Genomic DNA, 57,671 nt, shown 5'->3' on the forward strand with positions numbered 1-57,671 from the left:
CGCCAGTAAACGCTACGGCATAATCTGTACCAACGAGTTGGCGTGCTCGAATCGCCATTTGTTCGGCACATTCTTTACTGACTGTGCCAAACTGCTCTAGCAGGTCTGGATCGATGCCTAAGAGCTTTGCTTTGGTCTCTGCTGAATAAGTCACAAAACCACCAGAAAAGACTTGAGAGACGCCAGGAATTGCTCCTAGTGCGGATTGAAAGCCTCCGGCTGTCAAACTTTCAGCTGCTGTGACTGTCTTCTCCTGTTCTTTCAGTAGATCCACGACGGCTTGTGGCAACGAATAAGCATCCCCATAGCCATAAAAATATTCACCGACACGGGCTTGGATTTTTTCTTCCAGTGCGTGTAACGCTTGATTCCCTGCATGGATGTCTGACGTTTTGACTGTCAATCTCAGTGTGACTTCATTTGGTTTGGCATAAGGAGCAATCGTGGGATTGATTTGTGTAGCAATCAAGTCTTTTAGATCGGTTACTAATTGTGATTCACCAATGCCATAGAAGCGTAACACTTTTGAAATCAGTTTTTCTTCTGAAGGGAATTGTTGTTCTAACAGTGGACGTACTTGTTCTACAAACATCGGCTTCAACTCACTCGGCGGTCCAGGAAGTAAAAGATAGGCATTGCTTTTCGTTTGATAAAACGTGCCTAACGCTAAGCCAGTTCGATTAGGTAATGGTGTGCCACCTTCAATGATTTGGGACTGTTGTAAATTGTTATCCGTCATTTTTCTTTTGGTCGTTTCGAAAAATGCCAACAGTTTCTTGTAACCTTCTGTATTTTGGATCAGTTTTCTATCAAGATGTTTTGCAACAACTTCTTTTGTTAAATCATCTTCTGTTGGTCCTAATCCACCACATAAAATGATTAGTTCACTTCTTGATTCAGCTAACTGGAGTAACTCCTCCAAACGAGCCGGATTATCCCCGACAACTGTGTGATAATAGACATCGATTCCTAGATCTGCTAACTGCTCTGATAAAAATGTCGCATTCGTATTCACGACTTGTCCAAGTAATAATTCTGTTCCTACTGCTATGATTTCAGATTTCATATTTGATCGCTTCCTTTAGTTGAGGTTGCTTTTGCAACATCTCTATTTATCTGTAAATCAGTCTTTGTTCGACTAATTGTCTCTACCAAATAGTATACGCTATTTGCTGATAGAATCATTTCTCCTTGCTCAATTTATTCCTGTGATTGCGTCTATGTCAAAAAAAAATAAAAATCAGACCGGGAATGACCGATCTGATTGCAAGCTTCACTAAGTGATTCTATGATTTTACATGGATCCTTTGAATACGCCACGATTCTTGATAAAGTAATCGACACCTGAATAGATGGTGAAAATCAGACAAGCGTATAACATGATTTGATCAAGGGGTACATTGATCAAGTTGAATGGGATATTATTGATAAATAATAAAATAATCGCAATCATTTGAGTAGCTGTTTTTACTTTTCCAGGCCAAGCAGCTGCCATGACTTCCCCATCCTCGACAAGCAATAATCGTAACCCTGTTACAGCCAATTCACGACAAACGATGATCGCAATCACCCATGCTGGCGCTTTTCCTTGACCTACCAACATGATAAAAGCTGTCATCACTAACATTTTGTCTGCTAATGGATCAGCAAATTTTCCGAAGTTCGTCACTAATCCTCTGGAGCGAGCAATTTTCCCATCTAGCCAATCCGTCACACTTGCTAAAGCAAAAATGATGGCACCTACTAGCTGTGTGATCGCTAATGACGTTGTTCCTACCGTTAATTGCCCCCAATCTAACGGAAGGCCGACGACTAAAATAAACACTGGAATCATACAGATTCTAAGTACAGTTAATTGATTTGGTAAATTCACAAGAACGACTCCTTTCTTTCCTATTTTACGTCAGTCCAGCAAAAGTTTCCACCAATAGTCTCTCAATTGCTAAACAAATCTTTCACTACATTATAACCTACTATCAAAACAAGAAAAGAGAGCCCAAGACGAGATTTCGGCTCTCTTTTACACGGTTGATTTTTAACCTAGTTATTCTGCATACTGCAAGGAAAGCGAAATATTCTTCAGGCTCGTATTATTTGGACCTGCGTTGATAGGCAGTTCTTCGCCATTTAATTTGACCGTTGCATTACTCGCTGCTCCAAGTGTGATCATTGCATTTGTCGTATTTTCTGGAAGTTCTGTTGTTTTTGTATCATTGGCAACCAAGGTTTCTTGATAGTGATAGTCAAACGTATTGTTCAATTGGACACCAATCCAGACACGTTCACTTGCTGTAAATTCTAATGTGATCGGTTTTTTCGCATCTTTCACCTCGATTGAAAGCGCACTTCCTGTGTCTTGCCCCGGTGTGATGGTCATTTTTTTCTCTTCTTCTGTTGATTTTGTTGTCGATTCCACGGTCGATTCAACCGTTGATTCACTTGTCTCTGGTTTTTCTTCCGTGATCGAACCATCGACAGATACCGTTGAAGCTGTTCCACCAATGATTGGCTCAGATTGACGGTCTTGCCATGACATATATGCCACTACTGTGATGATTGCTACAGCGACTAATCCTAATAAAATCACTGGCAGACTTGTCCAGAATTTTGTTAGATTCTTTTCTTCTTCGTGCATGGCTTTTCTTGAACCACTCACTGTTTCTGGTTCTGGTCGTTTTTTGATGGTCTCATCTGCGAAAGATTTTTTCCCATCAAAAACATCCACTAAATAATCACCATCTTCACCAACAGCTTCTGCATATTGACGAATAAATGCACGAACATAAAATTTACCTGGCAATTGATCAAATTCGTTTTGATCGATCGATTCCAAGTAACGTTTTTGGATCTTCGTCATTTGTTGTAATTCATCTAATGATATTTTTTTGTTTAAACGGGCTTGCCGTAATTTTTCCCCGATGGTTTCAAAAGCCACTCGTTCATCTTCTCCAGTCTGTGTATTCTAGTCAGAAGGTGCTTTCTCTACTGAGGTTCGACCATTTTTTCTGACTGCTTGTCATTGAATTTTGCTTTATTCCTGCTCAATGTATAGTGTTCCCTCTATATTGATCAATCTTGCACTCAATCTACTTAAGAATACCACAAAGCGAACTTACTTTGGATAACATTTCATCTGTTTTAAAGTGAAATTTAAAACTTTCTTTTATTCTTACAAAAAGCATGACGAAACAGCGAGTATGTCCAATAAATTCAGAGTTTTTTTACTGTTTCACTTCTTTGGCTGCATATAAAATTCACTAAACACGTCAGCATTGATAAAAGAGCGTCCTACTTGAAGAAGATCCGTCATCTGGATTGATTCAATGATTTCTGGCAGATCAAACAATGTTTGGTCACCAAATAGACTTTGTGTAAATTGATTGGCAATGTATTCGATGGAGTTCAATGATTGGAAATACTGCCCTAACATTTTCTTTTTCAATAAGTTCAAGTTTTCTTCTGTAATTCCTTCGTCATGTTCAAAGTTCAATAGAATCTCTTTTATTTTTTTTACTGCTAGTTTTGGTTGGTCCGAATCGCCACTGAAGTCAGCAAAATGAAATTCACGATCTAAACTAAACTCAAAGCCAAAACTATCATCAATAATTCCTTCGTTGTAAAGGGCTAAATAGTTTTGTGCAGTTGGGCCTAAAAGTAATTGTAGTAACAAACGAATCGCTGTTTTATATCTGAGCAACTCTCTCCCATTTTCAGGTAACACATCGATTCCTTTGATCCCTAACACAAATTTTTCTCGTGTGATCGCTGCTTCTAAGGTACTTATCGGCAGAACATCCGCTTGATTTTCGGGAAAGAATCGTTCGATTTTTTGAGCGGGTGGAAATTCTTTGGCAGCTTGATTGTGACGAATTTGCTCCATCAACTGTTCTGGTTCCAAATTACCAACTACAAATAACACCATATTGCTTGGTTGATAAAAGGTGCGATAGCAAGTATATAGATCCTCTGCTGTGATTTCAGCAATACTTTCCACCGTTCCTGCAATATCGATGTGTAATGGATGATTGGGGTATAGATTGTTTAAGATACCAAAGAATAACCGCCAATTCGGATCGTCTTCATACATCTGGATTTCTTGACCAATGATCCCTTTTTCTTTATTTACTGTTTCTTCAGTAAAATAAGGTGCTTGAACAAAGTCAAGAAGCGTCAAAATATTTTTTTCTACTTGATCTGTCGTTGAAAACAAATAGCTGGTTTTTGTAAAGCTCGTGAACGCATTTGCTGATGCTCCTTGTTGACCGAACAACTGGAAAACATCGCCTTCTTCTTTTTCAAATAACTTATGTTCCAAGAAATGTGCGATACCGTCAGGAACTTTCACTTTTTCCGTTGCACCATAGGGAATAAATTCATTGTCGATCGACCCATAGTTCGTACTGAATAAACCGTATGTTTTGTGATAATCGTTTTTTGGTAACAGATAGACCGTCAAACCATTCGGTAAGACTTCGTGATAGAGTGTTTCGTTGATTTGACTGTACTCTGCTTTATTCATTTTCCTCACCTCCAGCTAAAAAGAAAATTGCTTGTAATTCGATTTGGTTTGCTACTTCTTGAATATCTTCGATCGTTACACGTTCCATGCGAGCCAACCATTCCTCGTCCGATAGTTCAGTATCAGGAAGCCAGTGTGCTAAATAAGCGGATTCGATTGCAGCTTGTGGCGAATCCAAAGACAACAAATAGTGATTACGTAACATTGCCTTAGTTTGTTCAAGCTCCAATTCAGTGACTTCGCCGTTTTGTAAACTTGCTAGTTGTTGATGGATTAAGTGCAAGACTTGATTACGATTTTTGGTCTCAATGCCTGTTTGTACAGTCAATAACCCACGAAAAGTATCAATGTTACTAGACGCATAATAAGCTAAACTTTCTTTTTCACGTACATTCATGAAAAGTTTGGAGTGAGGGAAGCCTCCGAATAAGCCATTAAAGACCATCAATGAAAAACGTTCTGGCTGATCGTAATAAACATTGGTTTGATAGGCTAGGTTCAGTTTGGCTTGCACCACTGGTTCTTGGATTTGTCGTTCCTTGATCACGTTGTTTTGTGTTTGTTGATAAAAGATTTCTGGTTGTACCACTTTTCGCTCAGTGAAAGGAAGCTCTTTTAACGCTTCGATTGCCATTGTTTCTTCGATATCACCCACTACAAAAATATCCACTTGGTCTTCTTTGATCATACGTGCATAATATTCTGCTAAGGCACTTGATGTGATATTTTCTAGTTCCTCAACGGACCCCATACTTGGGATTTTTTGTGCATCTGACTGTTCAAAATATAATTCTTGTAATGCTAATGAAGCCATTGTTTGCTTATCTTCATTTAAGCTTTCCAAATATTGCTTTAAGTTATTTTTCTCTAAATCAAATGTTGCTTGATCAAATGTTTGATTTTTGATGTTAGGGAAGAATATTACCTCTTTTAAAAAGGAAACGGCATTCGCCAAAATCGTGCTGTCTTTGACATACGCACCATTGACGAAACTGATTCCCGCATTCATCCAATGTAGATTGCCTTTTTTCCGAACAGAAAAACCGAAACCAGCTCCATACAAATCAGCTAATTTTGCACTTAATTGCGTCTGATCCGGATAGTTCAAGCTATTTGTTTCTAATAAACTACTCAGTAGTGAACGTTTGGTAACGATATCTTTTTCTAAGGCTGTGGTGAACCGTACAAAAATACGGATCGTTTTAAATTGTTTGGTTGGTAGCACATGAAGGTTGACACCTTCTGTCAATTGATAGGCCATAAATCACTACTCCTTTTTGTCATGATCCTTGGATCTCTTAGCGATGATCGTTGTTGTTTCAACGACATAAAAATTCTCTTTTTTTTGTCCAATTTTTTTAAAAGTCACTTTCTAGTATAGCATACAAGTGAGTGAACGAACGTGTGGGGATATTATTAAGCGTGTTGTTTTTACATTTTTTTATTCTTCGATATACTAGGATTAACAAGAAAGGAGAAAAACAATGATCAAAGAATTTAAAGAATTTATCATGCGAGGCGATGTGCTAGATCTAGCTGTCGGCGTAGTGATCGGTAGTGCTTTTACGGGCATTGTGAATCAAATCGTTCAAGGCGTGATTACTCCCTTAATTGGTTGGGTTGTTGCAATGATCACAGGCACCACTGATTTAGATGGCGCATTGTCTGTTCTTGATTGGTCACCTGCGAAAGGGGTCACCTTTTCTTTTGGGAATGTTATTAGTGCAATTATTACATTTGTCATTACTGGTTTTGTTCTATTCCTAGTGGTCAAAGCAGCCAATCATGCGAAAAACTTACGACCAAAAGAAGAAGAAGTGGTGGAAGACAAACCCACTGCGGAAGATTATCTTAGTGATATCCGTGATCTATTGGCACAACAAACAGCTGAAAATAATGCGCGCCCAACTGCCCAAGCCACTTCTGAGAGCACGGATCCTAAAGCGTGAGATAAAAAAACAGAAGGAAATCCTTCTGTTTTTTTATGCTTGTTTTCTCATGTCTAAGTGGGGAATCCCATCTTCTAAATATACTTCTGAGATTGCCTGAAAACCAAAGGATTCATAAAATGATTGTAGATATTCTTGTGCCCCGATCACGATCGGACGTCCAGGTGCATTGGCTTCGATCACCGCTAATGTTTGTGCCACGATTTTTTGTCCTAAACCTGACTTGCGATGCGCCTGATTGACTAAGACTCGTCCAAAATGAATTGTGTCTTCTTCTGCATAAATACGTGTATATGCCAAAATCGTACCATCTTCATCTTTAAAATAAGTATGCCATGCGATTTCATCGATCTCATCGACTTCTTGGTAAGGACAATTTTGTTCAACAACAAATACAGCGATTCGCTCTTTCACGATTGCATAAAATTCTGCTGTTGTTAGTTCTGCAAATTTTTTAACATAATGCTTCATCATCAGGACCTCCGTTCTTTCTTGTTAATAGCATAACGAGTTAAATACAAAAAAGCAAACGAACCTCATATATAATCTAGGTCCGCTTGCTTTTTAAACTGCTTCAGTTAAAAATTCGATCTCAACTGTTCGAGTAAGTACATCTGAATAACTGTAAGATACTCGTTCAAATGAATTTTCTTCAGGATCTAAGTCTACGACAAATACTGAAGGATAGGTTTCTGTTAAAACGCCTCGGCGTTCCGTTTGACGCTTTCTTCCGGTCTGTGCAACCAACATGATTTGGCTGCCGATACGACCTTCTAAATCTTTTTTGATTGTAGCTAAAGTTAGTGGCATACAATTCACCTCAATTACTATCATACCATATATAGTAAAATTTTTCAAGTTTACCACATCAAAAAAAGAAATGCAATAGAAATAAGTAAGAAAAACATTAGTAATGCTATAAAAAATCACTCATTATAATCTTTCAGATGTTTTTTTATCTTATATTTTACTCGACCGTAAGCGCTTTTTATTTGCTTCAGATCCATTGACAATTCTCTCTCCATCTCGCTAAAATCATTGCCTTGCATGTAATGTTGAAAGATTTTTGCCTCTTTTGATGAGAATTTGATATCGCAGTCCTCGAAAGCTTCTTTTAATAGTAATTGTTGCATCGCAACAGGTTCTTGGATGGTGATCTCGGCTAAAAAATCTGGTCCTTCTGTCGCTATTTTTTGCTCAATAGAAATTTCATTTTTTTGGTCTCGACGTTTTAGCGCGTTTTGCTTACGCAATAAAGAGTAGATTTGGTTACTGATAATACTTTTGTAATAACTTCCAAAACTGACACCTTTATTATTTTCGTACGTTTTAAGTGCTTGATATAGAGCAATCCTTGCTTCTTGTTCCCAATCTTCACTTACATAATTCCTTAGATAATAAATATTTTTCAACCGTAATAATAACGGGAAATATTTTTGATACAGCATAGAAAATGCTTCTTCATCTCCATTACGGGCGGCGCACAATAACTCCTCGGACATAAAATAATTCCTCCATAACTTTCGATTATGGAGGAATCTTACCATCAATTCATTGAATAACTAATCGTATTTGGCTGTTATTTTTCTTTTCTCATTAAATCGTCCAATTTTTGGGACAATTTTTCTAATTGTTCTTCATTCCACGGAGAATTTCGTCGAAAATCAATAAAACGCATATTTATATTATCTTGGGTAATATTTTTTTCTGTTTTTTTGATTGTTTTATATAATTCGTACGCGGAAGTTCGTAAGGCACCTTGTGAAAAAATCACCCATTGTTCTGCTAAGTCACTCGTTGCGACAGTCACTTGCGTCAAACGAGTATTCAACTCTCCAGCGATGCGCTCGATATACGTATCTGCCGTTTCATCCTCTTTTGTGAAAACAACTTCTAATTGGTATTTTCGATAATTTTGTTGGATTCCCGGCACTAATTGTGCATCAAAGACAACGATTACTTCTAGGCCTTCATATTTTGCATAATTCGATAATCGATGCAACAAGGCTTCTCTGGCATCCGCCATTTTATCTTGCTTTTTCAGTGCCACTAATTCCGGCCAAGAACCGATCATATTATAGCCATCGACGATCAACAGCTGCTTCTTCATGCCTTATCCCCCCTGACGCTGAGAAAAAGCCTGATACATCAGTAGTCCAGCCGCAACACTCGCGTTCAAGCTTTGAACATGACCGACCATAGGGATCGTTAACAATTCATCCATTTCTTTCTTCAAGCCTGCACTCATGCCACGACCTTCGTTACCGATCACTAACGCTATCGATCCTTTTGCATTCCATGATTGGAAATTCGTTCCTTCCATATCCGTTCCGAATACCCAAAATTGTTGCTCTTTTAGCTGCTGGACAGTTTGAACTAAGTTTGTCACACGAGCCACTGGCACGTATTCAACGGCGCCTGTCGATGTTTTCGTCACGATTGGCGTGATTCCAACTGCGCGATGTTTAGGAATGATGACACCATCCACCCCACTGGCATCTGCCGTTCGTAAAATCGAACCAAAATTGTGAGGATCTTCGATACTGTCCAAGATCAAGAAAAAGGGTGTTTCCGTTTTGCTCTTCGCCTGTTCCAATAGTTGATCCAACGTCAGATATTCATAAGGCGTGATGGCCAATACCACCCCTTGATGAACACCACGATCACTCAGTAGGTCTAATTTCTGCTTAGGGACCCACTTGACCGGCACCGATTGTTCTCGAGCAATATTTTTCAACTCTTCAACCTTGTCGCCCCGTGAATCTTCTTGAAGGAACAATTTATTTCCACGACCTTGTTGCAAAGCTTCAACTGTCGCATGATGACCAAATACAAAATTGTCTTCACTCGTTGTGTCCTCTTGACCAACATAAACTGTTTCCTTCTTGGCACTACGTTTCTCATTGCCTTTTGTAAAACGTTGAGAATCTTTTTTGTTTCGTTTTTGATAATTACGTTCTTTATTTTCTTTCCTCATGGGTTTCACCTACTTTCTCAATACACCAATTGATCAATTCTTCCATACGCTCGGTTTGTTTTGTTAGATGTAAGTAGCCCATCAAGGCTTCAAACCCTGTTGCAACACGATAAGTTGTAATATCTGCATTTTTTGCACTCGTATGGCTTTTGGCATTTCTACCCCTGCGATAGTAAAGTTCTTCATTTTCTGTTAACAGGTTTTCTTGCAACATTTGTTGGATCAAAAAAGCTTGTGCCTTTGCCGAAACATAGTGTGTCGCTGCTCGGTGCAGTTTATTCGGCTTTGTTTCACCTTTTTCAATCAAGTAATCTCGAATATAGATTTCGTAGATAGCATCTCCAACATAAGCAAGTGCTAAACCATTTAATTGTGTATGATCTCTCATGCTTCTCTTCTCCAACGAGTACCTTGTGGGGTGTCATCTAACAAGATACCTTTTTCTTTTAATTGGTCCCGAATTTCATCACTACGGGCGAAATCTCGGTTTTTTCTGGCTTGTGTTCGTTCTTCAATCAGTTGCTCGATTTCTTCATCCAACATTTCTGCTGTCGTAAATAAGATACCAAAGATCGACAACCATTGGGTAAATAGTGCCTCACTTTTGGATAGGATCGTTTTGGAGACAGTCGGTTGTTCCAAATACGTATTGACCCATTTTGCTAATTCATAGACAACTGTGATGCCGTTAGCCGCATTGAAATCATCGTCCATTTCTTTGATGAATCGTGTTTCTAATTGTTCCAGTTCTGATACCAGACTCTCATCTTCCGACTGGGCTTCTACCGCATTTTCAAAACGGAAGTTTAGATTATCAAACGTATTTTTCAATCGTTGTAAGTTTGTCGCTGCTTCTTTCATCGTTGCTTCACTATAGCGGATCGGTCGACGATATTGTGTGGTTGCCATAAAGAAGCGTAACACTTGTGGGTCTACCTCTTGTATCATTTCGTGGACAGTGATAAAGTTCCCTAAAGACTTACTCATTTTTTGATCGTCTTCACCAATCGTCACATAGCCATTGTGCATCCAATAGTTCGCAAATTTTTTACCTGTTTTCGCTTCACTTTGGGCAATTTCGTTCTCATGATGAGGGAACTCCAAATCTTGGCCCCCACCGTGGATATCAATAGTCTCACCCAAATGTTTCGTTGCCATCACAGAACATTCGATATGCCACCCTGGACGTCCTTCGCCCCATGGCGATTCCCATGAAATCTCGCCTGGTTTTGCTTTTTTCCACAAGGCAAAGTCTAAAGGATCTTCTTTTTGTTGCTGTTCGGCGCCAGTACGTTGACTTGCACCAATCTCTAACTCGTCTATCGATTGATCACTCAATTGACCGTAATCAGTAAATTTACGCGTACGATAATAAACATCGCCATTCGATTCATAGGCAAAACCTTTCGAGATCAATGTTTGGATGAACACACGAATATCTTCCATGTGATCCATTACTCTTGGATGGCTCGTTGCTGGCTGCACATTCAAGGCTTTCGTATCTTCTTCAAAAGCTTTGATAAAACGATCAGCAACTTCAGGCGCCGTGATCCCAAGCTCATTGGCAGCCTTGATGATTTTATCATCCACATCTGTAAAATTCGATACGTAGTTCACTTGGTATCCACGGTATTCCAAATAGCGTCGAATCGTGTCAAACGCAATCGTACTTCGTGCATTTCCAATGTGGATATAATTATAAACAGTTGGTCCGCAAACATACATTGTAACTTGTCCTTCTTTTAAAGGAATAAAAGTCTCTTTTTCTCTTGATAGCGTATTATAGATCTTTATCATTCTCATCCCCTACTTTCTCTCCATTGATTCGGACAACTTTTGCTGGTATCCCTACTGCAGTTGCCCCATCAGGTATATCTTTTAAGACGACTGCACCTGCACCGATTTTCGCATCTTTTCCTATGGTGATCGGCCCTAAGATTTGGGCGTTGGCGGACAACATTGCGCCTTTTTTGACAGTTGGATGTCTTTTCCCCGTTTCTTTTCCAGTCCCCCCTAAAGTGACACCATGAAACAAGACGACATCATCTTCGATTTCTGCTGTTTCTCCAATAACGATCCCCATACCGTGATCGATAAATACACCCATTCCGATCGTCGCTCCTGGATGTATCTCTATTCCCGTAATGAATCGCCAAAATTGGGCATTCATTTTGGCAATCAAATAGAGACGATGGCGATATAAATAATGGGAGAAACGATGCCAAAATAATGCATGTAGCCCAGGATAGGTCAAAATGACCTCTGCTGTGGTACGCGCTGCTGGATCATTTTTCTTTACGGCAACGACAGCTCGTTTAAACCATTCCATCTACTTCCTCTCCTTTCCTTTTTTGACTGTATGTAAGAACAATGAAAGACAACGAAAAAACGTCTTTTAATAAGTTTCCTTATTAAAAGACGCTATGAGGCGTGGTTCCACTTTTTTTCATAATCAAATGATTATCTCTAACAGGTAACGTCTGCTATTCGTTCTTCGCTACTTTCAAGGATTGATATTGATCAATCCCCCTTCGCCAAGACCACTCCCAGAGGCATTTCAAAAAAGAACAATTGACAACTTACACCACCCGTTGACTCTCTTGAAATCATTCTTTTTTTACTTCTTTCTGTTCATCGTGTTTAGTTCAATACTTGATTTAAATGTGCTAAAGATTTTTCTTTCCCTAACAATTCGATTGTTTCTGGTAATTCAGGTCCATGCATTTGTCCTGAAACAGCGACACGGATCGGCATAAACAGGTTCTTTCCTTTTACCCCTGTTTCTTTTTGTACTGCTTTGATTGCTGCTTTGACTGTTGGTGCATCTACAACCTCCATTTGAGTAAGTTGTTCTTTGAAAGCTTTCAACACAGTCGGAACCGTTTCACCCGCTAATACTTCTTTGGCTGCTTCATCTAATACAGGGTGTTCGTTAAAGAATAATGTTGATACCTCAACGATTTCCGCTGCATAACTCATTTGTGGTTGGTACAGACGCACAATTTTTTTCACCCATTCGATTGTTTGTGCATCTGGATTTTCTTGCACACGACCATCAGCGATCAAATAGGGTAAACACATTTCTGTCAATGCATCTAGATCCATTTCTTTGATGTAATGGTTGTTCACCCATTGTAATTTTTTCGCGTCAAATGCTGCTGGTGATTTGCTCAAGCGCTGTGGATCAAACATTTTGATCAATTCTTCTTGACTGAACAATTCATCTTCACCGACAGGCGACCAGCCTAGTAAAGCAATAAAATTGAACATCGCTTCTGGTAGGTAGCCTAATTCACGGTATTGTTCGATAAATTGTAAAATCGATTCATCACGTTTACTTAATTTTTTGCCCGTTTCAGAATTGATGATCAAGGTCATATGCCCAAATGTTGGCGCAGTCCAACCAAATGCTTCATAGATCATTAATTGTTTTGGTGTATTCGCAATATGATCATCCCCACGTAATACGTGAGTGATCTTCATTAAATGATCGTCAACAGCTACTGCAAAGTTATAGGTTGGCATACCATCGCGTTTTTGGATGACATAATCCCCACCGATATTATCTGATTCAAAGGTGATATCTCCTTTGACCATGTCGGTAAACGCATATTCTGTATTGCGCGGCACACGGAAACGAATCACTGGTACAATGCCTTCTGCTTCTTTTTTCGCTTGTTCTTCAGGTGACAAGTTCGCACAAGTCCCAGCGTAATGAGGCATTTCGCCACGCGCACGTTGCGCTTCACGTTCTGCTTCTAATTCTTCTTCTGAACAATAGCATTTGTAAGCACGATTACTTGCTAATAACTGATCGATCCATGGTTGGTAGATTTCTTTTCTTTCAGATTGACGGTAAGGACCGTATTCACCTGGATTTTCAGGTGATTCATCCCATTCCATCCCTAACCATGCAAGATTCTCTAATTGGCTTTTTTCGCCATCTTCAATATTTCGTTTTTGGTCAGTGTCCTCAATGCGGATAATGAAATCTCCATCATTGTGACGGGCAAATAAATAATTGAATAATGCAGTTCGTGCATTCCCAATATGCAAATGCCCTGTTGGACTTGGTGCATAACGTACGCGTACTTTCGTCATTTTCTTCCTCTTCTTTCAAACTAGACTTTGAGACGCCAAAAACAACTGACAATACAATATCTTATCAGATTGTTTTGGGTTGGATCTCCTTTAGCGATAAATGTTGAAATTTAAAGCTACTCAGCACAAATTTTACCTTTTATACGTTAAATAGTAAAGAGATTATGAAAAAGTCATTCAAATCTACGTAAGAAGGCGGGAATCGAAAAAATAGCTTGACCTACTTTTCAATCCTCGCCTACTCCACCTACAACTGAGGAAGCAAAAACCATCTCTCTAAAAAATCTTACGATGTCTAACTGCCTCATATTTACCATATTGCGTTTTTATTTCGCTTTTTTCTCATTTTCACGCTTATTGTCGATTCCTCTACCCGCATGAGCAGGTTTTGCAAAGATCATTCGTCCGGCAGCTGTTTGTAGTGCACTCGTTACCACGACTTCGATCCGTTCATTCATGTAATGTTGCCCATCTTCCACGACCACCATTGTGCCATCATCTAGATAGGCAACTCCTTGTTGACGTTCGGTACCAGCTTTAACTACTAATACATTCATGTTCTCACCGGGGATAACAACTGGCTTCACTGCGTTAGCAAGTGCATTGATATTGAGAACAGGTACATTTTGAAACTCAGATACTTTATTTAGATTGTAGTCATTTGTCACAATGACGCCATCCAGTAGTTTTGCCAATTTGATCAGCTTACTATCTACTTCGCTGATGTCTTCAAAGTCACCGTCATACATCTCAACTGAAATACCTTCTTCTTTTTGTAACGCGTTCAAAATATCTAGTCCGCGACGCCCACGTACCCGCTTCAAGCTATCACCAGAATCAGCGATATATTGTAATTCATATAGGACAAAATTGGGAATCATCAACGTTCCTTCTAGAAATCCTGTTTTTGTAATATCGTAAATACGTCCATCAATAATGACGCTTGTGTCTAAAATTTTATATTTATGAAAATGATCATCTAATTTGCGTTCTAATAACTGACTTTCCACCTGACTAGGTGTTTCTTGCTCCACCTTTTTGCTTCTAGGTCCAAATATTTTCTTCCATTCTTCGATGCGGGTCGTTCCCATTCGCAAGCCCAAATAGCCAAGGATCACCATCAATAAGATGGGTAAAACACTGTTCACAAAAGGTATTTCAATATTGTAAAGTGGCGTTGAGATTACAACCCCCAACGTTAGGCCAATAATTGCACCGATTGCGCCAAATAAGAGATACGTCAAGCTGACCTCACTTAATTTTTCTTCGATTTGCTTGATGACTGCTGTTATATGTTTTGCCAATAGCAAAGATAATAGAAAGAAAATAAGTGCACCTAACAAGCTATTGGTAAAGGTGTTATTCAGCCATCCATTCGTCTGTTGACCGATCGCCTGCCAAGCTGTAGGTAAAAAAGAAATCCCTAAGCTGGCACCAACGATGATCATCAGTAAGGTGATGACACGTTTTTGCATCCTGTTTCCTCCATTTCATTTTGATTTTAGCGAAATACTCGTCTAAGAGTTTCATCAAGTGTAGCAACACCTACGACTTCGATACCCTCTGGAATATTCCAACCACCTAAATTATTTTTAGGTAAATATACTTTTGTAAAACCTAATTTTTGTACTTCTTTGACTCGTTGTTCAATTTGGTTGACTCTTCTGATTTCACCAGTCAGACCGATTTCTCCAATAAAACACTCCGTTGGTTGCGTTCCTTTTTCTTTGTAACTAGACGCAATACTGACTGCAATCGCTAAATCGATCGCAGGTTCATTTAATTTTACCCCACCAGCTGCTTTTAAGTAAGCATCTTGATTTTGCAACAATAATCCTGCCCGTTTTTCTAAGACTGCCATGATCAATGACACCCGATTAAAGTCTAGACCAGTCGTTGTTCGTTTGGCATTTCCGAACATCGTGGGCGTGACTAAGGCTTGGATCTCAACCAAGATTGGGCGTGTACCCTCCATGGCGACAACGATCGCTGAACCTGTCGCCCCATCCAATCGTTCTTCTAAGAAAATCTGTGAAGGATTGGCTACTTCTTCAAGGCCATGGGCGTGCATCTCAAAAATACCGATCTCATTGGTGGAACCAAAACGATTTTTGACGGCACGCAAAATGCGAAAACTATGATGTTGCTCACCTTCAAAATACAAGACCGTATCAACCATGTGCTCTAACATGCGCGGACCTGCAATCGAGCCTTCTTTCGTGACATGACCTACTATAAAGATAGCAATACCGTTTGTTTTTGCGATTTTCAATAGCTCAGCTGTGGTTTCTCGCACTTGACTAACACTCCCAGCAACACTCGTAATATCAGGTTGAGTCATTGTTTGGATCGAATCGATGATGACATAATCAGGTGAAATTTGTTCGATGGCTCGACTGATTTCATTCATATCTGTCTCTGCATACAAGTAAAACTCTGTGTCGATCGAACCTAGTCGTTCTGCACGCAACTTGATTTGGTCCGCACTCTCTTCTCCCGATACGTAAAGGACTTTTCCACCAATAGCAGCCAGTTGCTGTGATACTTGCAAGAGTAAGGTGGATTTTCCGATACCAGGATCGCCACCGATCAAAACCATCGAGCCAGGAACCACACCACCACCTAAAACACGGTTCAATTCTTCTAACTTCGTCTTTACTCGTGGTTCTTTCTTAGGAACCACCTCAGCGATTTTTGTTGGCTTGGCTTTTTCTCCAGTCAAACTCGTTCGTACTCTGCGGTCCGTTGTATCTTGTTCGATTTCTTCAACCATGGTATTCCATTTGCCACAATTTGGGCAACGTCCTAAAAATTTAGGCGACACATAGCCACAATTCTGACAAACAAATTGAACTTTTGCTTTTTTGGCCATTTCGGTGTACCACCTGTCTTTCATTTTACTTTTCTTGAATTAAAGATAACTTAAATCTACTTTACTTATTGGTCGGATGAACCAAATCCACCTTGACGAGCATTAGCGGTTTGATCTTGGTCCGCTTTTAAGAACGGTAGGAAGATTCCTTGCCCAATTCTTTCCCCTTTTTTGATCACTACATCTTTGAAACCAAAATTCGTGAATTGGAACATGATATGCCCTTCATTTGCTTCGTTATTATAATAGTCACTGTCGATCACGCCGACACCATTAGTCAAAATCAAAAAACGTTTTAATGGATTGCTCGAACGATTAGCTAATTGTAAGAACTCATCCTCACCCATATACGCTTTGATTCCTGTAGGCACTAAAACGGGTTTGATTTTCTTTTCCTCTGCTGACATTTCAGAGATCAGCGCATCTGATACAGCTGTTAGTCCTTGCTTGAACCCGGCTTTCCAAACACTTGGAATCACCACATCTTCTGCTGCTTCAAAATCATAACCGGCAGCGTGATGAGTCGCTCTTTGCGGCAATTGGATCTGTTGATCCTGATAACGTGTAATTACTTCAAAACCTCTTTTATTCACCGAATCCCTCCCAGAGTAAACTAGTTCTATTTTAACATACCAAGCGACTGAATACCCAAAGTTAACGAATTCTTCATGAAATTCCTTTCTCTACTTAAGAAACAAATTTATTGATTTTTTGAAAAAAAAGTTTATTAAAACATGACTTTATGATTGAAAACAAGTAGAATAGAGCAAAATCATTTCTGTGTAAAAAAGATTAGTTGAGGTGCTCCATGCGAAAAGAAATAATAGAAGCAAAACGAATTATTATAAAAGTAGGAACAAGCACGTTGATCTACCCAAATGGCAACATCAATTTGGGCGCGATCGATCAACTCGCTTTTGTTCTCTCTGACCTTCGTAATCAGGGGAAAGAAATCGTCTTAGTCTCTTCCGGTGCAGTAGGTGTTGGGATGCACAAGATGAATCTAACAAAACGTCCTACTACGATCCCCGCACAACAGGCGATTGCAGCAATTGGACAAGCTGAATTGATGAATATCTATAATCAACGGTTCAGTGTGTATGGTCAACAAACGGCCCAAATCTTAGTGACGCGAGATGTTATCGATTACCCTGAAAGCCGAAAAAATGTTGTCAATACATTAGAACAGCTACTAGCAATGGGAACCATTCCGATCGTCAATGAAAATGACACCGTCGCAGTTGATGAATTAGATCATCCCACCAAATTTGGCGACAACGATCAGTTATCTGCGATCGTTACCAAACTGATTGTCGCTGATCTACTCATCATTCTTTCAGATATCGACGGTTTTTATTCGGATAATCCAACCATCAATCCTGATGCTGAAATGTATCAAACAGTTACCGCGATCGATGATGAACTGATGGCTCAAGCAGGTGGTGCTGGTAGTGCCTACGGAACTGGTGGAATGGCAAGCAAACTAAAAGCAGCTTTAAGGATCTTTGAAGCAAATCGTCCGATGATCTTAGCAAACGGAAAAAATCCAGCCATCATTTTTGATATTTTAGCTGGAAAAGAAATCGGAACATTATTTAAGGAGGTTTTATAATGACTGATCTTAACCTACTTGGGAAACAAGCAAAAAAAGGCGCACGAGAACTTGCTTTGATGCCGACTAAACAAAAAAATGACTTATTGTTGCAAATGGCACAAACAATCAAGAGAAATCAACTAGCCATTCTTGAAGCCAATCAAAAAGACTTAGATCAAGCGACAGAAAATAATATTAGCGAAACAATGCAAGATCGTTTACGGCTAACACCAGAACGTATCCATACAATGGCGGAAGAAATCATTAAAGTGGCGCAACTAGACGATCCAATCGGAAAAGTCGATCACATGTGGCAAAACGAAGATGGTTTGTTGATTGGCAAGAAACGTGTCCCTCTAGGTGTCATCGGCATGATCTACGAATCACGCCCGAATGTGACAACTGACGCGGCCAGTCTCTCATTTAAATCAGGAAATGCAGTGATTTTACGAGGTGGAAAAGAAGCCTTCTACTCCAATCAACTGTTGGTTGAATTGCTTCAAGAAACATTGGAACATGCTGAAGTTTCGCCTTACGCGATCCAATTCGTGGATGATACCTCTCATGAGACCGCTGCAGAATTGATGCGATTAACGGATTATTTAGACGTATTGATTCCTCGAGGTGGTGCTTCGTTGATCAAACGTGTGAAAGAGCAAGCCACTGTACCAATCATTGAAACGGGTACCGGCAACAACCATATCTATATCGATAAAGAAGCACAATTAGCCATGGCAGTGGATATCATTGTGAACGCCAAAACATCTCGCCCTTCTGTCTGTAACGCTGCCGAGACTTTGCTGATCCATTCAGAGATCGCGCCTTTCTTCTTGCCATCTATTGAGCAAGCACTGGTTGAACATGGTGTCTCTCTACATGCAGATGCTCGCGCGTTAGATTATTTAGAGACCGCAACCTTAGCAGATGAAACCGATTGGGATACAGAATATTTGGATTATATTTTATCGGTTAAGATCGTTGATTCTTTGGACGAAGCAATCGAACATATCAACCGTCACAATACACAACATTCCGAAGCTATCGTGACGGACAGTTATACAGCAAGCCAACGCTTTTTAAATGAAGTTGATGCAGCTGCTGTTTACGTCAATGCTTCCACTCGCTTCACTGATGGTGCAGTATTTGGCTTCGGTGCAGAAATCGGTATTTCTACACAAAAACTCCACGCTAGAGGTCCAATGGGGCTAAATGAGTTAACAACGACGAAATACATCATCTATGGAGATGGACAAATTCGTAAATAATGTTTCACGGGAAACATTTTATGTGCGAGTTGTCTTTCATAATAAAGTTACGTAAAAATCAGATTATTCTTTATTAAAAGAAAAAAATAAGACGACATCCACAAAATTTTAAAATAAATTTCGTGGATGTCGTCTTGTTTCTAAAGAGTGAATACTATTAGTACATTCTCCCTTGATAGACTATTCTTCCGTTAATTGATCAAATAAAGAAAAGCCATCAAACGTTTCTCCATCGTAATAGCGCAATAATTGTTCACTCGTCAGATTTGTGGTAGTTTCTTTTTCCTCTTCCGATTCAAGAAGAAGTTGTTCACGATAGATTCGGTAGGTCTCTGCTAACTGTTGTTGTATTTTTGCCCTTGAATTAGCCTCCGCATTGATCGTCGGTAGCTCCTTGATCAACCCCCGATAAATCAACTGTTCATCTACCCATTCAACAGGTAGTTCGACCATCGTCAAACCTACCTCTTTAAAATATTCTTCGATCATCATCTAAGCCTCACATTTATGTCTTGCTTGCATTTTAGCTTATCTAACTGAAAGTTGCTAGCGACAACATAGAGACTTCTTTATTTATTTTTGGATCGTCGCCAAAACTGCACGTGAAACTGGACCGACAAATAATAACTGTAACGGCAACGCCATGATCACATTCATTTTCCAAGCTGTAAGATAGGCAGAAAGAAATTGTTCTGGGATCCCTTGTTCAATAACAATACCGAATAATGACATACATGTCACCATACCTAAAACCATGAGACATGAAATCGTGAGGATCATTTGCATTTTATTTTGTTTATTTATAGGTAATTTGAAAGCAATCTTTTTCGCTACTACTCCTACGATAAAAACATCTAAGATAAATGCCACGATAAATCCTGGTATAAGGCCTACGAATAAGTTTGATACATGTAATGCATTATGTAACCATAGATTATAGATACTCATCCCTAAAACCATCAGGAAACACATCATCGTTGTAAAAATAATTCCTTCTTTTTTGTTTGTTGGCACTTCAATCACTCCTTTTCATGAAAAACAGCATAGCATAAATGAAATTTTTTCGTAAGTTTTTATTTTATTTTTTCATTGAGCTACATTTCTTGACTTAATTTAGAAAATATATTGGAAAATAATTAGATTTACGATAGAATAATATTAGTAACACCGAAATAAAAATAACATTTTCTTATCAATTAAATAAAGAAAAGATTATAATTAGGAGGATATTTGATGAAAGTAAGGATTTTGCTTGCATCGATAATGTTATTAAACGCATTATTGTCGCCATGTATTGCTTTAGCAGAAACAGTAACAACCAATAATCAGCAAACCGAAACCACCTCAAGTTCAATCACCGACGAAAAAACAACGAATGTAATATCTCCAACTACCATTTCAACCACCAATGAAGAGATACCCCCACCTAGCACTGACACACCAACTATAATAGGAACTCCCCAATTAATAGGAGAAAGCTATAAGGATGGTGTCAGTAAACCGAAACGAATCAACTTATCAGCGACTGAAACTATGCAACAAACATTTATTGAAGATGAGGAAAACAAAAAAACAACACACAGCTACATTAGTGGAAACACAATCTATGAAATCAATTCCACGGATGTGCAAGTCCCTAACCCCCGAACTACTGATTCATCCACGATCCAGTTAGCTGTCTACACTGGAGATGTCTCACAAACCAAACAAACTTTAGCTTATTATCTTGCACAACAGTTTAAAACTTATCAACTCTCACTCGAGAATCTCACAGATATTCTTTCAATTGATCCAACTTTAGCGATCAATGAAGATAGTTTATTTGCTTTGATCCAAGAGTATTATCCGCAGGTCACAGAAAAAACCACTATTCGAGAAATAGAGGAATTGACTGATCAATATGGGAGTGTGCAACAACAATCACTAACTGATACATTTAATCAACAACCTAATGAAAAAGTATTCTCTGGAAACATTCTTTTGAGTCGAAAAATCGTATTATCCAATCAGGAAACATACTTTTTTGTCGAAAGTGCTACGCAGTCCGGTTGGATTTGTGCAGAAAATTTAACTTATCATGCTTCTAAAATAATAAACCTTTCTGAAAAAGGAAAATTAACAGAAAATCATGCAAAAATTTATTCCACTTTAGATGATGCATGGCTTGAAAAATCTGCAATGCAAGCTGATCTTGAAACACTTTATGAAGTAAATCAACAAATACAAATCAATAATCGTTCATTTTATAAAATATCCCATGACAATGTTGTGGTGGGGTATGTTGATCAGAACGACTTCAACAAATTAGGACAAGGTGATCCAGACACAACTGAAAAAGAAAATATTACACCTACTATACCTTCGAATAGTAGTGTCAATGATACAAATCATTCACCTAGCGAAAGAAGAACAGAAACTTCAATTAGTTACTCAACACATGTGCGTGGACATGGGTGGATGCCCACCTCAAAAAATGGTGAGTTGTCTGGTACAGAAGGACAAGGACTACGCATTGAAGCAATACGTGCCAATCTTACTTCTTCCCTTTCTGGCTCGATTGAGTATAGTTCCTATGTTGAAGGAACTGGCTGGCAAGACTGGGTATCAAATGGAGCAATATCAGGAACGGAGGGGCAAGGTCTTCAAATCGAAGGAATTAATATGCGGCTCACAGGAGAATTGGCTGAAAATTATAACCTTTATTACCGAGTTCATGTTCAAAAACTTGGTTGGCTACCCTGGGCAAAAAATGGAAATCCTTCTGGAACATCCAGCTTTGGTTTCCGAATCGAAGCTATCGAAATTCAATTAATTAGCCGCTCCCAACAAGGTCCTGAACTTGGAGATTCTTACGTCCAAAGAGCATCTATAAATTATTCCACGCATGTACGCGGGCAAGGTTGGCTTCCTGAATCTTCGAATGGGGAAATTTCTGGAACAGAAGGACAAGGATTACGTATTGAAGCGTTACGTGTCAATCTCTCTTCTGCCTTTTCTGGATCAATCGAATATACTTCCTATATTGAAAATCATGGTTGGCAAAATTGGGTATCAAATGGAGGGATATCAGGAACAGAAGGACAAGGTCGTCAGATTGAAGGAATCAGGATACGACTGACAGACGAACTTGCAACACATTACAATATTTATTACCGAATCCATGCTCAAAATCTAGGTTGGTTACCTTGGGCAGAAAATGGAAATAGTGCTGGTACATTGGGGTACAGTTATCGTATTGAAGCAATCGAAATACGTCTGCTACCCAAAGAGCAAACTGGGCCACCAACGGGTGAATCTTATGTTGAAAAAACTCCTTCTGTCTTAGCGAACGCTCACGTAGCCTCTAAAGGATGGCTACCAGAACAAACAGCCGAGACACAAGTTGGAACGGTCGGACAAGGACTTAGCTTACAGGCACTTCAATTAAAATTAACGGAAAACAGTTATGAAGGTGGTATCGTTTACCAATCCCACCTGGCACATCGTGGTTGGGAAACTTCATGGATTCAGGAAGGACAAACTTCAGGGACCGTTGGACAAAGCTTAGCATTACAAGCTGTCCGAATTAATTTGACCGGTGATATCAGTCACCACTATGATATTTATTACCGTGTCCATTCCCAACACTTCGGCTGGTTAGACTGGGCAAAAAATGGAGAATCAGCTGGCACACAAGGTTACTCATATCGTGCAGAGGGCTTACAAATAAAACTAGTCGAAAAAGGGCAAGCTCCCCCAGGTCAAACAGCTCGTGCCTTTCGAATTGCCCCACCTAAGGTTTCCTTTGATGGTCATGTGTCTGGTATTGGTTGGGTCAATCGCAATGGTCTAAGTAATTCAATCAATCATGCGAATCAAGGGCGTCAATTTGAAGCAATTCGTGCACAATTAGAACAAAGTGATTACTCTGGTGGAATTAGATATGATTCACACATTTCATCAAGTGGATGGACGAATCCTGTTGAGAATGGAGCAATATCAGGTTCGGTCGGACATAGTCGTGCACTCCAGGCCTTCTCTTTTCAATTAACAGGTGAATTATCTGAAAAATACGATATTTACTATCGTTCATTCGTCCGTTCACGCGGTTGGTTAGGTTGGGCTTCAAATGGTCAAAAGGCAGGCTCAGTTGGAATGAGTCTGCCTGTCGAAGCAATTGAAGTCACGATTGTAGAAAATGATCGAAAACCAGCAGGTTACCAAGCAAATCAACTGACTATATTAGGTCAAATTGACACTTCAACACCAGAAGGAAGATTTGTCAATTCTATTACACAAAGTGCAAATCGAGTTGCTCCAGCATACGGATTATACACTTCTGTCATGCTTGCTCAAGCAATTTTAGAAACCGGCTATGGTACAAGCTTCTTGGCACGCAATGCGAACAATTTCTTTGGAATGAAGTTCAAAGATGGGGAAGATGAAGGAAAATATGAGTACGTTTGGCATGTCTCAAATGAAGTTGTCAATGGGATCACGATACCTGTTAATTCGAAATTCCGTGTCTATCAAAGTACCGATGAATCTTTCATCGACAATGCTGTAAAATTAAAATACGGCGTACCTTGGGATCCTGTTCGCTATCGTGGAACTTGGAAAGTTAATACACGTTCTTATCGAGATGCGACCCAAGCCTTAACTGGAACATATGCAACTGATCCAAATTATGGCACAAAATTGAACAACATCATTGAACGTTGGCGTTTGGATCAGTTTGATTGATCTGATCTTTTATACAAAATATCTACCTGGCATTGTTTGAAAATGCCAAGTAGATATTTTTTATTGATTAATTCGCATAAAAGCCAATTCCTTCATATCTCCACCCTAATGGTGTCAAAGAATCTCTTTCTACTGAACTTAATGTGTAATGATGTGTTCCGATAGTTTCATTTGGGTTAAATAGTCGATAAATTGGTTTAGAACCTCCAGAATAAAAACTTAGCCCTTCATATCTCCAGCCTAGTGGGGTAAGGAAGTTGATTTCTGACTGAGCCATTGTATAATGATGATCCCCATTATTTGGATTATACAGACGATACACTGGTTGACCACTATTTGGTGCTTGCCATGCAATTCCTTCGTATTTCCAACCAACTGTTGATAAATAGTTTTTCTCTCCCGCATTTAATGTGTATAAATGTTGCCCTGTACTTTTATTATATAAGCGATACATCGGTGAAGAACTAGAGTCTGGCGTATCATATTGTGTCAAATTATAGGTCTCAATAATATTATTCAATGTTGAACCATAGTTTGGTGCTGTCGCGTAACGCCCTGTTAACCATGCTGTGGCATCTTTGTACGAAGAGGTATTACTTTTCCAAGCACCTGAGTAATAATACACACCTGATTGGAACGAAGTTGTTTTAAGAACAGTTACATTATCCTGTAAAGATTCTGCGTACGAAGGATATTTACGAAAAGCAGCATTTACAGTGATCCATTGCCCATTTACAAACTCAGAAGTTGGCATTGTCACGGATTGCCCATTATAACTTCCCTTTATTCCAAATAAATTGTAATTAGGTGCTGAAGCTAGCGTACTTTTCCCCCAGCCACTTTCAACAATCGCTTGAGCGATCATAACTGAAGCATATAAGTCATTCGCGCTTGCTAAGGTCTGTGCACTTGCAGCAATGCTATCAATGAACGCTTGTTGCGCATTTGAAGAACCACGTGCTGAAAATGCTGCTATGCCAGGATTTTCAAATTGTGATAAATCCGCTTGATGTGTGTGTGTTAGTTCTTCCCCATTTGTCAGAGGATTCGTAATAGATTCAGTTTTTTCCACATTTTCCGTAGGCTGTTCTGTCACATCGTCAGCTTGTGTCGAAACGGTGGTTTCAACAGAATTATTTATCCCTACTTCTTCTGCAAATACAGTAAAGTTGGTAGTCACAAGACTACTCAGAACAATTGCACTAAATAATAAATTTTTTGCTTTCATTACTTCTCCTTTATTCTTAAAAATAAAATAATTTAATGTGTTGCATATGATAACAGAAATATACACTCTCTTTAAACATCATACACTTTTTAATTATACATAGATTTCAACATTTTTCAGTATATAAATTCTTAAGATTTAGAGGAGTCTTTATGCCATTTTGTAACTTTCTATTTTTTGAAGTCGATGATTATTGGCTCAAATCAAAAAATAAAAAACTCTTAGAGGCTTGCCGGCATAGTTTAGAAATACATCTACTATTTCCAAACCCATACGCGCGCTCTAAGAGTAACATTCCTATTAAATTTGGTGGAAAAAACTAGTCCTTAATTTAGATACCTAATTCCCTTAACCCATCCTCTATCGAAGTCAATTCGCGTCCTAATACTTTTTCAAAATCATCAGAAGTTACATCTAACTGATTATTACGAATATCATTTTGGATTGCAGTCGTCATTTCTGCACCACCTTGAGAAAATCCCGACGCTGTTAGTTTGTCTGTAAATTCACCTGGAGCCAACGAAAGGATATCTAAAGATTTCCCACTTACTTTAGCAACTTGTTCTGCCAAGGCTTGATAGGTGATTGGTTTTCCAGATAATTCTAAGACCTCAGGATAATCCATTCCTGCTAATACTTTTGCAGCTACTTCTGCATACTCTCTCTTTAACGCCCAACCGGTTTTCCCTTCGCCAGCTGCATAAACAAACTGACCAGTTTTCAATGCTACGCCAATCAATGGCATCTCATTTTCTAAGTACCAGTTATTTCGTAAAAAGGTATGTTTAATACCCGATTCTTTGATGATTTTTTCTGTAAATTGATGGTCTGGAGCCAAGATACTAGTCGAATGATCTGCATCCGCAAAACTAGTATAGGCAATAAAAGAAACCCCTGTTTCTTTTGCTGCTTCTACAACATGTTGATGTTCAGCTTGTCGGTTTCCCGGTACACCTGATACAAATAATAGACGATCGATGCCTTGTAGCACCTGTATCATCGTCTCACGATCAGCATAATCGCCGATACGAACTTGAAGACCTGCTTCAATTAATTTCTGTGCCTTTTCTTCATTACGAGCAAGGACATAGATTTCCTCCAAGGGAACCAGTTTCTTTAATTCTTCTAAAGCGTAGTGTCCAAATCCTCCAGTTGCTCCTGTTACTAAATAAGTCATATTCCCACTCCCTATTGATTAATTATTTTTGTTCATATAGCTGTACATTTTTAAAATACACCATTATCATAAAGAGTATGCTAAGATAAGTCAAGAAATCAAGTTGAAAGGATGGATTTTAATGAAATATTCTCTACAATTAAGCGATGCGATCCACATCTTAGCTTATATCCACATATTTCAAGGAACTGATTTACTTTCAAGCGACATGATTGCAAGTAGCATTGAAACGAATCCAACAAATGTTCGAAAAATCATGAGTCAATTAAAAAAAGCAGATCTTATCCATACAACAAGCGGGAAACCAACACCCGTACTTGCGAAAGCTCCCGAAAATATCAATTTATTGGAAATTTATCGAAGTATTGAAGGCAACACGAATTTGATCCAAGTAGATCCAAAAACAAATCCGAATTGCGTGGTAGGCGCTAATATCCAAGAAGTCTTGGCTGCAACTTATTCTCGATTACAAAAAAAAGTGGAAGAAGAAATGGCAGTAATCACTTTAGATGGACTCATTAAACAGATTGCATTATCAGAAAAAGAAAAACGTCCAGAAAACCAGCCGCTCGTGGAAAAATTTCTTTAATTTGATGTAAATCAGAGTCACTTTTAGTTATCTAAAAATTAAAATAACAGTTTTATATTATTATTACTTTTATAATAGATTAAATAATCTTCGTACTGGAAAAAAATTGCTGTTTTCTTTTTATTTATTCGGTAAAATCAAACTATGAAGATAACTAAAGGAGGAAATTTTATGAAAGATTGGAAAAACGATTTTTGGGAATCTGATTTAGATCATGGCTACGAAATGTTTATTGAAAAACGTGTTCATGGATGTTTGTTTACAAAAGAAAAAATCATCGCAAAAGTCACAGAAGAAAACAAGAAGGAGTATGACATACTTATCCAGTTAACAGACGACGACCAATTCTATGGTCTGTCTTGCAGTTGCTCCCACGAAGACACAGGTCATTGTCCTCATGTCGTGGCTACCTTGTTCAAATATGAACAGGAAAAAGAGCAGAGAAAAGCAAATGAACTGGTTAAGTTGATTTCTTATGCAAATGAACAAGATATTCAAGACTTTCTCTTAATTCTTTTAAAAGAGAACCAAGAACTAGCTCAACGATTCCAAGAACATACTACAATCAATAATATGGACGATTACGATAAAATGATTGTTATTTTAGAAAAACATACCCATTATTCTGGAAGCAATATTCATGATCGTACACTTCAAAACATCAATAAAGAACTGTCTGAATTTTTAAACAGTCTTATTGATACATCCATCGCAAAAAATCAGATCCTTCATGCATTCGAATTAATGAACAGAATAGTTGAACACTTTGACTTAGCAAAGGTACATAATGTAGAAAATGATATCAGCCTTATCATGCATCAATGTTACTCTCTATGGAAAAAATTACTTAGACATGCATCTGAGCAAGAAAAACAACGAATATATTCTAAACTTTTGGCTAAAATAAATAACGCAAGCCAATCTAGTTTTTATATCCAACAAATTTTACATGAAGAATTCCCCGAACAGTTCTCTGATCAGGATCAGCAAAAACTTGATCAAACATCTGAAAATAACGGACACTTAAACTATAAAAACAAACGACTTCTATCCATTCGCCAAATGGAAAATTTGAATTATACAGACAATCAAATTCATCAACGTGCACGCGAAAGCTGGCAATCTCCAACTATACGTTCACAATATATTGACTATCTGATACAAAAGAAAGCATATGAAGAAGCAATCACTGTTTTGAATGAAAGTATTGTATTAGATCAACACTCTTCTGATATGGTCACCTTGCATCGCTATGCATTAAAAAATCTTTATCATAAACTAGGGGAAAAAGAGCTGTATGCGGAACAAGTCTTGCATCTTCTATTAGAGGGAGAGACCGTTGATATGAATTTGATCCATCAATTGAAAAAAACATATTCGATTGATCAGTGGGAAGAGGTACGTGAAAACTTATTTGAAAAATTAAAATATCGTACAGACGTTGGATTGTTTTATTCAAAAGAAAGACGTTATGATTTATTGTTGGATTATGTCCTCAAGTCACCTGGACTGGAAGAAGCAAGTCGCTATTTTTCTTTCTTGAGAAAGCAATTTCCAGAAGCACTTCTTCAAAAATATGAATACGAATTACGGCGGATGGCTGCTGAGACGACTACACGTTTACGTTATCATAAAATGGCTTTGTTGATCGCTGAAATGGCCACCCTCCCTAGTAGCACCATCTCTGTTCAATTACTGATCAAAGAACTAAAAGAAAAATACCCACGCAGAAAAGCGATGCTAGAAGAATTGAGAAAATTAGAAAAAACGTATAAATAATGTAGCCGTAGCGACCCTATTCACAGTCCGTACTTCAAAAAGCCGAATCAACAAGCAATGCCGTTGATTCGGCTTTTTTGAATAGACGATTACAAATTTGTCCATTTCCTATATTTTCCTAAAAAGAAAAAGCATTTCAAACACTTTTAAATAACATGATATCTCACCTGTCAATCAAATCCAATCGGAATTGATTTGGCTGGTTTACTGGTTGCTTGCTTCACGTCAGTCTCCCACTTGCTATAAATCTCTAAAAATCTCACTTCTTCTTCATCACTATATCCTTCAAAAACAACTTTATCGATATTTTTATGATCAAAAAAAATCGTGGTCTCAGGATTTAATCCTGAGGGATAAAGTACTGCCATATAGTCTGCAAATGTATCTTTTTTCGACTGTTGATCTGTATATACGGCACCTCTTCCAACGATGACTAATTTTTGTAAACCTTCCTCAAGCAACACGACACTTCCTAATGATAATAACTTTTTACCCTCATTCATCATATATTTCCTCCTTGTCAGTTCCTTTGATATGTTTGTTAAAATATTTCTCTCCATACCATTCTAATTGTATTTTCCCTTCAAAATTACGGTATTCTTCTGAGTATTTGTGTTTATAATAACCGTGTAATAGATACGGGAAGAATAGATAGGCTTCTCCGAAAATCATAACGATATTCATAGCTATCCATAGACCTAAAGTACTGATAAATCCAACAAAATCTGTTCGGACCTCATCACTATCCGGAAATACGATCTTCCATACCATGACGACAATGACAACTATCCAGCCATATTTTATTGCTTTCTCTACTAACATAGCCAACATATCTTTCTACCTGTTCCATACAAAACATACTCAATTGAACGCTTCTTATTTATAAAGATGACACAACTAACTAGTAATACTAATCCTAGTAACACTGTCAATCCTATTAGAGTCAATGGTTTAAGAAAAAATGTAATACACAATAAGTTTGCACTTAACAACATTATTATCAATAGATTATTCGCATTTAGAAGAAAAACAACTTGACTAATTTCCTTATAAATAAATCTTTTGATGAAAATGATACATAGTAACCATAAAAATAAAAAAATATCCACTAACCAAGATGGGAAGAAGTTGATTTCAGCTCTTCCCACTGGACTATTAGGATCTTGATGATAAAACAGTCTAGATATAAGATAAATAATGCTAAATATTACTATTGAAAAAAAAGTATTTAATATTGGTCTACTCCGAAGTGATTTAGGATCTCCTTTCTCAATCATATATATTATTAATTGGTCATCCAACAACTTAATACTTTGTTCAAATGATGCATTGAACAGATTTTTCATACTCTCTATCACCAAAAACTAATCTTTGGAATTTTCACCGAAGATAGTGCCTTTCCTATGGATTTACCTACTTGTTGTATATCCTTATAAACATACTTTACTGTTTTAACGCTTTGTTCTATTTTTTTCGATATATCTCCTATAATGTCTGTTTTATCATACAATTTATACAAGCCATCTTTAATATTTTCATATGCATCTGGATTCATGTATTGAGCATATTTATTGATACCACCAAGGGAAGCCCGCTCCTATACCTAATGGGCCTAATCCTGATAGTAATGTCATTCCCTCTAACGGTCCAATACTCTTCACCATCTCTATTCCACCACCTATTATTCCTTTGCCAACACTTCCTATTTTTCCATATTCATTCACCGCATTGGCGGTGAAAGTGATGCCTAATTGCGCGTAAGTAGCTACTTGGCCTGCCGTTCCTAATCCTTTGGCAACACCCCAATTTTTAGCTCCTTGCACAAATTGAGATTTCTTCAAGGCTTCGCTGACGTAGGTTTTTACAGGGGACGTAAATTTAGTGAAATTTTGATAGGCCTTGCCTAGCGTATCGATTTTAGGAATCCATTTCCCTTGGGCAACGGCTTTACCGAACATTTCGTATTTTGCAAGACCGCTAAATAATTTATTTTTCATACCTGATGGTAGATGATTAGCAAGCATCAAAAATTCATCGTTGGATGCCAATTTGTTGACTAATGCACCCGGATAATTTTTGATCAACATTTCGAACCGCTTGACTGCATCGGTTTTCCCATCTTTCAGGGGTTGGACCAATTTTTCGATCTCCGCTTACATTTCTAAGTAGGCATTATTTGAAGATTCTTCCGACAAAGCTTTTCCGTTTGGTTTGTACTTCTCAAACCAACTCCCATCCACTCCTTTCGGCAATACATAACTACCGTCTGCCTTGATGGTTGTTTGGTTCAAGACTAATACGCTTTGCATGGCGAGTTTCAATTCCAGTAGACTGTTATTGAACAGTCCACTGGTTTGGAAGTTAAAGGCATGCAGTTTGTGTTGTTTGCGTTGCAACTTGTAGATATCTTCTTGCAGGCTGTCCGCCATTCGCATCAAGTTTCGATGAAAATCACTGAGCATTTCTGTGATACCTGGTAATATGCTTGTATTGGCGATCTGCCTAATCGTCTGCGCGTGGTTATCGATTGATTGTTTAGCGAATGTTTTGGCACGAATCTGTCCGCTTAAATTCTCTTCATCCAAGTATCCTTCACTGGCAATCATTTGATGCGCGGAAGAGTATAGATTCAAGTCTGACTGAATCCCTTGTACCGCAGTGTTTACCCGATGGATCGTAGGAATGATCAACTCAGAAAACAGCCCTTTCCCAGCTTGATAAGCAGCTCCTGAGAGTTTTTTGCCATCAACCGCGTGAACAACTTGTTGACTACCTGCTCGTAGTTGGGTGATCGTTGTACGAGCAAGCGATAAATTAGTGGTCAGATTGCTCATTAAATTAGAAGACTCTGTGGCTGAATAAATTAGTCCCATCGTTTATTCCTTTCTTTCTGAAGTTCCGTACGTTCTTCTTCAAGTTTGATTACACCTTTTAAGTATTCTTGATCTAGTTGGTGCTGTTGGTTTTCTACCAACTGCGTGAAGTAAGTTGATTTCCCTTCATTCTCATTTTGCTCCCAACGAGCAACTTGGCTTCCTTGGGATACTAATTCTTCTGTGAATTGTTGGATTTCTCGAAAGCTTTTTCGCATATCCATCTCTAAATAATACATACATTGTTTTAACTGCTGTTTTTCTTTACTCAGACGCTCCAATCGTTGTTCATTGTTGCTGATTTTACGATCATATTCAGCGAGTAACTCTTTCTTTTCCATACTGACTCCTTACTTGAATCTTGTTTGACTGTCTCTGACTGCGATTGCTTGAGCAAGCTGGGGGAATTTGTTTGCCTGTTCATTGACACAAGTGACTAGAATTGAAATATCATTGAGTAGCTTGTTGCTGACCTCTACACCTGTTTTCATACTGCTGATCGTGCTCTTGCTTAAAGAACTTGGCTTGCTACTACTAACAGATACATTTTTTATTCCTGATACGACTGCTGTTGCAGTTGATTCCTGAGAAGCGATTTTCGGCATCTTTTTTCTCCTTATCTGAATTGATAGAATGGGTCTTCTTTTAATGTCTCTTCTTCATTAATTTTTATGGTTTCTACAATCGGTACAGGTTGCTCCTCTTGCACGAGTAGTGGTCTAGTTGACGAATCCCTAAGTTGCCTCAACAAATCGTCTAAAAATTCTTCATCGTCTTGGTTTTGAAAGCCTTCAAAAAGCACTTCTGTGATTTGATCCGCATGGATAGAAAAGACTTCTTGGCTTGGCACATCGCCAAACGGATGGGGGGCTACTCGATATCTCGCTATCACTTTTTCTTCTTCATTTTTAGCGATGGCACGAGCAACGACAAAATAGAGCAGTTGGTCATCCTCTGTTCCTACTAGACTTAAGATACTGCCTAATGGCAAAAACGGTGTGATCATTTCTTCTCTCATGCTTCTTCCTCCGTAGGAAACACCAAAACTTCCCATTGTTCATCCTTCAAACTGTGTAGGACGTTTTTAGCAACTCTTGCGTTTTTTTCTTGATAAGAAAGATTTTCAATAAATAATTGATTTTGTAAGCTTCCACCAAATAAAATATGGTCGATATTTTCTTTTACAAACATAGTGATTCCGCCAAAGGTATTACCCACCTTCGTCATATGATCAAGAAAAACAAACTGTAAATGCTCGTTTCCTCCACTTAGCAGAGCAGTGACTTCCTCAGGGTTCAATGTTAATTTATCGACCAAGTCTGCGATACCATTGATAATGATGATTCTCTTGCCAGTTTCATTTGTTAAGAGAGCTTCTAAAGCCTCTTTTAGGGCTGTTGCTTTTTCACTAAGACATGAACGGTCCAAATATAGTGAAACTTTCGGCTTTGCTGTTTCGAGTGTTCCATTTGCATCGATCAACACCACTTCTTCTGGTCTTTCTTGACAAATTTGTTGAAGCAGCCAAGGCATCATCGCACGAAGTTGCTTATTGGATTTGAAAAAGATCCCTAATCTCATGCGCTGGAACAAGTCAAATGATTCTACTGAAGAAGTGGCTTTGTTTAATCCCAAATACAGTGTGTGGTCGTCTTGTTCAAGGTAAGCAGCAAAACTTTTTTGCGTTAGGTTTTCTGGTACCATTGGAATTTTATCTGGGCGTTCGCCTGTCCATGCTTGATTGATTTCTATAATTTCTTCTTCCAGATTTTGGAGTAGTTCAGCATCATTTTGCCCATTAATCGGCAGATAAAACTGAATGGTAGTTGGCGTAGAAAGTAAGACTTGTCCGCGCCCATTGATTGCTTCAGGTGACAAAGCATTTCTGCCCATGACCATGTTTATTTCATTTTCATCGTTTAAATATAGCGTTATCTTAGTGGCAATATTGCTCATCATGTTCGTCCGAATACTTCCTGCACGATTCGCAGTCATCACAAGAAAGATACCCAAACTGGTACCATCTCTTAGTAGTTGAAGAAGTACTTCATCGATTCTATCTTTGCGCTTATCTTCCAAGCTCAGGCCATCATAACTATCAAGAATGATTCCTAAGATCGGTAATTTTTCTCTTGTTCTTGTTTCGTATTGCGTTAGATACGCGACACCAGCTTGCTTGAACAATTTTTTGCGCTCTGCCAATAATTTTTCGATGCGATCAAGCATTTTTTGCAGTTTTTCATCTTCTTCCAAAGTCGCTATATCCGCAATATGGGGTAATTCCCTGAGTACTAATAAACCATTATTCCCAAAATCGATTAAATGAAACTGAATCGTTGCAGGGGTGTTTTGACGGGCAAGGTTCATTACAAGAGTTTGCAACACTGTCGACTTCCCATAGCCTGGACTAGCTACGATCAATGTGTGACTCGCTTCTTCGAGATTGAAGGTATAATTCATTTGTTTTTGTTCAGAAGGAATATCTAAACAACCAAATGGGATAGCTAGATTACGAACTTCTGACTGTTTTATTTTTGGCGCCATAATCTGCTTATCTAAGTTCGGTAGCCACGGCTTATCCGGCAATTTGTAGGTAGAATCGGTAAAGATTGTCTTGATCTTATCAATCACTGCTTCTAATTGTGTCGGCAAATCTCGTGTATCTTTTCCTTGAATGATTTCGATATCTGGATCATAGAGCAATTCTAACTGGCCCAATTCATTGATTTTGCATACCCGTTCATCGATCACTTCTTTAATCAAATGTTCTGGATCATATGGAACCCCCGCATAGCCACTTTGAAATAATTCATACACCTCATTTTCGCCAACTTTCAAATAGCCTCGTCCAGGATTCGTGATTTGTGCGGCATCTGGCGTTTTGAGTAACTCATTCGAGTCTTGGACACTCGCCATTTTCAAGGCAATTTTACTCGTACTATTGGCTTCGATCTGATCATTGACTACCCCAGAAGGTTTTTGGGTGGCTAAAATCAAATGGACACCTAATGAACGTCCGATTCGGGCAACAGAAGTGAGCTCATCTAAGAATTCTGGAACATTGGCTTTAAGCTCCGCAAATTCATCCGAAACTAAAATCAAATGGGGCAAAGGTTTTTGCGGATAAACAACGTCTGGTTTTGGGGTCTTTCTTTGTTTATACAAGGTCATGTAGCCGTTGATATTATTTACACCATATTTGGCAAACTCTCTTTGACGTTTCGCTAGCTCTGCTTTGATGCTCGCTAAGGCTCGTGCAGTTCCAGCACCATCCAAATTAGTGATTGCACCCATAAAATGGGGCAAATGATCTAAGGTATTGGCTATTCCGCCACCTTTCCAGTCAATAATCAACATGCCGATATCTTCTGGCGAAAAATTGATTGCTAAGCCGATCAAGTAAGTCGTTAAAAATTCAGATTTCCCTGAACCAGTCGTACCACCAACTAAGGCGTGTGGTCCATGGACTCGTTCATGTAGATCCCAATAAACTAAATCTTTTTTTCCACGCCAACCAATTAATGAACGAATCGATTTATTAGGTTCCGCAGTAGACCAGCGATTTGAAATCGCTAGTTCTTCAATTGTCTTGACCTCATATTGATCCAATAGACTCAAGCTGTCAGATGCGGCATTTTTCTCTACTTCTACATGATGAAGATTCGCCAAACGCCGAATGGCTTTTTCGATTGGATAGGTTGTCGGCAAATGATTGGGAATAAAACGCTGGTTCACATATTCATTGTTCTGATTGATCAACGTTGCTGCTTTATTGCTTTGATATTCAATTAAAGTAGTCGTTGTTTCTGGCAACATATTCAACGTTTCTTTTCCCCAAATGACCGTGATTCCATAGTCTCCTAAGTTTTCGGCTAAAAACTCGTTCAATCCATGACCTGCCAACCAACTTTCATCCAAAATCGAAAAAACATACTGTGGCTGAAAGTGTACCTTTTCATTTTCAGCTTCACGGACTTGTTGTTTTCTTTTTGCCACTATTTGATAAAAAGAATTCAAAATCATGTCTCGACTTTTGGGGGTATGTACCATTCCTCTTAGATTTAAAGAACGAATTTTATTATGAGGTAACCAACGCCATTCTCGCCAATGTTGTTCGTACTCTTCCGACGGGATCAGTGTAATGAATTCGACGTCTCGATAAGAATGCAACACACATAACTGAAATAATAGGAGTTGTAATGCTGTTTGTAAAATACTAGATGTTCCTGCTAAGCCAACCGTCTGTTTCAAAAGTGAAACGATGATCGGGGCATCTCCAAGTTGTTTGTAGGGACTATGAAGATGCTCAAACGCTTCATTACTCAGTTCATCCTCTTCTATCGGCTGGAAGTTTGTTTGAAAACTAGCATTGATTTCGCCGATTCCTAAGCGGACAGTCAAAAAATCTTCGTTCACTGTCATGCGTTCATAAATCCTCGCATGATAATCTTTAGCCATCAATGCTAATTCATCCAGTGAAGGATTCATATATTCTAATGCTGCTTTTTGTGTTTGCTGTAAGACAGTAAGCTCTGACTTTTTTTTAATCATATACTGATGGAAATGCTCTTCTCTCATATGATTTTTTCTGTTGCTTTCTTTTTTGTTTGTAAAGTAACTCGACACAGAAAAACCTGTTGTAAGTAAACTAGCGCCTCCCATACTAATCAACATAACTGGATTGCCCCCGCTCAAAAAACTTGTAGCACCGCTCAAAACGACCATACCTAATGGTGGAACGATGGTTTTCAACCACTCATTCTTTCCTTCATTAGATTTCTGCTTAGGTGATTGGATCTCTATTTTTTCTTTTGGTTCTTTTAAATGGATTCTTGGACTACGCCTAAATGCTGGGAAATTTTCTGGATACTCGGGAATGTAGGGTTCTTCGAGCAACTGCCAGGGGTCCAAATGTAGCTGATTTTTTAACTCTGAGATCTTTAATTGTTTCTCACGCATCTCAATCATCAGATAATCAATGATCAATTGATCGCCTACAGAAAATGGAAATACACCTTTTTCTACACGTTGGTGATTGTAATAAATCTTGGCCTTACTAGGATAGATTTTTATTTGATAGTCATCAGTACTATTACGATCAATAAAAATCAACGCATCCGAATCAATACGGATCGCCGAGTCTTTTGCATTTGATAGATAGACGCTTTCCCTTGGCTTATTGACGATTACCGTTTTCAAATTTTCATGATGAACGAGGAGAAACTTTTCATCCTTGACTAATTCTCCTCCCCAAAAAAGCTGTCCGTCTTCACAGGAAAGTGTTCGATCATCCAGTATTACTTGATTGTTTTTTTCTGTGATTTGTTTATGAATAAACGTCGAACCAAAGTAAAAAAGATCATAAAGAACTGAAACGGAATGTTGGATTTGATCAGTCATTGAAATTGGCTTAGTTTGCTTCATTACTATCCGTCTCGCTTTCTAAGATTTCTAAGTACTTATTGATTTCTTCCTCATAACTTGTTAATAACTCTTGCTTCTTCTGTCCACTCATCTTGTTGTTTGCTCGCGTCGCGTCGTATAATTTGGTGTAGGCATGTAAAATGTATTGATGATCGCCGAGGTTTTGTGCGATATCTAATGATCGTTCAAAATTCCCCCGTCCAATATAGATCCAGTAAAGCAAAGTATTCTCATTTGATTTTTGGGAAATGTTATTTAAGATTGCCGTCTTTTGCTCATTCGACAAATTATCCAGCTGTACCGCGCTGACTGCAGCGACATATTGAGCACCCGAAGGGAGATCTTCGGGTTTATCCTCTTTTAATGTGGTCAAAACACCGGCATAATTATTAGCAATATATTGCGTTTCAGCAGAACTGATCCGTTCTTGTGCGGGAAGTTTATCAAACGCATAGATACCTGTTGTAAGCGCTAAACCTATTGTTGAAATACTTAATAAAAGCGTGCCCCACTTAAACATAAAATAGCTTCTTTTGTTCACCATTCGAATTTCTGATGCACGTTTCGTTTTCTGCTGTACGACTTGTTCGCCAATCATGCGGTTGATTTCTGCGACAGTGTTTGCTCTTTGGATTCGTTTAGAAAACTCGTCCTTCAATGTGCCATTTCCTTCAATCAGTTGCTCATAATCGAACTTAGGATGTAAAAGTGTCAGGATCAATGCACGATATTGCTTCAAAAATTCTTCTTCGGTTATTTCATAAGGAATAATTGAATGCGCAAAACCTCTATGTGCTACGATGATTTCTTCTCCAAATAGAAATAGATTGGCTGGATGGATGAATGGCTGGATTGGGCTACTCAAAAACTCGGATAAGAAATTGATTTTTTGTGCAAGTAATAATCGTTGAAAAAGTTCTGTTCGTTTAAGATACTCTTGCAAAGAATAGATTTGTTTACTTTTCTGGTATTGAATGACGAGTTTTTCCTCTGAAGATTCTACGATCTGTCCAGAGAGCAAGTGCTTTTTCTGTGTTAAGAATAGTTGATACTGTTCTAAACGATCGAGTTGGTATTGCTTAGCATTAAGTGTCACTTTGACAGCATCAGTTGTTGTCTCAATCATGATCGTTTCAGAAATATCTTTTATGTGGGTCACGTTCGCTCCTCCGATTTTTGTTGAGATTCATCGATCAGTAAATGATCGCCTTCACTTAATGGATAATCTGCCACATATGCCTCTTCCTTTAAGCGGATCGGTTTATTCAATACCACTAAGTCGAACACATCTGGCAGAGAAGAACCATTTTGTATGAAAGATTTCTTTAATAATTCTTTTAATCGTGTAATCGTTACTTGGGTCGGGATCTGTAAGTCAATGATTTCTTCTTTGACTTGTAAACTTATCCCAATTGCTTGATTTCTATCCAACTACAACAGTCCTTTAATCATTTTTGTATTTCTGCTGTGAAAACTTTTTACCAAGATAATTGCCTCCAATAGTCAGTAATATACTTCCTAGTAGAAGTAAGCTCCACAAAACAATTCTTCCCTGGATCGCTGTGTGATTTGGTGTAGCTGACGACTGATGTCCTACAGACATTTGCCCTTCTTTGAATAATTTGGGTGTAATTGTCTGCTCAAAGACCTGTGGCTGTGGCGTTGCTTCCGACACAAAGACGAGGTTCTGAGCAGTAGAAATCTGTTGTCTTTGTTGTTGGACATGTTCTTGGTCTAATTTTGTTTTATCTTCTAAAAATAAATCGTGCACTATAAATGTTGTTCCATGATCTTCGACGCCTTCCCTTTCTTGATAGATCACATGGTTATTGATAGTGAGTGTACTTGCAAAAACTGTGTCATTCGGGTGACTTAAAAATAGTAAAACTACCAACAAAAAGAAAAGCCCCCCAATTTTTTTCTGAACCATTTTATACCTCCGTTCATTCATTTGACCGTTCTTTTTTCTCTTCTGGTCGGACAATAAAATTCAGTATCACTCCAAATATCAGGAAGAAAACGAGCATTAGATAACTTCCCCGACCGATGACCCCCTCATTCATCAGCACATTAAACCCGTTTTGAATATTCTGTAAAGGTGACAGACGATAGAGCCATTCTGTCAACGAGTCATTTTTGATTGCTACGCCCAACAAAGGAGTCAACATGAAGAACAAGCCAAAAATCCCACCACATAAATACAACGTGATTTTTTTGAATTGACGCATGAACCCTAAAAGAATTAATTGACCACTAGCAAAGACTAAAAATGCATAAACGAACCAAACAAAAGAATGCGCGGCTCCTGATACGGTGGTCGTTAAAACGCTGTAAATAAGTGAAAGAACTAACGTTACACTGAGTACCGCCACCATATTAGGTACGTTTTTCCATATACGGTTCGGTGTGACTAACAAATCGACAGAAGTCACTACACGTCTTTTCATCACGCTAGATAATTGAAAGGATACTAACAGAATCATAAAACCACCGATCAATGTCACATAGTAAGGAGTCAATGAGCTTTGTCTTGTTTGGCCAAAGCTTCCTTGTCCTAAAATTGGACTTGCTAAGAAATTAAAGACATGTGAATTGTCGCCCCCTCCACTCCTTGTATTCGAAAGGACTTGACTAAATGATTCGGCATACATTTGATTTTCAGAAACAGTCTGTGCCGATTCATCAAGAGAGGTACTTAGATTACTTAAAATAGTGGTGGCATTCTCTTGTACTTCGATGGTCGATTCTTTTAGCTGATCGATCGTAGGTGTGATATCAACTACTTCTGCCGCAGATTGACCGGTAACTTCAGCTGCTGCTTTTGAACTTACCATCAATCCTTGCATCGTTTCGATCAGACTGGCTGTTTGAGCTTCAATCAGAGCGTATTCATTTTCTTTAGGATGTGGATTTTCTTTTGAGATGACGGATTCCGCTTCTGTTTGTGTCGTTTGCTGCCAACTGTCGTATACTGCATGGATTTGTTGATTCGCAGAGACGAACCAGTGGTTTAATTTGTCCGCTTCTTCCATAAATGTTTGTGGTAATGTCATTAGTTGCAAGGTACCGTACAAGGTTGGTTTTAGTTCTTCAGGTTCTCTAGTCCCTGGAGAACCAATGACTGCTTGTAATGCAATGATTTGATTCTCGGTATCGCTATACAACTGATCTCCTGTTTTTTTGTATTCCTGATACAGTTGTTCACTGATCATCGAAGGTTTGTCACTTTCCTGAAGATTGTTATATAGCCAGTAGATCGAACGAGAATCAGCTAATTCAATAAGGGATCTCCCTGCATTTTCTGGTTGATCGATCATTTGTCGATATCCGGGTATCGTTATAGAATGGTGCGGTGCACCAAATAGCGTAACGATTTGTTGCGCAGTCGTACTTAATAGTTGAAACTGTTCCAATATTTGTGGCACATCATCAATCAATGGCTGATCCATTGGAAGATATACCGAGAATTCCCTCATTGGTTGTACGCGTTCATTGATCATCCATGTGTAAAACACCTGATTGTATGAAGTAGTTTGTTGTTCTGGAGTCAACTGCCACTTTAAAGGAATGCTTACTTCAAAGTTCAATTTATCTGGTAGCGAAGGATATTCTATACGCTGGTATGTCTCTTCCGTTTCCTCCTCCGGTTCAATCGTCCAAGGTTGTACGATTGTGAATGAATGATTTGTATCTACTCGGATTGCTGTTTCATAGTTGTAGGGGGCTAGTAACTGATTCAATTGGGTTTCCATTTCTTTAAAATCATATGTTGGATTAAAAAAGAGCATTCCTTGCTGCTCTTCTTCTGCTTGTATCGAGAGGAACGTAGCTTGATTTAACTCAATTGACAGCTGTTGATTGGTGGTGGGTAAAGAAATCATTACGTCATGTTGTGCTTTCGGATCAAGATAAGCAAACGAAGCTTCACTTCCGATTGGTCGGTCAAAATCATGGGCATAGCGTGTAACGATCGCTAGCTCATCATTGAAAATCGTGGCCTGATCCTGACTGATCACTGCTTGATTTTGTAATTCAACTAATAATTGAGCTAAACTATCCACCGAGATCTGGGGCAATGTCTCCTCGATAACTGATTCGTACGTCCCATCTAATTTGGGTTCATTACTTTGATTTGTCATCAATTTGATAATCGCATTTTTCACTTGAACTTCTGTCGCAGTTGCAGGTTTACTTGTCGGATCATTATAATACGCATTGGCAATTTGACCTTTTAAGCGTTCTAGCTGTTCTACTTGATTCTCCAACTCAGTAATTTGTTGTTGGATCTCTTCGATGCGGGTTTGTTGATTGGTTTGAAACGCCGTTGCCTGAGTCAAGAAATCCCAATAAATACCGAAACTATTTTGTTCATTTGGTGTATAAAAGTTACTAAATTGAGCTAAAATCACATCGTTGAACAAGTCGTATTGATTTCTATAATCAACTGTTGCGTTCTCCAACTGAGTGGTTAATTGATTTTTTTGTAAGATGACTTGTTGATTGAATTGATCGATCGCTTCAGTGATTTTTTCATTCGCTTCTTTTGTATAATCAACAATTGTCGCCTGAACATCTTCTGTCTCTTTGTGAGTCTCTTCTAAACTTGTATTATTGCGCTCCAAAAGAGATTGTACCGAATCAACAAAGGCCTGTTGTTGTGCCTTGAATGCACTATTTGTTGTATCTAAAACACTAGTTGATTCTAATACACTCGCATAGTTGTCTGGAATATTTTGGAATGGCTGATAGATACTATTTTCTAGATTTTGCTGGTAATTGCTATGTGTATTCGTCATTTTATTCACGTTTTGCTGCGCTTCAGAGAGATTTCCTACAATACTAGAGAAATACATCTGCACAACACGCTGATTGAAGTTTGTTAAAATCTGATTCACTTGTTCTTCGATCGTTTGGTTAGTTATCTCATTTTGACCATCTCGAACTTGGTATTCGATGATCGCTTTTTCTGGATTGATACTTTGTAAAGATAATAGTTTTTCCGAAAAATCTTGGGGAATAATGATTTTTGCATCGAATTGGCCGTTCTCTAGTCCTGCTGTTGCAATATTACGCGTAGTCGTTTCCCAACGATTGGCAGTATCTTTATTGATCAGTGTCACAAAATCGGTTCCTAACAAGTACTGCTGACCTTCGAAATCTGCTCCTCGATCCTCATTGACCAAAACATATTGCATTTTTGTCGTCGGGCTGGCGGTGCTCGTGATGATACTCTTTTCTTTAAAGCCAATATAAGCAAAGAAAAGAAGCAAAGATAAACTTGCGATGACCGCAAGGATAAATGGCTGCTTTTGCTTCAAATGGTTTTTCAAGTTGTTCTCCTCCTTCTAAAAGAGCATGGGGTCAGAAGTGACTTGTCTGTATTTCTACCTTTCAAAATAAGCATCAAAATCCAAAAATAGCTAGCTGATTTCGGATTTTGACGCTTATATCATGGCGATGTGCACTTCTGTCATTTCCTCTTTTTAGGCTATAGCTGAGATGCTCTGTTGTACATTGTGTATTGTTGCACATGTGATTCGTTTAAGAAAATCTAGCAAAGTGACTTCTGTTTGAACATCAAGTTAAAATCCAAACGAACCTGCATCTTGACGATCGCGTTCTGCAACCGTATCAGCATACTTGTTCAACTGCTGATTGATGCTCTCAAGAAGCTCTTCCATTTGACGAACATTACCTTCTAACTGGTGGTATTGTTCCAAATAAGCTTGAAATGCTTGTCCTTTCCACTGTTGACTGATTTGTTGGTTCATTGCATTTACTTTACGGATCGCCTCTTGGATCTGAGAGGCTGCCTGTGAATAAACCTGTGCTTGTGACTTCAGTTGTTCGGGGGTGACTGCAATTACTCCTGCCATTTTTGTACCTCCTAAAATTTTTTTGACTAGTTTATCATACTTGATTTTCAACTGGTCAAAATAAAATACGCCGAATAAGGTTGATCTTCGTCGTATACGCACAATTCTTTTCGTATAAGATTAGTTATTTTAAGATAGCATTCAATTACTAGCGGGGGGAAACTCATTCTTGAGTTCAAAATCAACATGGTACGCCTGCTCCACGAAGCGTAACAATTCGTATTTTTTTTGATATTGTTGCTTTGAATCCAAGTAGCAACTGACTGCTAGAGCGTTTTTCACGTGATACTTCCCTTTCTTATTACCTTTGATCACATACCAGACGCCTTGTAAAAACAATTGCAAGTTACGCTCATAGTATAGTTCTTCTTCAAGGAAATACTCTTCTAACTTCGCCCCATATTTCCAAACCAGGCGGAGATCCTGATTTTTAATAAATAGAATGAGGCCATTCGCCAACATGCGAAATGTCTCACTTTGCCCACTGCGGTTTTCTTCGTAGATCGCCAACCTAAGAAACGACTTTTCTAAAATCAAATCGATAAATTTAGGATGGAACGCATACATACAATTAGTAAACAAAAAAATTTCGTAGCGAGTCCATGTTTGTGCCTTCATTAAATACTGATAAACCTCTGAAGATAGCACATCGATTTTTTCCTCTTTTAATTGAGCGATCATCAAGCGACAAAGACTGATTAGATGACGTTCTCTTTGAGAATTAGGTTCTTCTGTTTCATACAACATGATAATACTATGTAATTCTAAACTATCTTTCTTTTCAAAAGCGACTACCGATTCTTGCATCAAGCGATTGACCTCGGATAAATCATTTGGAAAATTAAATAACTGCAATTCATCATAGTCCAAATTTAGTTTTTTCAAAAAATAAGTCAACTTACTGACTGTCGTATCTGCTTTATTTTGAATAAAACGTTTATAAACAGAGCGACTAGCTTCCTCCCCACAAAGTTCTGCAATCGTTATTCCTTTTTGCTTTCTGACAAATTCAACGATCTCCCATACTTCCATTTTTTCACTCCTGACCTCTTTCACTGAATCTTGAACTCAAAGATTTTATAGAAAGAGCTTCTATGATTGAAATTTGATAAAGCTAAAAATCCCCGTTTATTATAATCTTACCATCATTCTCGTTTGAATATTACATTCATTTATAATAACTATTGTTTTTAAACATAAAGACTTTACTAATAAATACAAAAAAACAGAACAGAAAAACATTGATGTTATTTATAAGAGCGATAATGATGGAATAAACAGTATATTTTTTGTTCAAAATGTCATGATAAAAAAAGAATGAGCACTCGCAACGGTACTTTCCGCGAGTGCTCATTCCGTTTTCTGATGCATCAGATTATCAATGCGATCATACCAATTATAATGTTGATTGTTGTGGACTATTTATTAGAGTTTCTACATATTTTTTGGCTTTTCTTAGCAGTTGGATTTTTCTTATCTGACTGACATAGTTTTTACGATCTAACATTAAATAGTTATTTTCTCTGATTACGCTTAATTGCTCCCTATAGATCGTTGCAGCAGCAGTTAATGCGAGTTGACAATTTCGGTCAATAAACGGCAGCATCGTAAAAGAAGTTTCATATTTTTTCTCTGCTTCATTAGCTACCGCTTCCCATAGATCAATCAATGGCTTCGCAGGTTTATCTGCTTGCAACATGGTTTCAGTCACACCATGGGCACGCATCATTTCCTTTGGTAAATAAATTCGTCCCATTTTATTATCTTCACCGATATCTCGTAAAATGTTAGTGAGTTGCATCGCTTCACCCAGTCTTTTTGCCTGTGACTGGATTTTTTCTGCTTGGTCAGATAATAAAGGTAACAACATCAAGCCGACACTACCTGCGACATAGTAACAATAGTCTTCTAAGTCAGCCAATGTTTCTGGCTGTGTAAAGACTAAATCTTGCTTTTGACCTGCGATCATGTCGTAGAACGGAGACAAGTTCATGGGATAAACGGAAAAAACAACTGACAAGGCACGCCAAATTGGTTCATCAGGAATTTTACCCATGGAGAAAGCATCTAGTTGGTGTTTTAGTGCCAACAATTCTTCCTCACTATGCGCTAAGTCAACTGTATCATCTGCCAAGCGACAAAAAGCATAAATGGCATAGACACTTTTTGCTTTTTCTTCAGGAAGTTGAGAAAACGCTGGTAAAACGATTTTGAATATTTTTTTATCACAGTTTCACAATAGGCAAAATCGTCTGCGTGTTTTTCAAACAGTTCCTGATTAGTTTTTGTCATCTTTAACCAACTCCTCTACCGCAAGCTTAGCACTTTGCATCACGATTGGTACACCAGCTCCGGGATGTGTACTGCTACCACAGAAATAAAGATTCTCAGCAGAAGCAAATTTATTATGAGGTCGATAATAGTTACTTTGTTTTAAAGTTGGTTTCAACCCAAATGTTGCACCATTATAGGCATTGAAATGTTGTTCAAAGTCTTTTGGTGTATAAAAACTTTCTGAAACGATATGCTCTTCAATATCAGTAAAGTCTGTCTTTTCTTTTAATAATGTCAATACTTTTTGACGATATTCTTGGACTTTCGCTTCTGACCAATCTTCGTATTTTGAAAGTTCTGGAACTGGTACTAATACATATAATCCTTCATGGTTTTCTGGGGCTAATGATTCATCCATGATCGTAGGACGGTATAGATAAAAGGATGGATCTTCCGGTAAACGACCATCTTCAAATAAATCATCCACATTTCGTTTGAAGTCATCTGCAAAATAGATGCTGTGGAGATAATCCCCCGGATATTTTTTATCTAGACCTAAATATAGTAAGAAACAAGAACAAGAGTATTCCATCTTATCGATTTTCTTATCCGTATATTTCCCACGATTCTTTTCATCAGGAATCAACTCTTTCATTGCATAAGGAAAATCAGCACCACAAACGACCGCATCTGCTTCTATTCGTTCTTGTCCGATTCGAACACCTTTTGCCACTTTATCTTCAATGATCAATTCATCAACGGGTGTATTATAATGGATCGTTCCACCTAATTCTTCTAATAAGTTAGCTAGTGAGGTTGCTAAAGTATACATACCTCCTTTGATAAAATGAACGCCATATAAAAGTTCGATCATCGGGATAATCGTGTATAACGATGGACCTTGATATGGGGAAACACCGATGTATAAGGTTTGGAACGCCAATGATTTTCGCAAACGTTCATCTTTAACAAATTTAGCAATCGATGAATACGCATCACTAAAGGTTCTTAGACGAATCCCTGCCCATAGTGATTTAGGATTATAGAAATCCCAAAAACCACGAAAGGATTTAGTAATAAATGCTTCTTTGGCTATGTGATAACGCTTGTAGATATCCGCTAGAAACGCATAATAGCCTTGCGCATCTTCTTGGGAAATCGCTTCGAGCGTTTTGGTCAATTCAATGAGATCATTTGAAAATTCGATTGGTTCTTCTTTATTGAAATAGAGTTTCAACATAGGATCGACTTTTTCCATCGGAATGTAGTCATCCGGATCTTTCCCACAAAATTCAAATACTTCGCGATAGATTTCAGGCATCATCACGATCGTTGGCCCCACATCAAACGTGAACCCATCTTTTTTGATTTGATTCATCTTGCCGCCAGGGCCACTTTCTTTTTCGTACAATGTTACTTCATAGCCTAATTTTTGCAAGCGTACAGCTGCACATAAACCCGCAACTCCTGCACCTGTTACAATGACTTTTTTCATGACATCCACCTACTCAATTCTTGTTCTATAAATTTTTATCATCTGATAAATTTTAGGATATCATTAAATTTGTGATGTCATAAAATAAAACGCTCAAATAACATACGTTACATTAAATTTTCTTCATTTTTCTTTGTTTTTAATTTATTTTTTATCATTTTTCACTCAGTATTATTTACGCGTGAAATATACAATCTAGATAGCCATTGTCAGTTAAAACTGAATAAATAGCCTTCAAAAGCCAATTCAGTCAAAAAAAAGCCATGACATCCGAAAATATTTTCATATTTTTTAGATGTCACAGCTTTTTTGACTGATTACTTTTGTCACAATCTCAACTGTTTATTCAGTTTTATGTTGAAATTCATCTAATCGTGCACGAACTTCATCAGTGGATTTCGTGTTCATCAATTGCACACGCAAATCGTTAGCTCCTGGAAATCCTTTGACGTAGATTTTGAAGAAACGATGTAAGCCTGTGATCGAACGTGGGATCTCCTTTGCATAGTGGTCTTGTAAATCTAGTTGCAAACGCAGTAAGTCAATAAGTTCTTCTGCTGAATGCTCTCTTGGTTCTTTTTCAAAGGCAAATGGATTTTTAAAAATACCTCGGCCGATCATGATGCCATCTACACCATATTTTGCCGCTAATTCAAGCCCTGTTTGGCGGTCAGGGATGTCACCATTGATCGTCAACTTCGTTTGTGGGGCAATTTGTTCACGCAAGGCAACGACTTCAGGAATTAGTTCCCAATGTGCTGCAACTTTACTCATTTCTTTGCGTGTACGTAAATGAACAGAAAGATTCGCGATATCTTGCTTTAGTAAATGACTGATCCAACCAACCATTTCAGCTTGCTCTGTGTAGCCAATACGTGTTTTCACACTTACCGGTAACCCTCCAGCTTTTGCAGCTTCGATCAATTCTGCCGCAACCTCAGGACGTAGGATCAAGCCACTACCTTTTCCACGTTCTGCCACATTCGGTACCGGACAACCCATATTGAGGTCTATTCCTTTAAAACCCATCTCTGCTAGTTGAATACTCATCTCTCTGAAAAATTCCGGTTTATCTCCCCAGATATGTGCCACCATCGGTTGTTCATCTTCAGTAAATGTCAAACGTCCTTTGACACTTTCTTTGCCATCTGGATGACAAAAACTATCTGAATTAGTAAATTCGGTGAAAAACACATCCGGCGCGCCAGCTTTTTGGACAACATGGCGAAAAACCACATCTGTCACATCTTCCATCGGTGCTAATATAAAAAAGGGCGTAGGTAGTTCAGCCCAAAAATTATTCTTCATCAAGTACACTCCATTTCGCTATATACAAAGTTCCATCAAAAACATTGTTGCCATTATACAAGGAAAAAGAAAAAGAAGCAAAGTAGAGGTTGTGAAAGGAGCAATCAGCGCTAAGGCGTAAGCCAGGAAAATCGAAAATGGTTGTTTCATTTTTGATTTTCCTGGCTTATGTTCGAAGTGTTGCTCCTTGAACACCGTTTATCATAGGTTGTGAAAAAAGCGTTTTGACCTGAACAGTAAGATCGAAAATTGGAAAATAGCTTCTCATATTTGGCAATTTTTTAGCTTAATGTTGAAGGTCATCTTTTTGAACATCGGCTATCTAGGTTATGAGAAAGCCGGTCAGCTCCGAATAGTAAGGCGGAAATTGGGAAAATAGCTTCTCATATTTTTTCAATTTCACCTTACTATTGAAGGAGTTAGCTTGCCTCGTTCGTTTAACTTCTTAATCCCCTACCTTTATTGATCAAGTACCAACACGTTGAATAAAGCACTACAATGAACAGTACAAGGATCGCAATCGAAATGAATATTGGCACATCGGTGGTGCCTAAGAAACCATAACGGAAACTTGAGATCATATAAACAATTGGATTTACTTTTGAGATGGCTTGCCAAACCGGTGGTAACATCGAAATTGAATAAAACACCCCACCAAGATAAGTCAAAGGTTGTAACACAAACGTTGGTACAATGGACACGTCATCATAAGATTGAGCGAAAATTCCATTGATCAGCCCGGCAAGAGAGAATAAGATGGCTGTCATCAATAGCGTCAACACAACAATTGTCCATGAATAGACATGTAATGGTACAAAAAATAGAGAAATCATTGTGACTAATGCGCCGACCAAGACACTCCGTCCCAACCCACCGATCACAAATCCCCAGATGATAACATGTGTTGGTACAGGGGCAACTAAAATCTCTTCGATATTCTTTTGGAATTTTTGTGAAAAGAATGAAGAAGAAACATTTGAATAAGAGCTTGTGATGGCGGACATCATGATCAATCCTGGAACAATAAATTCCATGTAGGAGAAACCACCCATATCACCGATCCGTCCCCCGATCATTTTCCCAAAAATGATAAAATACAAAGACGTAGTGATCACTGGTGGTACTAGCGTTTGTACCCAGATACGCATATAGCGATTGGTTTCTTTGATTGCTAAACTTTTTAATGCAGTAAAATAAAGATTAAACATTTTTCTTCGTTGCCTCCATATGATAAGTTTCTTCCGTAATTTTCAAGAAAAGTTCTTCTAAGCGATTGGATTTATTGCGCATAGACAAGACTTTGATCCCTTGCGCACTTAACTGTTCAAAGATCCCATTCACTCCTTGATCACGCTCCACTTCAACCGCAAGTGTGCGTTCATCTTCTAAGATACTTGTATAGCCAATGATCTCTGGCTTTTTATCATAAGGTGCTAAGTCAAAGATAAACGTTTCAAATTGTAATTTGGAAAGCAAGGCTTTCATAGAGGTATTCTCAATCAGTTCACCCGATTGGATGATTCCAATATTTCGACAAAGCATTTCTGCTTCTTCCAAATAATGAGTCGTCAAAATGATCGTTGTTCCTGCATTATTCAATTCACGTAGAAATTCCCACATTTCTCGTCTTAATTCAATATCGACACCCGCTGTGGGTTCATCTAGAATCAATAATTTGGGTTCATGCATCAATGCACGGGCAATCATCAATCGTCGTTTCATCCCACCTGAAAGCATCCGCGCACGAACATTGCGTTTCTCCCACAAATTAGATTGTTTAAGGTATTTTTCGCTACGTTTCAATGCTTCATTACGAGATACACCATAGTAACCCGCCTGATTCACGACGATTTGTTGCACCGTTTCAAACGGATTGAAGTTGAATTCTTGGGGCACTAAGCCGATTTGTTGTTTTGCTCGTACTAAATCTGTATCCAGATCATAGCCAAATACTTTCACTTTTCCCGATGTCTTATTCACTAATGAAGTGATGATCCCGATCGTTGTTGATTTACCTGCACCATTTGGTCCCAATAATGCATAAAAATCTCCTTCTTCAACTGTCAGATCGATGCCTCGGAGTGCTTCCACACCTGTCCCATATATTTTTCTTAACTCATTTATCTCAAGAGCATATGTCATTTTTTACTAACTCTCCTTATTTTGTCTGATTTACTATTTTAGCATGTAAAGAGGTTGTGAGAAAGCCGTTAAGCTCCATGCAGTAAGACGAAAATGAAAAAACCACAAGTCCTTCCAGAAAATAATTCTGTCGTCTCTGTGGTTTTCACTATCAATGATGGTTTTTGATTAAATACTTTCAGCTTGGGCTTATTTCTTACTCCACTACCCGCCATCGGCGATGTTGATCAAAAAAGGCAGCTTCTGCTTGCGCCTCTTTCACGATTGCTGTAGGATACTTCAGCACATCTAATAACACGATGGCATTTCTTGTCTTTGCAGGTCCTTGTTTTAATTTAAAGTCAAAGCTGATGCCTTTCTCAGGCGTTACTTGCTCTTCAAAATGGACATTGGCACAATCTTTTTTCAAGATCTCAGTCAGTTCGATGTCGTGTGTTGCGACAAAAGCTAAAGAAGGGTAGTCGCTTAACCAATTCACGATAGCTGCTGAAGACGCGATCCGTTCAATGGTGTTTGTCCCTTTCAAGATCTCATCGACAAAGCAATAGCAACGTTCTTTTGTTTCCACTTGCTGTAATAAGCGCTTGATCGATTTGATTTCTGAAACAAAGTAACTATCGCCTTCAAACAAATTATCTTCGATCGCCATCGAGGTCAAGACATGACCGGGTTGGATCGTGAAAGATTCGGCTAAAGCAGTTTGGATCGTTTGCGCTAAGATACCGTTGATGGCAATACTTTTGACGTACGTTGATTTTCCTGAAGCGTTCGAGCCAGTGACCAATGTGTTCTGTTGCCAATCGATCGGATTGACGACTGCCTCGGCAATCAGAGGGTGATACGTATCCTCTGCCATGATCCCGCTTTCTGCAAAGACTGGTTGACAAGAATAGGGCATGTAGGTGCGATAATTCAACACTGCCGCAGCTACTTCTAACTCTCCGAGTAATTGCCATAATTCAATCGCTTGTTCCGTTTTCTTTTCCAATCGGCTAATGACAAAATGATACGAAATAAATGGCAACATGAACATCATATTCAAGTAGTCAAAAAACAACTCCGCTTCTGAGCCATTTTTCACTCGAAATGAAAAACCGAACTTAGGGATTTCTTTTAAAGGTTGTACATTTTTTTGCAACTCTGCTTGCAATGGTGTAGCAAACGTGGCTATTTTTTTCGCCGCAGAAATCGTAGAAACAAGATAGCCCATACTATTAAGTTCTGTTTCGAGTGTTTGCTTTTTTATCAAGTAATAAACCGTATTGAATAACACACTAATGATCGCGATATAAATGCCGATTACTTGTCCAAGCAAAAACAAGCCTAAACCAATGAGTGGTAACATGCCTAAAAAGGCAAATAGCCCAATATGACCAATTCTTTTGCTTTTGCCATCTGCTAAGTATTGTTTGGCAAAATTACGGTCTTTTTTTCCAAGTCGTGCAAATTGATATTGGATTTCTTCTCTCAACTTAGGATTTTCTTGGTAGAAAGTAATCAACTTTTCTAAACGCTGATCTTGTCCAAAATCAAAATTACGCAGTCGCTGATAAAGCGCTTCTGAACCCACACTTGAATACGTATGATTGACCGTTTCGAATACTTCAAACATATCTAGGTCATACCAAGTCAAGTCATCGACTTCACTGTCCCACGTGCGAAACTTTTTTTCTGTCTGCCAAGCTTCTTTTAAGCTCTCCTCCTTATCGAATCGTACTTGATATGGAAGCTTCCCCCATTTGTAACGGACATCTGCTCTTAATTTTTTTCGCGAATTGATTTCTAAGACAATTAAGATGCCAATGATACCGACAATCAGGAGCATGATAAATTCTGTTTGACTCATAAAATTTCTCCAATCTATTGAATACTTTAAGTATAGCACTGATTGGAAACATAAATGGAGTTATAAAAAACTATCCTTCTTTTTCGCCGTATTCATGTTGATTCTAGACACCAACTAATTCCATCGAAAAGTACCTTTTGATTTCCTTCATGTTGCAATCCTTCTGAAAAATGTGCGGGAGTCATACAAAAAACTTTACCTTTACCATACAGATGTCGCCAAGCGGCGATCGATTCACCATAGTGAGAATAGCTGTGCATCAGAACTTCCGTTTCTCCTATAGCTACTTCAGTGAAATAGTGTTCGTCCCATATTTTATAAGACTTACCATTTGATTCTCGATAGGTTACTTCTGTAGGTTTGGGATGATGAAGGAAGCGCCCCCGCAACATCTCACTAAAAGCAGAGTGGATCGGGTAGCTAGAAAGTGCTGAATGATAGGCAATCAGGCTTCCGCCATCCGCTACATACTCGGTGATCAACTGATCATATGTTTCATTTAACCAAACAGCGTCATTTTTTTCGGGTGCTAACCGATTTTCCTTTGAAAGGAGGAATAAATCAGGTTGCTCATGTAATGCTTCGGTTAGTTGCTCGATCGTCAGATCAGTCATCTTTAATTCTTGTGGGAAGTGCTTAGCGATCCCCTGAAAATAGTTGACTAACGGATCATGCGGATGGTAAAAATCGCCTAACAACGTGATCATTTTTTTCACTAGGAACACACTCCTTTCACTTAGATACTCGCTTATTATTTTTCATACATGTGACAAATTTCCTTTGTACATTCGTATACTTTACGATAACGCGCATACACCTTTTGGTAAACTTCCACTTGTTGCGGGTTCGGTTGCACAGGGGATTGGTAGGAAACAAAAACACTTGCACATTCGTTCAAATCAGTAAACCAGTCACAGCCTACTGCTGCTAACATGGCAGCACCAAGCCCAGGTCCTTGTTCGGTGGTTAAAGTAACGATCGGTCGATTAAAAATATCCGCTTGCATTTGGAGCCACATCTGATTTTTTGCACCGCCACCTACCGACACGATGGTTTCGATTTTTTGTTGGGTCATCTCATCCATGATCGCTTGGGAGTCCTTTAGAGAGAAGGTAATCCCTTCTAGCACGCTACGGGTAAAATGTTTTAACTCGTGTTGCGTATCTATTCCAATAAAACTTCCTCTGATTTGACTATCACTGTAAGGCGTGCGTTCCCCTACGATATAAGGAGTGAATAATAAGCCATTACTGCCTGCATCAACACTTCCGATTTCTGATAGCAACTCGTTGAAGGAACGATCAGGAGCAAAGCGCTGTTTGAACCAACTCAAGCTGTCGCCAGCTGCTAAGGTCACACCCATGGAATACGCGGCACCTGAGGCATGTTGGAAGAGATGGAGTTTCCCTTGATAGTCTCTATCCACATTTTTTTCGTAACGAAGGAATACGCCACTTGTGCCGATGGAACATAATCCCAGACCTTCTTCTAAAATACCAGCGCCAACAGCGCCACAGGCATTGTCGGCACCGCCTGCAATCACTTTGACTGGCTTGGTAAAGCCGTATCTTTCTTTAAATTCCTCTTTCAATGTCCCCACCACTTCAGTAGAAGCCACTAAAGGAGGTAAGATGGCTGGATCAATCCCAAATTCTTCTAAGATTTCTTCGTCCCACTGCTTCGTTTCTTGATTCAGCAGTAGTGTGCCAGCCGCATCTGACTCGTCCATATGATACGAATCAGTCAACCAGAACCGTAAATAATCTTTCGGTAATTGAATGTGTTTGACCTTTTCCCAACTCGCTGGTTCGTGTTCTTGGACCCATAAGATTTTCGGTAGTGTAAATCCTTCTAACACTTTGTTTTTCGTGTGCTGTAACAACTTGTCGCCCATTATTTCAGTGATTCGTTGACATTGTGGTGTCGTACGAACATCATTCCATAAAATAGCTGGTCTTACAACTTGATCTGCTTCATCCAAAAGAACTAAGCTGTGCATCTGTCCAGAAAAACTGATGCCTGCCAATTCATCTTTAAGATCAGTTACTTTCTCTAATAATTCTTTCAATATTTGATCTGCTGCTTTGAGCCAATCCGCCGGTTGTTGCTCGCTATACCCCATCTGTGGATTGCTCATAGGGTAAGAAGCAACTGCTTCTGCCACTAATTTTCCTTTTCGATCAAACACTAGGCCCTTCAAAGCACTTGTTCCTAGATCTAAACCTAATACATACATGAATCGTTCCCCTTTCCAACAAAAACAAGCGAAAGAAACAGTCCGTTCCATCAAGACACCGCCTGTTCCTTTCCAATGATTATATACGCTTTTTATTCTGATTCTTCTGTACTTTCTATCGAAGAATCTTCTACTGAGTCTGTTTTCACTTTACTTTTTTCTTTTCCATACTCTTCTAACTCTTCCGCTAACACATAGTTGACATCGATCGGAATGGTTGTGTCAATTGTTTCACCGTCGATTGCTTTCACTAAATTCTCGATCACTTGATAGCCGATTTGGTACGCATCTTGGTCAACGATCGCTGTGATTCGTTCGTCCGCTACTCCGCTTAACCAAGTGTCCGTATAATCAAATCCATAATGAAGCACCTGTCCTGCTTTTCCTTGAGATTCTAACGCACTCATCACACCGACATTCGGCCCTTCTGAACCTAATGAAAAGACAGTGACTAAGTCTCTATTCGCCGCAATGTAGCCTTCTAATTGTTTTTTAGATTCTGATGGTTGATCATTGTCTTGAATCGTCGCTAAAAACTTAAAGTTCTCAGCATCTTTTCCATAAATCTCTGCAAAACCTTCTTTCAGTCCTTTTTCACGATCGATCATAGTTGGTTGTGCGACGTCCACACAAACGATGGCGATCGAACCACCGGTAATGCCTTTTGCCTTCATTTCTTCAGCAGCACGTAACCCTAATTCTTTTCCAGCTGAGACATTGTCTGTACCGACGTAAGCTGTCCGATCTTCAGGATTTTCTAAATCGGCATCAAAGGTGATGACTGGAATATTTTTATCCATGGCTGCTTTGATTGGATCAACAAACGCTTTTTTCTCAATCGGTGCAATGGCGATTCCTGCTACGTTTTTGGCAACTGCTTCTCTGATAAAGCCGATATGTTTCTCTTTCTTACTTGGTTCAGCAGAAGGAGATGTTTTCGTGACCAATGTATAACCCAATTCTTGTGCCGCATCCTCTGCTCCTTTTTTCATGGGGTTCCAATAAGCCCCGGTGTCTACGATTGGAATGAAATACAAGGTCTTTTCGCTATCTGCATCCGCAGAATCACTTGTACTACATCCTGTACCAACTAATAATAACGCAACGAACATACTGATGACCCAAAATGATTTTTTTAACATGGTATTTTCACTCCTTAGATTATAATTATGACTGACGAGTTGCTCGACGTTTCAAATAATCAATGATGATTGCTAAAATAATGACTAGACCGGTCACTGTATCTTGTAAAAATGAATTTACCCCCATCAATGTCAAGCCATTTTTAAATACTTGTAAGGTTAAGATACCTGCAACCGCTCCGCCAATCGTGCCGATTCCACCACTAAATGATGTACCACCCATGATAGCTGCCGCCATTGCGAACAAATCTAAGCCATTCGCATCTTTGGAAGCGCCACCATTTAAATTTGAAACAATCAACAACCCAGCGATGGCTGCTAACATTCCTTCAATCATAAACATCTTAATGATATGTTTATCCGTATCGATACCGGATAACCTGGCTGCTTCTTGATTTGACCCTACCACATAGGTATATCTTCCCAAACGCGTATTTTTCATTATAAAAGCAAATACAATAATGATAATTAAAAAAATCAAGGCATTGCTTTTGAACATATCCGTACCGATTGGCATTTTCGCTAAGCGATTGAACCACTCGTTTTCGGAACCGATAAATTGTTCGTCCGTGAAAAAGCCGAGCATTCCTTTGATGACATAACTTGTTCCTAACGTCAAAATAAATGAAGGCAAATCAAATTTCTTGATCAACAAAGCGTTCAACGCGCCTAACATTGCCCCTGTCAATAATGCCAGAAGCACAACGATTGGTGCAGGCATTCCTTGATTTGCCACATATAAACCGAGCATTCCTGACGCCATTCCAACATAACCAATTGATAGATCCACATAGCCGCAAATCAAAATCATCGCATAAGCAACAGTTAAAATGCCTACCGGTGGAATTTGTTGGAAGAAATTTTCAATATTGAATGTGCTCAAAAAATTCGCATTTGCAATTGAAAAATATAGGACTAAAGCAATTAACACTAAATAAACAGAGTAGTTCATAAAAAGTGACTTGATCGTTAACTTGTTTCGTTTTTCCATCGTTCTCTCCTTTGTTTACATATCCTCTAGCTGAAGAATCGTTAATGCTCATTAAGCGTTGCATAGGTCATAATCAATTCTTGCGCCTCATCTTTTCTGTCCTGATACTCAGCGATGACGACTTCTCCTGTAATCTCACCTTCCCGAAAAACATAGATCCGATCGCAGATCCCTAATAATTCAGGGATTTCCGAAGAGACGATCAAAATCGTTTTCCCTTGGCGTGCCAATTCGTTGATGATCGTATAGATTTCTGATTTTGCCCCCACATCAATACCTTTTGTCGGTTCATCAAAAATATATACTTGATTTGTTGTATTCAACCACTTTGCTAAAACGACTTTTTGCTGATTCCCACCAGAGAGACTGACAACTGGACGCGCAATATCACTGATCTTAATCTTCACGTCTTGTACAAACTGATGAGCCGTTTGATTAAGTGATTCATGTTTTAATACAAATCCACCTAGATTCGTTATCGTGATATTGTCTTGGATTGAGAGACCAAGAAACAAGCCTTGATGTTTACGGTCTTCCGTTAATAATCCGATTCCTTGACGAATCGCATCCACCGGCGACTTGATCACTACCGGCTGGTTCGCCAATTTGATTTCACCAGATTTTGCACGATCTGCACCGAAAATCAGTCGTACCGTTTCGGTTCGACCACTACCTACTAACCCCGCAAAGCCTAACACTTCCCCACGTCTTGCTTGGAAGCTGACATTTTTAACTCGCCCAAAAGAATCAGAAAGATTGGTAACTTGTAAATAGGTTTCTCCTAAGTGGGTCGGTTGTTTTGGATACAGATCGTTGATTTCTCGACCAACTAAGCGAGCGATAATCGCTTCTTCAGACAAGTTTTTTACTTCATCGGTCAAGATATATTCCCCGTCGCGCATGATCGTGATTCGTTCACCTAATTCAAAGATTTCTTTCATGCGATGAGAGATATAGATACTTGAAACGCCTTTTTCCTTCAATCTGCGAATAATAATAAACAAAACTTCGACATCTTTTTCAGACAAAGAAGTTGTCGGTTCATCAAAAATGATCACTTTGGCATTCAAACTAAGCGCTCTGGCAATTTCAACTAATTGTTTATTGGCAGTAGACAACGAAGCAACCAGTGCAGTGGGAGAAATCGCAGATCCCACTAAGTTCAGCCATTGTTGCGTGTCTTCATATAATTTTTTGAAGTCAACAATTCCTAACGCCTTATTTTTATAGGGCAAACGACCAATAAAAATATTTTCTGCCACAGACAAATCTTCTGCTAGATTCAATTCTTG

Annotated in this window: 51 protein-coding genes, 1 pseudogene and 1 other annotated feature (2 of these 53 cut by a window edge); of the genes and pseudogenes, 6 read left to right on the forward strand and 46 right to left on the reverse strand. The window is 38.6% G+C overall.

The genetic code is table 11. From position 1 onward, the window contains the following. From P3R27_RS09680 to yfmF, 5 genes are all read right to left on the reverse strand, one after another. Window positions 1–1,066: the 5' portion of a competence/damage-inducible protein A gene (locus tag P3R27_RS09680; RefSeq protein ID WP_034688611.1), read on the reverse strand. 179 nt of this gene lie to the left of the window's left edge; the window shows 1,066 of its 1,245 coding nt (coding positions 1–1,066); the start codon lies at window positions 1,064–1,066; the stop codon falls past the left edge of the window. Window positions 1,067–1,294: 228 nt separating this feature from the next. Then, window positions 1,295–1,873 carry a CDP-diacylglycerol--glycerol-3-phosphate 3-phosphatidyltransferase gene (gene pgsA, locus P3R27_RS09685; RefSeq protein WP_019723896.1) on the reverse strand — a complete coding sequence of 193 codons (579 nt, stop codon included), beginning with the start codon at window positions 1,871–1,873 and terminating at the stop codon, window positions 1,295–1,297. A 171-nt stretch (window positions 1,874–2,044) separates the two neighbouring features. Further along, entirely contained in the window at window positions 2,045–2,935 is an 891-nt protein-coding gene (locus P3R27_RS09690) for a helix-turn-helix domain-containing protein (protein ID WP_034688613.1), read from the reverse strand. Window positions 2,936–3,229: 294 nt separating this feature from the next. Next, the gene (gene yfmH, locus P3R27_RS09695; RefSeq protein ID WP_034688616.1) at window positions 3,230–4,519 is read right to left on the reverse strand and encodes an EF-P 5-aminopentanol modification-associated protein YfmH; all 1,290 of its coding nucleotides are present in this window, start codon (window positions 4,517–4,519) and stop codon (window positions 3,230–3,232) included. After that, complete coding sequence (gene yfmF, locus P3R27_RS09700) at window positions 4,512–5,780, reverse strand: EF-P 5-aminopentanol modification-associated protein YfmF (RefSeq protein WP_034688617.1); 1,269 nt, start codon at window positions 5,778–5,780, stop codon at window positions 4,512–4,514. The genes yfmH and yfmF overlap by 8 nt, the downstream gene beginning before the upstream one ends. A 223-nt stretch (window positions 5,781–6,003) precedes the next feature. On the opposite strand from yfmF, the gene mscL reads away from it, so the two are divergent. Then, window positions 6,004–6,468 carry a large conductance mechanosensitive channel protein MscL gene (gene mscL / locus P3R27_RS09705; protein WP_034688619.1) on the forward strand — a complete coding sequence of 155 codons (465 nt, stop codon included), beginning with the start codon at window positions 6,004–6,006 and terminating at the stop codon, window positions 6,466–6,468. A gap of 33 nt (window positions 6,469–6,501) precedes the next feature. On the opposite strand, the gene P3R27_RS09710 is transcribed toward mscL, so the two are convergent. From P3R27_RS09710 to P3R27_RS09765, 12 genes are all read right to left on the reverse strand, one after another. Beyond that, a complete protein-coding gene (locus P3R27_RS09710) occupies window positions 6,502–6,939 on the reverse strand; it encodes a GNAT family N-acetyltransferase (RefSeq protein WP_034688621.1) in 438 nt (145 codons plus the stop codon). 93 nt (window positions 6,940–7,032) lie between these two features. After that, complete coding sequence (locus P3R27_RS09715) at window positions 7,033–7,278, reverse strand: Veg family protein (RefSeq protein WP_010734068.1); 246 nt, start codon at window positions 7,276–7,278, stop codon at window positions 7,033–7,035. 116 nt (window positions 7,279–7,394) lie between these two features. Continuing rightward, on the reverse strand, window positions 7,395–7,970 hold the full coding sequence (locus tag P3R27_RS09720; protein ID WP_019724411.1) for a sigma-70 family RNA polymerase sigma factor: 576 nt from the start codon (window positions 7,968–7,970) through the stop codon (window positions 7,395–7,397). A 77-nt stretch (window positions 7,971–8,047) separates the two neighbouring features. Next, on the reverse strand, window positions 8,048–8,578 hold the full coding sequence (locus P3R27_RS09725; protein ID WP_010734066.1) for an NYN domain-containing protein: 531 nt from the start codon (window positions 8,576–8,578) through the stop codon (window positions 8,048–8,050). Window positions 8,579–8,581: 3 nt separating this feature from the next. Further along, entirely contained in the window at window positions 8,582–9,445 is an 864-nt protein-coding gene (gene rlmB / locus P3R27_RS09730) for a 23S rRNA (guanosine(2251)-2'-O)-methyltransferase RlmB (RefSeq protein ID WP_023520524.1), read from the reverse strand. Then, window positions 9,429–9,833: a Mini-ribonuclease 3 gene (locus tag P3R27_RS09735; protein ID WP_010734064.1), complete on the reverse strand. Its 405-nt coding sequence runs from the start codon at window positions 9,831–9,833 to the stop codon at window positions 9,429–9,431. Before P3R27_RS09735 ends, rlmB begins: the two co-directional genes overlap by 17 nt. After that, window positions 9,830–11,242 carry a cysteine--tRNA ligase gene (gene cysS, locus P3R27_RS09740; RefSeq protein WP_034688625.1) on the reverse strand — a complete coding sequence of 471 codons (1,413 nt, stop codon included), beginning with the start codon at window positions 11,240–11,242 and terminating at the stop codon, window positions 9,830–9,832. Before cysS ends, P3R27_RS09735 begins: the two co-directional genes overlap by 4 nt. Then, the gene (epsC, locus tag P3R27_RS09745) at window positions 11,226–11,774 is read right to left on the reverse strand and encodes a serine O-acetyltransferase EpsC (RefSeq protein WP_034688627.1); all 549 of its coding nucleotides are present in this window, start codon (window positions 11,772–11,774) and stop codon (window positions 11,226–11,228) included. Before epsC ends, cysS begins: the two co-directional genes overlap by 17 nt. Window positions 11,775–11,856: 82 nt before the next feature. Next, window positions 11,857–12,089, reverse strand: a binding site (T-box leader). After that, a complete protein-coding gene (gene gltX / locus P3R27_RS09750) occupies window positions 12,086–13,546 on the reverse strand; it encodes a glutamate--tRNA ligase (protein ID WP_010734061.1) in 1,461 nt (486 codons plus the stop codon). Its footprint overlaps the feature before it by 4 nt. A 326-nt stretch (window positions 13,547–13,872) precedes the next feature. After that, a complete protein-coding gene (locus P3R27_RS09755; RefSeq protein WP_019723035.1) occupies window positions 13,873–15,021 on the reverse strand; it encodes a PIN/TRAM domain-containing protein in 1,149 nt (382 codons plus the stop codon). Window positions 15,022–15,047: 26 nt separating this feature from the next. Next, the gene (radA, locus tag P3R27_RS09760) at window positions 15,048–16,418 is read right to left on the reverse strand and encodes a DNA repair protein RadA (RefSeq protein ID WP_019723034.1); all 1,371 of its coding nucleotides are present in this window, start codon (window positions 16,416–16,418) and stop codon (window positions 15,048–15,050) included. 65 nt (window positions 16,419–16,483) lie between these two features. Continuing rightward, a complete protein-coding gene (locus tag P3R27_RS09765) occupies window positions 16,484–17,011 on the reverse strand; it encodes a dCTP deaminase/dUTPase family protein (protein ID WP_034688630.1) in 528 nt (175 codons plus the stop codon). A gap of 215 nt (window positions 17,012–17,226) precedes the next feature. Here P3R27_RS09765 and proB point away from each other — a divergent pair, with 215 nt between their 5' ends. Together proB and P3R27_RS09775 are read left to right on the forward strand one after the other, a co-directional pair. Continuing rightward, window positions 17,227–18,030, forward strand: coding sequence for a glutamate 5-kinase (proB, locus tag P3R27_RS09770; RefSeq protein ID WP_034688632.1), 804 nt, complete (start codon window positions 17,227–17,229; stop codon window positions 18,028–18,030). After that, on the forward strand, window positions 18,030–19,277 hold the full coding sequence (locus P3R27_RS09775) for a glutamate-5-semialdehyde dehydrogenase (protein WP_034688634.1): 1,248 nt from the start codon (window positions 18,030–18,032) through the stop codon (window positions 19,275–19,277). The genes proB and P3R27_RS09775 overlap by 1 nt, the downstream gene beginning before the upstream one ends. A gap of 180 nt (window positions 19,278–19,457) precedes the next feature. Here P3R27_RS09775 and P3R27_RS09780 read toward each other — a convergent pair whose 3' ends face one another. Both P3R27_RS09780 and P3R27_RS09785 read right to left on the reverse strand, forming a co-directional pair. Further along, the gene (locus P3R27_RS09780; RefSeq protein ID WP_034688677.1) at window positions 19,458–19,766 is read right to left on the reverse strand and encodes a hypothetical protein; all 309 of its coding nucleotides are present in this window, start codon (window positions 19,764–19,766) and stop codon (window positions 19,458–19,460) included. An 84-nt stretch (window positions 19,767–19,850) separates the two neighbouring features. Beyond that, on the reverse strand, window positions 19,851–20,291 hold the full coding sequence (locus P3R27_RS09785) for a DUF2798 domain-containing protein (RefSeq protein ID WP_019723030.1): 441 nt from the start codon (window positions 20,289–20,291) through the stop codon (window positions 19,851–19,853). A gap of 219 nt (window positions 20,292–20,510) precedes the next feature. On the opposite strand from P3R27_RS09785, the gene P3R27_RS09790 reads away from it, so the two are divergent. Continuing rightward, entirely contained in the window at window positions 20,511–23,999 is a 3,489-nt protein-coding gene (locus P3R27_RS09790; RefSeq protein ID WP_051536181.1) for a glucosaminidase domain-containing protein, read from the forward strand. 67 nt (window positions 24,000–24,066) lie between these two features. Here P3R27_RS09790 and P3R27_RS09795 read toward each other — a convergent pair whose 3' ends face one another. Next, window positions 24,067–25,227 carry a glycoside hydrolase family 73 protein gene (locus tag P3R27_RS09795; protein WP_126134386.1) on the reverse strand — a complete coding sequence of 387 codons (1,161 nt, stop codon included), beginning with the start codon at window positions 25,225–25,227 and terminating at the stop codon, window positions 24,067–24,069. A gap of 331 nt (window positions 25,228–25,558) precedes the next feature. Then, entirely contained in the window at window positions 25,559–26,404 is an 846-nt protein-coding gene (locus P3R27_RS09800; protein ID WP_034688639.1) for an SDR family oxidoreductase, read from the reverse strand. Window positions 26,405–26,525: 121 nt separating this feature from the next. On the opposite strand from P3R27_RS09800, the gene P3R27_RS09805 reads away from it, so the two are divergent. After that, entirely contained in the window at window positions 26,526–26,993 is a 468-nt protein-coding gene (locus P3R27_RS09805; RefSeq protein ID WP_019723027.1) for an Rrf2 family transcriptional regulator, read from the forward strand. Between the two features lie 171 nt (window positions 26,994–27,164). After that, the gene (locus P3R27_RS09810; RefSeq protein WP_034688641.1) at window positions 27,165–28,772 is read left to right on the forward strand and encodes an SWIM zinc finger family protein; all 1,608 of its coding nucleotides are present in this window, start codon (window positions 27,165–27,167) and stop codon (window positions 28,770–28,772) included. A 170-nt stretch (window positions 28,773–28,942) separates the two neighbouring features. On the opposite strand, the gene P3R27_RS09815 is transcribed toward P3R27_RS09810, so the two are convergent. The 25 genes and pseudogenes from P3R27_RS09815 to P3R27_RS09930 all read right to left on the reverse strand — a co-directional run. Then, window positions 28,943–29,275, reverse strand: a complete 333-nt coding sequence (locus P3R27_RS09815) for a DUF4176 domain-containing protein (protein ID WP_034688679.1) — start codon at window positions 29,273–29,275, stop codon at window positions 28,943–28,945. Continuing rightward, window positions 29,268–29,603 (reverse strand): hypothetical protein, encoded by a 336-nt coding sequence (locus tag P3R27_RS09820; protein ID WP_126134439.1) that lies wholly within the window; start codon window positions 29,601–29,603, stop codon window positions 29,268–29,270. The genes P3R27_RS09815 and P3R27_RS09820 overlap by 8 nt, the downstream gene beginning before the upstream one ends. A gap of 737 nt (window positions 29,604–30,340) precedes the next feature. Next, entirely contained in the window at window positions 30,341–30,910 is a 570-nt protein-coding gene (locus tag P3R27_RS15155; protein WP_318036148.1) for a hypothetical protein, read from the reverse strand. 15 nt (window positions 30,911–30,925) lie between these two features. Continuing rightward, window positions 30,926–31,645, reverse strand: a complete 720-nt coding sequence (locus P3R27_RS15160; protein ID WP_318036149.1) for a hypothetical protein — start codon at window positions 31,643–31,645, stop codon at window positions 30,926–30,928. Beyond that, the gene (locus tag P3R27_RS09830) at window positions 31,636–31,986 is read right to left on the reverse strand and encodes a hypothetical protein (RefSeq protein WP_034688645.1); all 351 of its coding nucleotides are present in this window, start codon (window positions 31,984–31,986) and stop codon (window positions 31,636–31,638) included. The genes P3R27_RS15160 and P3R27_RS09830 overlap by 10 nt, the downstream gene beginning before the upstream one ends. Window positions 31,987–31,995: 9 nt before the next feature. Next, entirely contained in the window at window positions 31,996–32,250 is a 255-nt protein-coding gene (locus P3R27_RS09835; protein WP_034688647.1) for a hypothetical protein, read from the reverse strand. Between the two features lie 11 nt (window positions 32,251–32,261). Continuing rightward, window positions 32,262–32,663 carry a DUF4176 domain-containing protein gene (locus P3R27_RS09840; RefSeq protein WP_034688649.1) on the reverse strand — a complete coding sequence of 134 codons (402 nt, stop codon included), beginning with the start codon at window positions 32,661–32,663 and terminating at the stop codon, window positions 32,262–32,264. Further along, complete coding sequence (essC, locus tag P3R27_RS09845; protein ID WP_126134387.1) at window positions 32,660–37,069, reverse strand: type VII secretion protein EssC; 4,410 nt, start codon at window positions 37,067–37,069, stop codon at window positions 32,660–32,662. The genes P3R27_RS09840 and essC overlap by 4 nt, the downstream gene beginning before the upstream one ends. Next, window positions 37,056–38,228 (reverse strand): type VII secretion protein EssB, encoded by a 1,173-nt coding sequence (gene essB / locus P3R27_RS09850; RefSeq protein ID WP_034688651.1) that lies wholly within the window; start codon window positions 38,226–38,228, stop codon window positions 37,056–37,058. The genes essC and essB overlap by 14 nt, the downstream gene beginning before the upstream one ends. Next, on the reverse strand, window positions 38,225–38,500 hold the full coding sequence (locus P3R27_RS09855) for a hypothetical protein (protein WP_034688652.1): 276 nt from the start codon (window positions 38,498–38,500) through the stop codon (window positions 38,225–38,227). Before P3R27_RS09855 ends, essB begins: the two co-directional genes overlap by 4 nt. Before the next feature lie 13 nt (window positions 38,501–38,513). Further along, window positions 38,514–38,999 (reverse strand): hypothetical protein, encoded by a 486-nt coding sequence (locus P3R27_RS09860; protein WP_034688653.1) that lies wholly within the window; start codon window positions 38,997–38,999, stop codon window positions 38,514–38,516. A gap of 13 nt (window positions 39,000–39,012) precedes the next feature. Next, a complete protein-coding gene (gene esaA / locus P3R27_RS09865) occupies window positions 39,013–42,399 on the reverse strand; it encodes a type VII secretion protein EsaA (RefSeq protein WP_271525139.1) in 3,387 nt (1,128 codons plus the stop codon). A 252-nt stretch (window positions 42,400–42,651) separates the two neighbouring features. Further along, window positions 42,652–42,945, reverse strand: a complete 294-nt coding sequence (locus P3R27_RS09870) for a WXG100 family type VII secretion target (protein ID WP_034688655.1) — start codon at window positions 42,943–42,945, stop codon at window positions 42,652–42,654. Window positions 42,946–43,086: 141 nt separating this feature from the next. Then, on the reverse strand, window positions 43,087–43,977 hold the full coding sequence (locus P3R27_RS09875) for an Rgg/GadR/MutR family transcriptional regulator (protein WP_034688656.1): 891 nt from the start codon (window positions 43,975–43,977) through the stop codon (window positions 43,087–43,089). Between the two features lie 364 nt (window positions 43,978–44,341). After that, window positions 44,342–45,237 (reverse strand): annotated as a pseudogene (locus P3R27_RS09880) (phytoene/squalene synthase family protein). Then, window positions 45,224–46,714, reverse strand: a complete 1,491-nt coding sequence (locus P3R27_RS09885; RefSeq protein WP_034688658.1) for a phytoene desaturase family protein — start codon at window positions 46,712–46,714, stop codon at window positions 45,224–45,226. Before P3R27_RS09885 ends, P3R27_RS09880 begins: the two are co-directional and overlap by 14 nt. A gap of 342 nt (window positions 46,715–47,056) precedes the next feature. Continuing rightward, a complete protein-coding gene (locus tag P3R27_RS09890) occupies window positions 47,057–48,022 on the reverse strand; it encodes a tRNA dihydrouridine synthase (protein WP_126134390.1) in 966 nt (321 codons plus the stop codon). Window positions 48,023–48,459: 437 nt separating this feature from the next. Next, window positions 48,460–49,230: an ABC transporter permease gene (locus P3R27_RS09895; protein WP_034688661.1), complete on the reverse strand. Its 771-nt coding sequence runs from the start codon at window positions 49,228–49,230 to the stop codon at window positions 48,460–48,462. Beyond that, complete coding sequence (locus tag P3R27_RS09900) at window positions 49,223–50,164, reverse strand: ABC transporter ATP-binding protein (RefSeq protein ID WP_034688663.1); 942 nt, start codon at window positions 50,162–50,164, stop codon at window positions 49,223–49,225. The genes P3R27_RS09895 and P3R27_RS09900 overlap by 8 nt, the downstream gene beginning before the upstream one ends. 196 nt (window positions 50,165–50,360) lie before the next feature. After that, the gene (locus P3R27_RS09905; protein WP_301356844.1) at window positions 50,361–52,010 is read right to left on the reverse strand and encodes a MutS-related protein; all 1,650 of its coding nucleotides are present in this window, start codon (window positions 52,008–52,010) and stop codon (window positions 50,361–50,363) included. Between the two features lie 92 nt (window positions 52,011–52,102). Further along, entirely contained in the window at window positions 52,103–52,717 is a 615-nt protein-coding gene (locus P3R27_RS09910) for a ThuA domain-containing protein (protein WP_235186327.1), read from the reverse strand. A gap of 44 nt (window positions 52,718–52,761) precedes the next feature. Further along, window positions 52,762–54,246 (reverse strand): xylulokinase, encoded by a 1,485-nt coding sequence (xylB, locus tag P3R27_RS09915; RefSeq protein ID WP_126134392.1) that lies wholly within the window; start codon window positions 54,244–54,246, stop codon window positions 52,762–52,764. A 92-nt stretch (window positions 54,247–54,338) separates the two neighbouring features. Further along, entirely contained in the window at window positions 54,339–55,388 is a 1,050-nt protein-coding gene (locus P3R27_RS09920; RefSeq protein WP_034688669.1) for a sugar ABC transporter substrate-binding protein, read from the reverse strand. A 25-nt stretch (window positions 55,389–55,413) separates the two neighbouring features. Then, window positions 55,414–56,379 (reverse strand): ABC transporter permease, encoded by a 966-nt coding sequence (locus P3R27_RS09925; RefSeq protein ID WP_126134393.1) that lies wholly within the window; start codon window positions 56,377–56,379, stop codon window positions 55,414–55,416. Window positions 56,380–56,420: 41 nt separating this feature from the next. After that, window positions 56,421–57,671, reverse strand: partial view of a sugar ABC transporter ATP-binding protein gene (locus P3R27_RS09930; RefSeq protein ID WP_126134394.1) — the 3' portion only. It continues 261 nt past the right edge of the window; only the last 1,251 of its 1,512 coding nucleotides appear in the window; its start codon lies off the right edge, out of view; it ends in the stop codon at window positions 56,421–56,423.

The organism is Enterococcus spodopteracolus (assembly GCF_030441955.1).
Classification (GTDB): domain Bacteria; phylum Bacillota; class Bacilli; order Lactobacillales; family Enterococcaceae; genus Enterococcus_B; species Enterococcus_B spodopteracolus.

What these genes read in the sequence shown, in the direction of transcription:
- P3R27_RS09755 (WP_019723035.1), bottom strand. Translation starts at nt 15,021, where the DNA reads ATGCAAAAACGTGTCATCACCTTACTGATGATCATCGTTGGTGCCAGC.
- yfmF (WP_034688617.1), bottom strand. Translation starts at nt 5,780, where the DNA reads ATGGCCTATCAATTGACAGAAGGTGTCAACCTTCATGTGCTACCAACC.
- P3R27_RS09720 (WP_019724411.1), bottom strand. Translation starts at nt 7,970, where the DNA reads ATGTCCGAGGAGTTATTGTGCGCCGCCCGTAATGGAGATGAAGAAGCA.
- P3R27_RS09885 (WP_034688658.1), bottom strand. Translation starts at nt 46,714, where the DNA reads ATGAAAAAAGTCATTGTAACAGGTGCAGGAGTTGCGGGTTTATGTGCA.
- P3R27_RS09860 (WP_034688653.1), bottom strand. Translation starts at nt 38,999, where the DNA reads ATGGTTCAGAAAAAAATTGGGGGGCTTTTCTTTTTGTTGGTAGTTTTA.
- P3R27_RS09830 (WP_034688645.1), bottom strand. Translation starts at nt 31,986, where the DNA reads ATGGAAAAGAAAGAGTTACTCGCTGAATATGATCGTAAAATCAGCAAC.
- P3R27_RS09815 (WP_034688679.1), bottom strand. Translation starts at nt 29,275, where the DNA reads ATGAATGAGGGTAAAAAGTTATTATCATTAGGAAGTGTCGTGTTGCTT.
- P3R27_RS09800 (WP_034688639.1), bottom strand. Translation starts at nt 26,404, where the DNA reads ATGACTTATTTAGTAACAGGAGCAACTGGAGGATTTGGACACTACGCT.
- P3R27_RS09790 (WP_051536181.1), top strand. Translation starts at nt 20,511, where the DNA reads ATGAAAGTAAGGATTTTGCTTGCATCGATAATGTTATTAAACGCATTA.
- P3R27_RS09710 (WP_034688621.1), bottom strand. Translation starts at nt 6,939, where the DNA reads ATGAAGCATTATGTTAAAAAATTTGCAGAACTAACAACAGCAGAATTT.
- mscL (WP_034688619.1), top strand. Translation starts at nt 6,004, where the DNA reads ATGATCAAAGAATTTAAAGAATTTATCATGCGAGGCGATGTGCTAGAT.
- P3R27_RS09715 (WP_010734068.1), bottom strand. Translation starts at nt 7,278, where the DNA reads ATGCCACTAACTTTAGCTACAATCAAAAAAGATTTAGAAGGTCGTATC.
- P3R27_RS09835 (WP_034688647.1), bottom strand. Translation starts at nt 32,250, where the DNA reads ATGCCGAAAATCGCTTCTCAGGAATCAACTGCAACAGCAGTCGTATCA.
- P3R27_RS09795 (WP_126134386.1), bottom strand. Translation starts at nt 25,227, where the DNA reads ATGAAAGCAAAAAATTTATTATTTAGTGCAATTGTTCTGAGTAGTCTT.
- epsC (WP_034688627.1), bottom strand. Translation starts at nt 11,774, where the DNA reads ATGGAATGGTTTAAACGAGCTGTCGTTGCCGTAAAGAAAAATGATCCA.
- cysS (WP_034688625.1), bottom strand. Translation starts at nt 11,242, where the DNA reads ATGATAAAGATCTATAATACGCTATCAAGAGAAAAAGAGACTTTTATT.
- P3R27_RS09780 (WP_034688677.1), bottom strand. Translation starts at nt 19,766, where the DNA reads ATGATCGAAGAATATTTTAAAGAGGTAGGTTTGACGATGGTCGAACTA.
- P3R27_RS09890 (WP_126134390.1), bottom strand. Translation starts at nt 48,022, where the DNA reads ATGAAGAATAATTTTTGGGCTGAACTACCTACGCCCTTTTTTATATTA.
- P3R27_RS09820 (WP_126134439.1), bottom strand. Translation starts at nt 29,603, where the DNA reads ATGTTGGCTATGTTAGTAGAGAAAGCAATAAAATATGGCTGGATAGTT.
- P3R27_RS09840 (WP_034688649.1), bottom strand. Translation starts at nt 32,663, where the DNA reads ATGAGAGAAGAAATGATCACACCGTTTTTGCCATTAGGCAGTATCTTA.
- rlmB (WP_023520524.1), bottom strand. Translation starts at nt 9,445, where the DNA reads ATGAGGAAAGAAAATAAAGAACGTAATTATCAAAAACGAAACAAAAAA.
- P3R27_RS09910 (WP_235186327.1), bottom strand. Translation starts at nt 52,717, where the DNA reads ATGATCACGTTGTTAGGCGATTTTTACCATCCGCATGATCCGTTAGTC.
- essC (WP_126134387.1), bottom strand. Translation starts at nt 37,069, where the DNA reads ATGAAGCAAACTAAGCCAATTTCAATGACTGATCAAATCCAACATTCC.
- P3R27_RS09735 (WP_010734064.1), bottom strand. Translation starts at nt 9,833, where the DNA reads ATGAGAGATCATACACAATTAAATGGTTTAGCACTTGCTTATGTTGGA.
- proB (WP_034688632.1), top strand. Translation starts at nt 17,227, where the DNA reads ATGCGAAAAGAAATAATAGAAGCAAAACGAATTATTATAAAAGTAGGA.
- xylB (WP_126134392.1), bottom strand. Translation starts at nt 54,246, where the DNA reads ATGTATGTATTAGGTTTAGATCTAGGAACAAGTGCTTTGAAGGGCCTA.
- gltX (WP_010734061.1), bottom strand. Translation starts at nt 13,546, where the DNA reads ATGACGAAAGTACGCGTACGTTATGCACCAAGTCCAACAGGGCATTTG.
- P3R27_RS09775 (WP_034688634.1), top strand. Translation starts at nt 18,030, where the DNA reads ATGACTGATCTTAACCTACTTGGGAAACAAGCAAAAAAAGGCGCACGA.
- yfmH (WP_034688616.1), bottom strand. Translation starts at nt 4,519, where the DNA reads ATGAATAAAGCAGAGTACAGTCAAATCAACGAAACACTCTATCACGAA.
- P3R27_RS09905 (WP_301356844.1), bottom strand. Translation starts at nt 52,010, where the DNA reads ATGAGTCAAACAGAATTTATCATGCTCCTGATTGTCGGTATCATTGGC.
- P3R27_RS09895 (WP_034688661.1), bottom strand. Translation starts at nt 49,230, where the DNA reads ATGTTTAATCTTTATTTTACTGCATTAAAAAGTTTAGCAATCAAAGAA.
- radA (WP_019723034.1), bottom strand. Translation starts at nt 16,418, where the DNA reads ATGGCCAAAAAAGCAAAAGTTCAATTTGTTTGTCAGAATTGTGGCTAT.
- P3R27_RS09925 (WP_126134393.1), bottom strand. Translation starts at nt 56,379, where the DNA reads ATGGAAAAACGAAACAAGTTAACGATCAAGTCACTTTTTATGAACTAC.
- P3R27_RS09920 (WP_034688669.1), bottom strand. Translation starts at nt 55,388, where the DNA reads ATGTTAAAAAAATCATTTTGGGTCATCAGTATGTTCGTTGCGTTATTA.
- P3R27_RS09725 (WP_010734066.1), bottom strand. Translation starts at nt 8,578, where the DNA reads ATGAAGAAGCAGCTGTTGATCGTCGATGGCTATAATATGATCGGTTCT.
- P3R27_RS09805 (WP_019723027.1), top strand. Translation starts at nt 26,526, where the DNA reads ATGAAATATTCTCTACAATTAAGCGATGCGATCCACATCTTAGCTTAT.
- P3R27_RS09810 (WP_034688641.1), top strand. Translation starts at nt 27,165, where the DNA reads ATGAAAGATTGGAAAAACGATTTTTGGGAATCTGATTTAGATCATGGC.
- P3R27_RS15160 (WP_318036149.1), bottom strand. Translation starts at nt 31,645, where the DNA reads ATGGGACTAATTTATTCAGCCACAGAGTCTTCTAATTTAATGAGCAAT.
- P3R27_RS09870 (WP_034688655.1), bottom strand. Translation starts at nt 42,945, where the DNA reads ATGGCAGGAGTAATTGCAGTCACCCCCGAACAACTGAAGTCACAAGCA.
- P3R27_RS09875 (WP_034688656.1), bottom strand. Translation starts at nt 43,977, where the DNA reads ATGGAAGTATGGGAGATCGTTGAATTTGTCAGAAAGCAAAAAGGAATA.
- P3R27_RS09900 (WP_034688663.1), bottom strand. Translation starts at nt 50,164, where the DNA reads ATGACATATGCTCTTGAGATAAATGAGTTAAGAAAAATATATGGGACA.